This window comes from Paenibacillus sp. 1SOY10 (genome assembly GCF_056836745.1).
The window spans coordinates 918194-975864 of record NZ_JBXENK010000002.1 but is presented as its reverse complement, the minus strand read 5'-3'; the positions used below and the strand labels follow the sequence as shown (position 1 = coordinate 975864).

The following is a 57671-nucleotide window of genomic DNA, read 5'->3' as shown; positions in this document are numbered from 1 at the left end:
CACCTTCATTTTTTGTCTTCCCTGATAACACTGAGTTTTCATAAAGGGAATTGTTACTAAGGGATATTAGTTCATTTCTCTAATATATTTATTTGAAAGAATTTCATTTGTAATCCATTTGGTTGTTATTTTTATGTGATTTTTAAGATCATTAATGTCCTTATTATCCCACTTTCTTATATAGTGAGTCTTATCATTTCCTATCCAAACAGCACGATTTTGATATTTCTAAATGATAGTTTTAAATTTCACTGGTTGTGACTTTGTAGGGGGCCGAACCCTGATAATAAAATTTATCGTCAATGTGTAATATTTCATTAATCCCTAATTTTACAATCGGATACAATTTTGAGTGAACAATGAAGCAATACATAAAGCTTTTTTCTTGCACAAATCATAAATGTTTGGAATTCATTGTTACTTATCGTGGCTTTTCATAATCCTACCTGCATGCTTTGTCATATAATGTTATTATGCAAATCAATATGTGAGGTGTCTTAACATAGTATGAATTAGTCTGATTTAGTATAAATATCCCATAACCACATTCTACTATAAAATTCAATATGACGAATAAATTATTTTCTGTTTTAAAACAAAGAATCTCTACAAATTATTTAGTAAAGAAAGTGATTATTTGTAATAATGCAATTAAATTTCACATCCTATACTCGAAATGATTATTTTTCATACTCCTTCATATCTACCCCAAACACCTCCACCATCACTAAAGCCCCCATCCTAAACCCTTGAACAAATGCCGCGCTTGCGACCATAGAACCAGATTCTCCGTTCAGATCGAGAATTTGCTCAAGCACGGCAAACTCACTCTCCGACAGTCGCTGTTTGGCTTCCTCCATAAATTGAGAAATCTTTCTGGTCAGCGCGCGATACTCTGGATCAGTAGGGACATTATGCTCGTCAGGATTCAAATTTCCATAGTACAATTCTTCTAATATACTCTTCATTTGCTCGCCCTCTTTGTTCTTCTGCAAGTAAGGAGCGATTACTCTAACTCCCCCACCCCAGCTTAACTTAAACCCTTAGAGCAAACCGGATTTTATGCGATATTCGCATAGGGTTATATCACCCCCCTATGCTAAAATGACAGTAAACCATCCCTCAAACCTGGAGTTGAACACTATGATTAGGATCAGACCGTTAGAAGGTCATGACTTGGATTTCTTCCTGGATATGCACTATGAGTCTATTCATATATTGCAGGGCAAGCCGGAGAAGCATAAGCTTTTGAATGAGCCTGCGATCAGGAAATACCATGCAGGCTGGGGCAAGCCAGGAGATCGAGCTTTTGTTGCGCTGAAGGAGAATCATCTTGCAGGGGCAGTGTGGTACAGATTGTTCCCGGAGACGGATAAAGGGTACGGATTCATCGATAGCGATACCCCAGAGCTTGGGATCGCTGTGCATCCAGCATACCGTGGAAGTGGCCTCGGGCGGAGCTTAATGCATGAGATAATCAAGCAAGCAGAAAGGGATGGCTACCCATCCCTTTCCCTTAGCGTTGATCCCGAGAATGCCTCCGCTGTGAAGTTATATCAGAGCTTGGGGTTTGTGTATTGGGGCGTCTCGGGCACTTCGTGGACGATGAAGCTCACTCTTTCCTCACGCTAGGCCAATCCATCCGCCAGCTTCTGCGAGGCACCGGCCGAACGTTTCCGGTACTCTTTGGGCGAGATGCCTTCGGTTTTATTGAACGTATTTGTAAAGTAATTAGGGTCGTTGAAGCCGACGGCTTGAGCGATCTCGAAGATTTTCATGTCTGTGCTTTTGAGCAGGAGCTTGGCTTTTTGCACACGCAGATTCTGGATATAGCCGGTGATGCTCTCACCAGTTTCTTTCTTGAACAGATTGCTGAAATAGCTGGCGTTCAGATGCACCTGGGCAGCAACCTCGGTTAGCCCGCATTCGCCCATATAGTTCTCTTCAATGAACCGGATCGCCTGCTTGACCGGATTGTCGTTCTTGCTGACCAACCAGCTATTGTGGGAGTGCAGGAACTCCTGAGTATAGCTTTGTAGCCAGGCAACTACCTCTTGAGAGGTGCTGCATTGCTGCACGGCTCCCCATTCAATTGAACGCGAAGCCACCCTCCACTCAGGGAATTGCACTTGCACCAACCGCAGGAGGGCGGTCGTCAGCAGCAATGCTTCGATCTTGGCCGTTTGCGGGGGCAGACCGCCGATTCGTACCACCTGCTCCTGAAGCTCGTTGTTCAATTGCTCATTATCCCCTGACATCAGCCAGGACACGATTTCCTTCTCTTTCTCATAAAGTGCCGTCTGATTCAGCAAAGACTCGTGGGCAGCGCTGCGTTCCGCCGTCTCTTCCCGGTCCGCCCTGTCGTTATATCGCTCGTAAGCCCGGCGCAGTTCGTCGACATGACGGCATGTTCCTTGCCCATGGCAAGCAAGCTCCAGCTTCAAATAATGATGCACCGAGTCGGTAAGCGCCTGCGTCCAGGATGCCGGTACCTCCGGCCCGAAGTCCGCATGATCCACCAACAAGGCCCATTCGGAGGGGCTTAAGGAGAACAAGCGGAAGCCCCCTCCTACCCATTTATTCAGATGCTCACGCACCATATTACTAAGCGCAAATTGCAGGAGTGGGATGTCCTGAGTCGAGTATTGTTTCTCCGTAGACAAATAGGCTGGCACATGGAGAAAATAAAGCTCCCCTGCCTTCATCCGCCCAAGCAGCGCCTCTACCTCCCGCTTGCTACAAGACATCCCCAGAATGGCCGAGCGAAGCTGGCTGTCCTCATGCTGACGCTTCCAGTCCTCCATTTGTCGCCGCGACTGGTTCTCTTCAATCAGCCGTACATAGGTCCGGTCAAGCACACCCAGGATATCTCCCTCTACGCAAGGCTTCGTAATAAAATCCAGCACACCGTACTTAAGGGCCGACTGAGCATAGACAAAATCCTTATACCCCGTAATAATCACAATCCGCGTCTTCCAGCCACGAGACTTGATCTCCTTGGCCAGTTCAAGCCCATCCATGTGAGGCATACGGATATCCGTCAATAGCAAATCCGGTACGCATGATTCCATCGCTTGCAGAGCGTCTCGACCATTGGCCGCTTCCCCCGCCACCACCCACTCGGTGGAGCGCTTGCCTGCCAGTTTTACCAATCCGTTGCGAAAATTAGGCTGATCCTCGGCGATAAACAGCTTCCCTCTCATCCATTCCCCTCCCCCTAAGTTGTGTGCGCATCACTTCACTTCTTATATCTCCTGCGGCCTCGTTCGAAGGGGAAGCCGGATATCCACGGTGGTTCCTTTCCCTTGTACACTCGTAATCTCTACTCCGTAAGGAGGACCATAGACGAGTTCGATGCGCCGCAGCACACTCTTGAAGCCAATCCCGGTCTTGCTGCTCTCCGGCAGTACCTCTCTGGCATCGGTCAGCGCCGCCAAAGTCCGTTCGTCCATGCCACAGCCATTGTCCGCTACCTCAATATACAGGGCGTCCTCCTGCAAAGTCGCCTTCACCCGCAAGACCCGGTCCTTATCCATATCACGGAAAGCATGGACGAACACATTCTCGACCACCGGCAGCAGCAGACATCTCATCATCCGCAAGTCCAGCAAGGCCTCATCCGCCTGAATAATCGTCTCAATCTCCCCGGTGAATAACTCCGTCTGAATCATAATATAATTGCGAATTTGCTGTAATTCCTCACCCAACGTCGTATCGGTATTGACCGGCTGGAGCGAATATTTGAGCATCTCCGAGATGGCATTGATCAGCAGCGCTGCCTCAGCTTGATCTTCGTTATATAGCTTCCAATACAATTCATTGAACAGGTTATGCAAATAATGCGGGTTCAACTGTGCCTGGATCGCCTTCAACTCCGATTCCCGCTGACTGATCTGGGCCAGATATACCTTGTTGATCAGCTCACTCACTTGTTCGGCCATGCTATTGAAGCTCTCGCTGATGAACCCCAGCTCATCCCCGGAACGGACGCTAATTCGCGCCGCGAAGTCCCCGGAACGCAGCTTGCGCAGTCCACGCATCAGATCAGCCAAAGGCTGTAGCAGCGTGCGGGTTGAGAGTGTAATGAGCAAGGCGCTAAGCAGCGCCACGCCCACGCCAGCAATGACGAAGATATGGATAATGTCCTTGTTCTTCCGCTGAATCTCTTGCAGCGACACCCCTCCATAAAGCGTAAAGCCCGAGGGCTCCAGTCGATGTCGGACGAAGAAATAAGCAATGCCGTTCATCCGGGCGTAATGGGGATCGCCAGCTTCAATCAGATGCATAAGCTGCTCGGTCTCCTCCCCGTTGGAATTGGAGTAGAGCATACTCCCCATCGGCTCCAGCAACAGCACCTTGCCGTTGCCATTCTCCGCAAGATCCCGCAATACCCGGGATACTAAGCTTTCCTCCATAACCATGACCATTGTGCCATAGGGAGTCAGCTTATCATTGAGCATCCGCCGGGCCGCAATCAGCACGGTTCGGCGCCCACCAGGATCGACCGCACTCGGGAGACTCGCTCGGCCCCATACCAGATTGCCGCGATACGTCTCCAGCTTCCCTATCACCATGTCCAAGTCTGCCGTTTCCGGCTCGCCTGATGCCCCATTTCGCGACAAAACCGCCAGTTCTCCACGCTCATTGAATAAGAACACCGAGCGGATCGACGGGGCATCCACTTGCAGATTCGTTAACTGCTCCTCGACATATTTACGATTCTTGAATTGCGTATACAGGTCTCCACCGGGATCAAGACTTTCTCTGACGAATAATTCTATAGATTCATTCAGAATAATGGATTGCGATACCCGGCTGACCTCCTGGAAGGTAAGCTCCAATCGGGCTAAGGCCTGTTCGTTCGCAATGGAGAACTGCTTGCTGATCTCGCTCTCCATCATTTGGACATTCAGGCGGGAGACCAACCAGCCCGCCAAGACAAAGGCTAAGGTAACCATACAGGACAGCAATACAATCAGCTTCAACTTGAAGCTGCCCTTGAACTTGTCGGCAATGCGTCTTGGCCAGTTCATCGCATTCAATCCGGCTCCCCCCAAGATGTAGATGATTTATCCCGATTGTACCCCGGCACCCCGGGATTTTAAAAGAACAAACTTGGCCCGGCGTTCGCCGGACCAAGTCCCTATTCGCTTTATGTGAATCCTATTTCAGTTGGGATCGCACCATCTCCAGCACATCCGCGCCAAGGAAGGCCGTCTCTTTATTTTCCTGATACCAGGAGTTCATGTATTCCTCGATTTGCTTGCCGCCGCTTCTCTCCCAGGCTGCCTTCGCATCTGTCACAGCCTGCTCTGCCGTATAACTCGGTCCACCGATAATCCCCTTAACATAAATGTCGCTTAATTCCTTGTTGACGTTTGTATTGATCACAACCAGGTCACTTGGTAACACCGGCATATGCTCATAGTGAGTCAGAGCAGGATATTGAGCCTCAGAATCAAGCAGGAACTGATCTGCTGTGTTCATCATATCCAGCCCCGCCTTCTGATCCGGGTCCTCCAGATTAAAGGCCGCGACCGAAGTTAAGTGTGGATTTTGCGGAAGGGAGTAGAACATCGTATAGTCTGCTGCCCAATCCACTTCCTTCACGTTCTTGTCGGGATCGATCACGACAGGAGCATCGCCTTCCCCCTTATTCCAATGTTCCCCCTCCAGGCCTTTTCTCAAGATTAACGCCGTTTCCGGCTGCATCATGAAGTTGAGATATTCCATCGCTGCCTTGGGGTCTTTCGTCCCCGCATTAAGCACCGTTGTCATTTGCAGCGGATTAGTTACGTGATGGGTGAACAATCCCATGGGAGACCTGGGTTGTTGCAAAGGAGCGATTTCCGCATCCGGCATAACTCTGCGGATCGTCTTGATGTCAGTTACCGTACTCTCGAACCAGTTGTTGATCTGAGGCGGAAGGAATACGCCGACCTTGCCATTCAAGTAATCCTGCTTCGCCTTGGAGCCGTTCTTATCAGCAAGGTAATCCCGATCAATCAGCCCTTCCTCGAACAGTCTCTTCTTGAACTTCAGCGCTTCCAGCGTATTATCCCAGCTACGAACAATCTGATCGCCCTCTAACAACCACCCGTTCGAACCAAACATGGAATCGACCATGCCGCCCGAGGTATAGCTGATATTCGTTCCGTACGTGTCCTTCTGGCCGTTGCCGTCAGGGTCCTGCTCCACGAAGGCTTTGAGCACGGTATACAGTTCTTCCGTCGTCGTTGGCATCTCCAGATTCAGCTTCTTCAACCAGTCCACCCGAATGAAAGCTACGCTTTGCAGATGTGGCTCATTAATTTTGCCGATTTCGTACAGCTTGCCATCCGACTTGGTGCCCACATTGCGCAGTTGAGGATAGGCCTCCAGCAGCTTTTCATATTCGGGGGCATACTGCAAATAATCATCCAGCGGCAGCAACTGCTTCTGCTGGTACAGGGAATCCCGGAAGCCCGTATCGTAATCATTGACGATATCCGGGGCACTACCGGAGGCGAACATTACATTTAGCTTCTGTGTCGACTCCGAGCGTAGCACAGGCACAAACTTGGCAGCTACCGGAGAATTTTCGTTGATCCACTTGGTCCAGCGATTCTCCTCTACCGTTCCTTCCGCAGCGGGGATGTTCCCCCTGTCATAATTGGACACGGTAATGACCGGTTTTCCAGCGCTTTGCCCGTCTTCCTTGGATGAGCCGCAGCCAACGACCCCCACGGTTAACACCAGAACCATTACTGCAGATGACCAGACCCTCTTGCTCCACTTGAATGTTTGTACAGACATGTTGGAAGCTCCTCTCAATCTATAATGAATGGAATGTGTTGCCGCTAGCCTTTAATGGAACCCAGCATGATTCCTTTGACAAAATATTTCTGCAAGAACGGGTACACGACCAGCATCGGCACCACCATGACCATGACGCCGACCGCCTTCAGCTTCTCGGAGATCAGCTCCTGTTGCTGCGCCACGTCCATCGCCATCATGTTATCCATACTTTGAATTTGCAGCATGCTCTGGACGATTACCGTGAGGTTCTGTAGCTCGGTCCGGTTGATGTACAAGATGACATTCATGAACATGTTCCAATACCCGACGCCGTAGAACAACGTCAATGTCGCCAGCATAGGCAGAGACAATGGCAGGATGATCCGCCCTAGCAATTGCATCTCTCCGCAGCCGTCGATTTGAGCTGAATCCGTTACTTCCCCCGGAATGTTCTCGAAGAAGCTTTTCATAATGAGCATATTATAGGTGCTTACCAGTCCAACAAACCAGAGAGACCAGTACGTATTCGTCAAATGGAGACTGTTCATCACCAAGTACGTAGGAATCATCCCCCCGCTGAACAGCATCGTGAATAAGGCGGCTGTAGTGATAGGCTTACGTGCATACATGTAGCGCCGTGATAATGGATACGCTGTCAAAACAGTGGTCATCATACTTAGCGCCGTTCCGCACAAGGTGATAATCAAGCTATTGGTGAACGCCCGCAGGGCTGGCGTGTTCTCGAAGAAATAAGCATATGCCGTAAAATCAAGGCCCACCGGCCAGAAATACACTTGCCCCAAATCCACCGCATGCCCCTCACTAAAGGACAAGGCGACCAAGTGCAGGAATGGCAGAATGCAGGTGAGCGAAATCAAGATTAAGACAACGTGTACAAAGACGCTAAAAACTTTTCCTCCAGTAGATTCTCTCAACGCAATTCTCCCCCTAAAATAAGCCCTGATCAAATTTCCGTGCAAGCGCGTTGGCCGACAATACCAGAATCAGCCCGACAAAGGATTCGAACAGCCCCATCGCAGTGGTCAAGCTGAACTGCGCTTGCTGTAGCCCCACCTTGTATACATAGGTACTGATCACTTCCGCTTGCCCCAGCACGGTTGGATTTTGCAGGTTATATACCTGATCGAATCCGACCTCCATCAGGCGGCCCATGCCCAGGATGAGTAGAAGAATAATCGTGGGACGAAGTCCCGGTAGCGTAATATGCCAGATCTGTCTCAGCTTGCCTGCCCCGTCCAGTCCGGCGGACTCATACAAACTCGGGTCAATGGAGGAAAGGGCAGCCAAGTAGATAATTGCCCCAAACCCCATCTCCTTCCACATGCCAGAGCCGATGAAGATCGCTACCCAGGAATCGGCACGATACAGGAACGGAACAGCCTCGATTCCCCATTGCGCCAGCAGTTTGTTAATGGTACCCCCATCAATCGAGAACAAGGTCAGAACAATCCCCGCAACGATAACCCAGGATAGAAAATGCGGGAGATATATGATCGTTTGAATCCAGCGCTTCAGCCAGTTCTTGCGAACCTCATTCAGTGCAATCGCAATAATGATAGGTGCCGGGAACCCGAAGATCAGATTGAGAACACTAAGCTCCAGCGTGTTCCAAATGACTTGCAGTGTAATCTTGGATTGGAACAGAATTTCGAAATATTTAAGTCCGACCCAGGGACTGGACAAGATGCCGTCACGGAAGTTATAGTCCTTGAAAGCGATAACAAGACCACCCATAGGAAAATACCGGAAGATCACATAATACAAAATTCCGGGTATAAGCATAAGAAACAATGGAATGTTCTGCCGGAACCTCTTCGTCTGGTAAAAGGCCTGCTTAGGCTTTAGCACCCTGTCCGTTCCAGCGGTGGCAGGTGTTGTTGTCATGGTCTAACCTTCTTTCTTGGTTGGATGCTGATCTGTTGATGTGTATACTGTACCGCAATCCTGGAAGACCTTACCTTGAGAATCTATAGGTTTTTCTATAAATTTTTTGTTTATCTCCGGTAACTTAGGTAGCGCCATGAGCGCCTTAAACCCAAAAAACGAGCCCCGTTCACGCGAGGCTCGCTTTGCTATTCAGATCTAACCAATCAGTCCTCTAGCTTCAACAGAAGCTGCTGGATGCGCATAGACATCCCCGTAGGTTCTTCCTCCATACCGCGTACAACCCAGTCCTCAATGACCCCAAATACGCCAGAAGCAATAAATAAGCTTTCCGTTTCTTCATACACGTTAGGTTTATTCGGATATTTATTTTCACGCAGCAGCTCTTGCAGTATTTTCCCTTTGAAAAAAGCCTTGATTTTATCAGGGGTCAACAACGTATCTTCCGGGTTGGCCATCACAACAAATAATGTTTTGTTTTGATAAATATAATCCGTTATTTTGTTGATAAAACGCATAATATCATGACGCTCTTGCACTGGGAAGGATTCATCGTAAAATCGATTGAACTGATCGAACATCTCGGTTTCAACTTCTCTGTACAAATCGTAGATATCTTGGTAATGCGAATAAAACGTGCCTCTACCAATATCCGCAAGCTCTGACATCTCAGAAATCGTTATTTTGGAAATTGGCTTGTTATTTAATAACGTCAGAAAGGCTTGCTTAATGGCTGCTTTAGTTTTAACGGACCGTCGATCTCCCATGAAAAACAACCTCATTTTCTATACATTTAGGTTTCATCTGTTCAATAACGAACAGAAACGACCACATTCCCTATTTTTTATAGTCTACTCCCTTAATACAATAAGAAAATCAATCATGTTGAAAGGGGAGTTTGCTATGAAAAGCTACCGCTTGGCTCAAAAACATGAGCTGCACGAAATCGCAACCTTGTTTACGGAGTCCTTTATGGAATATCCTTTACATGCGCTTCTATTGGCGCCCGGCAAGGACTATGAGAAACAATTGTATCAAGTTAATTATACCAATACAAAGTCCTATTATCAGCAAAACTGCTGCTTCGTCGGCCTAATGGATGGGAGAATTGTTTCTACTGTTCTGCTGAAAAAGCGTGGAGAAAAGAGTCCGGGTTTCTTTCAATATCTATTCAACGGAGGTTTGGCTTTAGCCGCTCAGCTTGGGCAAAAAAGGCTTAACCATCTCCTGAAAACGTTGGATAAAATGAAGGCAGCTTGTGCTCCTTACGGGGAGGATGGCTGGTACGTTGACTGCTTTGCGGTTGCGAAAGGTTATCAAGGTAAAAGCCTTGGGAGCGCGTTGTTTAACGAATTTATTTTCCCCTACATCAAGAAACACGGAGGCGGATGGATTACACTCGTTACCCACACCGAGCGAAACAAAAAGTTCTATGGCAAGAACGGCTTTGAGTTGTTTAGCGAATCAAGCATCGGATTAGATCCTAATTCAATCCCGAATTATAGCTTTCGGCAGGTTATCAATGCTCATAGCTAGCGTGTAAAAAAAAGCAAATATCCCCTTTCAGTTTTGATACCGCATCCTGGTCACCAAGAATAAGCGGCACGGTCTACTGGAAGGGGATATGACCTTGCACTATAATTAGCGGCTGATTTGCCGCTTAGTTCACCTTCACGGCCAGCACATTTTCCTGTCCTGCAGTTACTTGGCCTGGGTATTCTGTAACCTCGCCCACAGCATCAAGTCCATGAGGGATGATAATCGATGTAATATCCGGCAACTCACGCCCACGAATTAGTAGGGAATCAAATTCCAGCAGTAGTTGACCCGCAGTCACGGAGTCTCCTTCCTGTACATGAGCAGTAAAGCCTTCGCCCTTCAGAGATACCGTATCTACGCCGACGTGAATTAACACCTGCACACCCGAGGTATGCTCGATTACAAGAGCGTGCTTGCTCTTCATCAGGTTAGCAATTTTCCCATCAAACGGAGCCGTTACTTTCCCTTCCGCCGGGATAATCGCAATGCCTTCGCCCATCATTTTCTCGGCAAATGCCGGGTCAGGGACCTGTGCCAAGCCTACGGCTTCTCCTGTCAATGGAGCCTTGATCCAGACCGTTTCCGTTACCTTTTCCGGGACAGCCTGTTCTTTCTTACGTCTGAAGAAACCCATTCTCCTACCATCTCCTCTTGTTGTTAACCATGAAGTGTTTGTTTTATCTCATTGCGGCTAATCCTGCGGGCCATCTCATGGTTCTACCCGCTGTACATACTGTCAGAATACCACCATCAGCGGCATTCGACAAATTTTGCGCCAGCCTAGGCGTATATTGATATTCTTTCCTTTAAAATCAGGAAATATATGTCTGCCCACCCCAAGTTAGACATGCTATATTGAAGTAGCTATTCCTGATCAGTAGGATTAATTACATATTCAAGAAGGAGTTATAATGAAAAAAATTGTTTATTCCATGCTCATGAGTTGGCTGGCCGTGACGCTAGGGTTATTCACCTTTACCCCATTAACATACGCCGCAGCACCTAATTCATACGCACTGTATGTGGACGGTAAGCTCTTGTCCTCCCCATACCCAACGATCGTGCAAAATAATTCGACCCTCGTTCCCATGAAAACCGTGCTGGCCGAATTGGGGTATACCACCACCCTTGATTCCAAGACCAAGATGATCACCGCTAAGCATGCCTCCGGCTCCTATATCGTCGTATCCGCAGGAAGCAAGACAGCCAAGATTAATGGAGTAGCCGTTCAGCTTCCCGTAGCCGTCAAAGCCATGAATGGAACCACCTATTTGCCCTTATCGGCTATCAAGACGCTAACCGGTAAAGCCATTGGAGCTGACTCCTCCCAAGCCATCGCCTGGATTGGTCAACAGCCAGCATCTGATGCACTATCCCTGCCATGGGGAATGAGCCCGCAGGAATTGAAGAAATCTTTTGCCGGTAAGCTGTTAATTGATGAAGGCGGACAAGATGATATTTATGTTCTTCTATATCACGATGGTCCTGATGACGACGAAGAAATATACATTTTCTATAAAGGTAAGCTAGCCAAGGCAACCTTTATGCCTTCTACCACGAACCTTGAATTGGCCTTTTATATCGGGGTTTACGAGGGGATTGTCAATAGTGTTACCAAGACTTATGGAGAGCCCTTAAGTAATACAGCCACTTATGATAAAGACACCCTCGAAGAAGTTTCGTTCGTAGATGGTGGGTTTTATATGAGTGTTTGGGAAGTCGATAACACGAAGATTATTGCACTCCTAAGAGCTACCAATGAGGGTTATGCAGCCAGTCTTCAATTTGTAGATATGTCCATAGAAGCTCAACTCAATGCAGCTCTAGCAGCTATGAAATAAACGCACAAAACCACCGTACCAGCCTTGGGGTTAATTTCCTGTAGCTGTACGGTGGTTTTTCTAATCATTTCTTCTCCGCCTTACACTGTAGTACCTCATCGCTGTTGGAACGCCTTTAATCTCTAATACTCCATCATAAATTAATGTCCGAAGCCGATACTCAAAATAAGCATCGCTAATACATTGGTCGCAGTATCCGATGGCCTCGCCGATTACCCGTGCTGATTTAATAAATTCCTCTGGCCCTCTGCTCTCTTGTAGTTTATCCAGCTTATTAAGAAGGTAAGCATCATAGGCATCGGCAGATACCCCTACAACCTTACCATCCAGCCACACCCGCAATTCACTGGAGCATCCCGAGATATCCTGCCATTCCCCACTTAACCGACCTGCTTCTTCCTGAGACAAGCTCGGTAGATTGTCGACCACACGCTGGATAGCCTTACCAAGCTTGTCCGGCGGTATTTCACCAGAGTGGCGATATTGGATCTGTCTGTTTGGCTCATTGTACAAGTGCTCGCAAATGGAGCAAGCATTGCACACGGCCACCTTATTCATCTGGTTGCCAAGTAGATGCAACGCATGTCTCATCCCGATCTGCTCACCAGCATTGCCAGAGGTCCAAATGATCACTTGCGCTTGCTCCGGAATTTGCCCAAATCGACGCAGGATTCTTGAATATTCTTCCTCGTAACAAGAGTAGGCATCCGCTCCACCCAAGATATGATCACGGAACCAATCGCTCCGCGCTTGTCTACCTTTCGAGGTATCCAGGACGCCAAGTGGTCCTATCGCATAATCTTCTTCCAATACAATCAGCGCATGTGCATCGGACCGACCAAGTGATTTTAATGTGTGCTTCATACTGCCAGCAAAAGAAAGGCCCGTGACAATATGTACATGCGTAGCATAAGGCGATATAGGCTGATCCTTGGAGCGGCTTACAGAGCTTGCTACCCCCCTATAAAATTCAACCAGCCCTTCTGCCGCTTCTTGGGAGGTTGGTTCCTGTTCTAACCTGCGAATTTGCATCAGCACAAGGCGTAAGCAAGCTTTCAACTCATCTTCGCTTAGAGCATCAAGCGCTCTTTGGATCATCATAGTGTCCTCCAAGATTGATCTCCCTCCTTATCTCTGATAAAAAATTAAAGGCGCACGACCACATCAGAATTCATGAACTGAAACAATCCTTCACTGCTCACCGTCTAGAGCAATAGGAGGTGTATAATTTGAACAAAATAGCATTTATTCTACTGTTTCTCTTGGTCGGCTGTCAAACCATCGATTCCGGCTCTGCCAAGGAACCAACCCAGCAGGCTCAGCAGCCCCCTACAGAGGTTCACGCTTCCGTAGATGCGAAAGACGGGTTCTCCATCCAGGCTTCTGTACCGGAACAAGTTCAGGTTAATACCGCGGTCACGATGGAAGCCAAGCTCACCAATGCTTCGGGGCAGTCTGTGGAGATTGCTACGGGAGAGCCTGTATTTTATTACATCATTGAAGATGAAGCTGGCCACTCCGACCCGATTACAAGGAACGATATCGCGATGATGCGCCCGTTGTCACAGGATGGCGTTATAACAGAGCAATACTCCTATAGCTTCAAAGCTCCGGGCGTTTATACCGTTGTTGCCGTCGCGGAATTCACCAGGTATGAAGCAGACGGCAGCCCAATCAACTACAAGCTCTCCACAGAGCCGACAAGTATTGAAGTTCTGGAATAAGCTCCTTGGGACACTGCTACCTGTCTATAACCATCTATACCTGCTTGACCTGTATTCCCTTGCCTCGTATCGCTTTGATCTGATCCTCCGTGGCTTCCCGATCCGTTATCACGCAATCAAATGTGTCCAGGGGAGCCACATAGGCTTTATGAATTTTTCCGAATTTGCTGTGGTCGGTAACCAGAATACGCCGTGAGGCATAGCTGAGCATCTTCTGCTTGATACGAGCGACCGACAAATAAGGGTCTGTAATCCCTTGCTTGGGATCGGCCCCGGCGGTGCCCAGAATACATAAATTAGCCCGGAACTGCGATATCATTTGCTCCGCCAGCGGCCCGACAATTCCCGCCTCTGATTGCACGTCCTCGGCTGTTCCGCCGCAGACGAATACGGACAGGTCCGGCTTGCGCATACATTTATAAGCGATATCGATACTGTTTGTCACAATCGTAATGTTCTTGAGCTCGGACAACAAATCTCCAATATAACTGTTCGTCGAGCCCGAATCGATGAACAACGTATCCCCTGGTTCAATCCATCGGATTACCTCGGCGGCAATCGCCTTCTTGTGCGCGGTAAAAAGGTCTCCCCCTTGAGTTGGCGTTCCTCCGGTCCCTTCTCCCTCTGCCTTGATTAAGGCTCCACCATTCACTCGCTGGATATAGCCGCCGCTCTCCATCTCATGCAAATCCCTGCGAATCGTGGGCAGCGATACCTCCAATAGCTCAGCTAACTGGTTCACATGCAAAAAGGTATGCTCCTTCAAATAATCCGCAATTACGCGATGCCGGACCTTCATTCGTCCCTTCCCCTCCCAGCCAATTCTCTTACATATAGCCATTTCATCTCAGGCTCCTGTATATGTCTGTCATTTTCACTATAGAGGATAACCGATCACAAAAGCAAGATAAAAAAGAGAAAAACAGGAAATTATGATCGTTAACAATCAAATAATCGCAAAATATTGATCGATATTTACATATAAACACGAAATAATTAATACAAAATTGATATATTCCCTCTAAAATGAGATTGAAATGATCGAAAATAATCATTCTAGGAGGAAAGCAGATGCAAGAGAAGACAAAAGTCACATTTTTCGGAACAGAAGCCGCCATACCGGAATTGGGAGGTGAAACCGCCAGCTTCGTAATCAATGACGACGTCATGGTTGATACGGGGTGGAATATCGTCGACAACCTCAGACGGCAGGGCATCGACCCAGGCAACATTCGCTATTTGCTGTTCACTCATATGCACCATGACCACTATATCTCCCTCCCTTCTTTTCTCTATTATTTCCTGATCAAGAACGAGGATTTGTCTGGCCTGAAGATATTAGGCCCTGCTGAAGACCTGGAACCGATCATGCACCACACCCTGGAATTCCTGTTCCTGAACCGCAAATTTTACCCTGATCGCAGCTATCCGGTTATCGTTCCGCTGACGCCGGGAGACTCCTATGAAGATGATCGCTTCCTGCTGGAGACGACCACTTCCCTGCATCCGGTACAAGCCCTTTGCTACAAATACAATGACAAGCAGACCGGGAAGACCGTAACCTTCACGGGAGACACCGCCTATCATGAGCCAATTATTGAGTTGGCCAAGGATACCTCCCTGCTCATTCACGAGGCGACTTACGGAGCAACTCCGGCCAATCCGCTTAAGAACGGCGGCCTACATTCTAGCGCCATGGATGCCGCAGAGGTCGCCAAGGCAGCCCAAGTCCAGCAGTTGGCCCTGATTCATGGACTGCGTCACAACAATGAGGCTAGCGTGCAAGCAGCCCAAGCTATTTACTCCGGTCCCGTCCTGTGGCCTGAGAAGGATCAGACTATTTGGCTCTAATCCCCATACCCACCACATCCTACTTTAAAAGAAAGCGGTGAAATCAGCACATGAAAGCCCCTTTTTTACGTAAATGGATACCTACCCTGCTCATAGGCGTGATTGCCTTGACTGGATGCGCTCAGCAGAATAACAGCGCTGCTCCAGGCAACACAGCCCCCACTAACAATAGCCAAACGGCAACAGGCAGCGGCAACACGGAAAAGATTAAGCTGCGCATGACCACCTGGTCCACGGCCGATAGCTATGAAATGCAGAAATCCGTGCTGGACAGCTACATGAAGGAGCACCCCAATGTAGAAATCTCCTTCGAGTCGGTCCCGCAAAACTATGATGACAAGCTTATCGCCCAGTTTGCCATCGGTGATGCGCCCGACATTATCACTGTAGGGGATACGCAGGTGCCGATCTTCGGGAAGAACGGCGGGCTGGCCGATATGACTCCTTTTATTGAAGGAGATAACGGTCTGGACCTTAATGAATTCTATGAGGACATCGTCAAGTATGGGGAATATCAAGGCAAGCTGTATGCCATGCCTAAGGATTGGACAAATATGGCGATCATCTACAACAAGAAGCTATTCGATGAAGCGAATCTGCCCTATCCGCAACCAGGCTGGACCTGGGAAGAGATGTACGAGACCGCCAAAAAGCTGACCCAACGCGAAGGCGACAAGGTTGTACAATGGGGACTCAAGCTGCCAGGTGCCAATCAGCGCCGTGTTCAACCACTGGTGCTGGCTTATAGCGATGGCGTCGTGAGCCCGGACGGCAGCAAGTACGAGGGTTACATGAACAGCCCGGGCATGGTCAAGGCCATGCAATGGTATAGCGATGCCTATCATAAGGATCAGATCACACCGGGGTCCACGGATACCGATGCCTTCAAGGGAATCGACATGTTCGCCGCGGGCAAGGTTGCCATGGAATTGAACGGCCGCTGGCCGATCGAAGACTATTTGAAGGACCCACAGCTTGAGTTCGGTACGGTTCCCCTGCCTGTAGGACCCAATGGAGCCAACAACTTCGTATTCTATGGCGGTTGGTCGATCTATGAGAAATCTCCGAATAAGGAAGCAGCCTGGGATGTCATCAAATATATGACCAGCCGGGGCGGTTCGGAAGTGTTCGGCGATTTTGGCTTCGTGGCTTACAAGCCGGTGGCCGAAGAGAAGGGCCAGTCCACCGATTCTAACTACAAATCATTTACCGATGATATTCCGAACAACAAGATCATGCCCGATACACTGGACCCGGATTATCCAAAGACCGGCAAGCCGGCCTTCACGGAAGCGCTGGAGAAGATCCTGCTCTCGGAGACAGACGTGAAGCAAGCCTTGGATGAAGCGGCTGCCGCCGCAGATGCGGCCAAGAACAAGTAATTGATGCGGCGCGGGCGAACCGGGGAGTCATCCGCTTCGCCCCTGCCCTTCACTCAAGCGGCACTGCCGAGAGAAGCATAACTGCCCTGCAAGGAGGTCAAAGAACGCAGTGCGCAAACCCAAATCATTATTAAGACGCAAGGAAGCCTGGATTTTTTACATGCTCATATCCCCTTGGCTGATTCATTTGATCGCTCTGGATGCGGGCCCAATGCTCGCCTCCCTTTATTTCAGCTTCACAGAATGGAATATGCTCACTCCCCCGGAGTGGATTGGCCTTAGCAACTACATCTTTGCCTTAAGTAAGGACCCGTTATTCTGGAAGTCCTTATCCATTACGTTTGGCTTTGCCGTGTTATCGGTGCCGCTGAATCTGGTCGTTGGCCTGGCACTGGCACTGCTGCTGAACGTATCCCTGCCCGGAACACGACTATTTCGCACTATCTACTATTTGCCTTCTCAAATAAACGGTGTGGCTGTTATGGTCATGTGGATTTTCGTCTTCAATCCCGAGCTGGGATTGTTGAATTCATTGCTAGGCTTATTCGGCATTCAAGGTCCCGGCTGGATCTTTGATCCCGATTGGGCGCTGCCCTCCCTGATCTTCATGAGTCTGTGGTCCGTTGGCGGTGGAACGATGATCTGGCTGGCCGGATTGAAAGGAATTCCAGATTCCCTGTATGAGTCGGCTATGCTGGACGGGGCAAGCTCTTGGAAAAGATTTGTATATATTACGCTCCCGCTGCTCACACCGACCATCTTCTTCAACCTGATCACCGGTGTCATTGGGGCATTACAGAAGTTTGGAGAAGCTTACGTGATGACCAAAGGCGGACCGCTCAACTCCACCCGCTTCTTCAACTTCCATCTCTACGACTATGCCTTTAGCAAGTTTGAGATGGGCTACGCCTCGGCTTTGGCCTGGCTGCTATTCCTAATTATCCTGGTCCTGACTTTGATTGTGTTCTCCACATCCGGTCGCTGGGTGTATTACGGAGGTGAGAAGAAATGATGCTGAAAAAACAACCTTTACTCAGTATCCTGCTATATCTGCTGCTCGGCATCGGCTCGGTCGCCATGCTTTTCCCATTCATTTGGATGGTATCCACGTCCTTCAAGAGCGATATTCAGCTCTATGCCTGGCCACCCGTGTGGTTGCCACTTCCGCTGCAAGTAGAGAACTATGTCAAAGCCTTCACCAAGCTCCCTTTCGGTCTGTGGTTCGGCAATACCGCGCTGGTGACCCTACTGAGCGTATGCGGAACCCTGCTGTCCTGCACGGTTGCGGCTTACGGCTTTGCCCGTTATCGCGCTCCCGGACGGACTGTGTTATTCATGATCATGATCTCCACGATGATGATCCCCTGGACCGTCGTCATGATTCCGAAGTTCTTTCTGTTTACACAGATCGGCTGGGTCAATTCCTTCTTACCTCTGACCGTGCCGACCTTCCTCGGCAATGCCTTTTATGTCTTCTTGCTGCGGCAATTCTTCCTGACCGTCCCTCCTGACACGGAGGAAGCGGCCAAGATTGATGGGGCCGGGGTGTTCAGTATCCTGTGGCACGTCGTATTGCCTGTAACGGTGCCTGTCCTGATCACTGTAGCGATTTTTCAATTCGATGCGGCTTGGAATGACTTTTTGCAACCTCTAATCTATCTGAACAAGCAAGAACTGTTTACCATCGCGCTAGGCATGAACTTTTTTAACGGACAATTCGAAGTGCAATGGAACTATTTGATGGCCGTTGCCTGCGTGGCCATGCTGCCCACGGTCATCCTCTTCTTCATCGGACAGAAATATTTCGTGCAGGGCATTGCCCTGACGGGTATGAAGGGCTGAACTATTTTAAACTTTGCCACTTTGTCACGTTTACAGGAGGTTTACTCGTTGAGAATCGTAATCTTAGGCGACTTCCATATTGATGCCAAGCAGCTAGAACTGACCGATAACGCTATGGAGGATATAGCCCGGGTTGAACCCGACTTGGTGATCCCGCTGGGCGACTTCGGCCGGAATGGACGAATTGGACAACCCGATGGCCTTATGGAAGCCCATAGCTATCTAAAGAAGACTGGAACGCCTCTACGCCCGATCATGGGCAACCACGATTTGGAACGGGAATCCGGTGGCCAGCAGACCCATGGAACGATGCAGCAAGCGTTTCTGGATATTTTCGCTTTAACCGAGCCTTATGGCGTGCTTGAATTCCCGGAGTGGCGGCTATTCTTCGCCTCGACCGAGCCGCAGCCTGCGAACGACTGCTACGACGTACAGGAATGCTACGCCACGAACCGTCAGTTTGACGAGCTTGTCGCCAAGCTGGAAGAACGTCCCGGCGTGCCGGTACTGTTCTTCACTCATGCCCCGCCGATCGGCAGCGGTCTGCGGACGGTCCCCCGTGTTCACGTCCGCTCCACCAACGCATATCTGGATCAGAATCATGATCCCTATCGCTGGCTGGAGCTTGTCCACCGCTTTCCCGAAATTATTCTATGGTTCTCTGCCCACTATCACCTTAGCCAAGGGTATCCCAATTCTCATCAAATCGTGCAGGGAACCCACTTCTTCCTGACTGGTGTTCATAGCTCTTGCACCCGAGATGGCAAACGTCAATCGCGCGTAATTGAGCTCGATGAGACCGGACTAAAGGTCCGTACGCTGGATCATATCGGTCGCCAAATCACCGACGAAGGAGCCTTCACTTGGGAAGGGCATCCTCGCGGGCTGATGGGCCTGGCCAATCACAGGGTTGTTGTTCCCTCTGCCAAGCCCACTTCGGAAGCTGTCCGGGGCGGATTCGCCCTCCTCGCCGACAGCTACGTTGGCGAGAGGGCAGCCCTCCCGTTGGGCTTGGCTCCAGGAAGGCCAGGACGTTATTTAATAGCTACGGAAGACGGCTTCTCATGGGAGGCCGAACCCACCAATAGAGCTGTGCTCGGTACGCTGCACATCGGCCCCGCATTGTCCGGCCTTGCTGTCACAGATACTCAAGTCTGGATGTCGTGGGACAACCGGATTGGTTATTCTGCACTGATCGACCCCTGGCGGTTTGTCCGATTTGAGGATGGGGCCTGGCCTCAAGCGACCTATACCTTCAAGCAGCCCGTTGAAGCAATTTGTCAGGTCAATTCCCTTAGCGCCAAGCCTGATTCTAACTGTGGTTATGACGACGTAGATAACAGATATGCTGACGATAGAGACATGGACCACGACAGCATTAAGCATGGGGACCGTCTTCTCGTCGCGGCAGATGGCTGGCTATGGGAAGCAAGCGTAATAGATTCCCCGGCTTGGGAGGTTTCTCCCCCAGATACATTATCCAGGATGCAACTTCAGGCGGTGACCCGCTTGCCCGATGAAGCCTGCGAGCAGCTATTTGCCATGGGCGATCAGGTATGGGCGTTGGGGAGCTCAGGTACGCTATACCTCCGCACTGAGTCCAAGGGCAAATTCACCCCTGTTAAGCAAGACGTTATTGCCTTTGATGCCTGGCAAGACGGTACAGCCACTCTACTTCTGGTGGAGGATCAATACATGATCGAGCTTGAAGCACAGAAGCAGGAACCAGACTTGCCAAGTCATCGGATGAGGCTTGCTGATGTACCTGTGTCCGCTCACCTTGGCCCTGTGAAGCTAGCCTATCTCGGTCAAGGGGCCTTTGCCCTCGCCATTCAAGGCAAAGCATTCGTCGGAAGTCGTGGGTTAATCTCCCCCCTCCCGCTACCGCTTGATTATAGCATCCGGGTTACCTCAGTCTCCCGAACACCCGAAGCTGCTGCTCGGCATATCGCCATAGCCGGCATCCGAAGCGGTGAGGATGCCGGGCTGTTGCAAGTATGGAAGCTCCCGGACTTGATGTAAGAACCATTGCTGCTATTTAACAACTAGCTTGAGTTAGTATTTTAATTTAGGGGGATGAACATGGATCGCCAACTACGCGTGACCATATGGAATGAAAATCGCCATGAGCAGCATAACCCGGCCGTGGCCTCCATCTACCCGCAAGGCATACATGGAGCCATAGCTGCCGGACTGACTAATCAAGTTCGAGATGGAAGATTCATTCGATACGCTACGTTAGATGAACCGGAACATGGGTTAAGTGTGGACGTGCTAGAGCAAACTGACGTGCTCATCTGGTGGGGCCATGCCGCTCATGCAGAAGTTCAGGATAACATCGTGGATCGCGTGCAGCAACGGGTGCTACAGGGTATGGGACTGATCGTTTTACACTCTGGCCATCATTCCAAAATCTTTCGTGAGCTGATGGGAACGACCTGTAACCTCAAATGGCGCAATGCGGGGGAGAAAGAGCGGTTATGGGTGGTGAACCCCGGCCACCCTATCACCGAGGGAATTGGTGAATTTGTCGAGCTGCCGCAGGAGGAAATGTACGGTGAGCATTTTGATATCCCTGAACCCGATGAACTTGTCTTCTTAAGCTGGTTCGAAGGTGGAGAAGTTTGCCGGAGCGGGTGCTGTTATTATCGCGGTGCGGGCAAGATTTTCTACTTCCGACCGGGTCATGAAACGTACCCTACCTATCATTATCCCGAAATAGGACGAATTATTTCCAATGCCGTAAGCTGGGCGGCCCCGATTCAACGGGAGCTGCCACGATATCAGCATACACCGCCGTTAGAGACTCTCGGGTCGAAGCAGCCATGACCAAGCTTAAAGTAGGGGCCATTGGCACGGGGAATATTTTCAGAGGAGCTCATCTGCGGGCCTGGTCATCCCACCCTGCGACAGAGCTATCGGGGGTGTACGATATATCACGAAATGCGGCGGATACCGTTGCCCGTGAAGTACCAGGGGTTCGAATCTATGAGGATTATCGGGATTTACTTGCCGACCCATGCATCGATATTATTGATATCAGTACCCCTAACCTGTATCATTCCTCACTAGCCATCGCCGCATTGGAGCATGGAAAACATGTCTTCTGCGAGAAGCCGGATGCAGTCAGTGTATCAGAAGCTGAGAAGATGGCGAAGGCCGCGCAAGCCTCTGGCAAGCTGATGATGACCATGCGGAACAACCGCTTTACGGAGCAAGCAAAATTCGTCAGGAATTGTGTGGAAGGCGGCAAGCTCGGTGAACTCTATATGGGGCGTTGTGCTTGGATTCGCCGTCAGGGCATCCCCGGCCAAGGCGGCTGGTTCACGACCCAAGCCCTGTCGGGGGGCGGACCACTGATTGATTTGGGTGTGCATATGATTGATTTGGCCGTATGGCTGGCCGGTAATCCCCGCCCCATATCCGTCTCGGGCGCTACTTATCGCCAATTTGCAGACCGCCCTCTTTCGGGGATGGAGCCATCGCAGGGAGTCTTCGATGTAGAAGATTTGGCCGCTGGATTTATTCGGTTTGATAACGGAGCTTGCTTGCAGCTTGAGTTTAGCTGGGCTAGTCATATTGCTGAGGATCAGAAGCTGGTGGAATGGCGTGGTACGGAGGGTGGGCTTAGTCTTATCAATAATCAATTACGACTGTATACAGATCTACTTGGGCGACCGATCGATATGGAGCCAAAGCTACCTCCTGCTTCCCTTCCTCCCCATACTGCCAATATCCATCATTTTATAGGCTGTGTACTAGGGGATGAACAGCCGCTTTATACTACCGAGCAGGGAGTTGACCTGCTCCAAATCCTCACAGCCATCTATGAATCGGCCGAACGAGGCCAGGAGATTAGGCTCTAGCCCAGCAAGTAGGAGCAGTAGCAGATGTGAACAACCTAAAAAAGGACCACGCAGGCTGAATGAAGCGCTTGCGTGGTCCTTTTACCACATAATTTAGCGAGTTGATGACTAACGTAAATTCACTTTAAAGCCCCTCTGCCAGCCCGCAATCCACAAAACAGCCTAACCCCTCAAACACTTGATGCGCCGCTTTATCCACGGGCAGGAACACCTGGATTTGCGGATACATCAGCCCCCCAGTAGAGATAGAGAACTGCTTGAACTGAATCGGAGTCCAATCTCCCGCAACTTTACTTTTAGCCAAAATCGTCTGAGTCAGCTCTAACGAATCATCTTCGCAAGCCGCCGCTTGCTCCAGATGACCACCAGCCACATCGTATTGTCCGAAGCGCTTCACCACGTCTTGATACCAGCCATCGTGCCGGGACAGCATATGGTTCTGCTTGAACGCTCGAATCCCTCGTACGGCGTGGGCCTCCCACTGCTCCAGAGAAGCCTGATCAAATGTAGAGCGGGTGCGTACTGGCAGGTCCGGACTAAAGTGCAAATCCACTCGATTCATCCAACGTCCATCAGCAGCAAGCTGCGGGAATTGAAACAATTGGCGACAATACTCGTTGTATCCCCGGATATCCTCGGTATGAGTAACGATCATGGCGGGATAAGGCAATGCCATCATCGTATGTTGCGCTTGTTCCAACGCTTGCTCCAGCTTAGCTGGAGACAACGCGGTCTGAACTGGCAAATAACCGGCGGCCAACAGCAGATCATTGCGTTCACTGGAACTACACTCCAGATAATCCGCGATATTCAGCATCATTTGACGATCCGGGATGCGGCGAGAACGGCCCACCAGCAGATTCTTGTAAGTAAGACAGACCTCATCGTTCAATTCCTGCTGAGTGAATCGTTTCCAGGGCGTATAACGGTGGTGGACCATCTCCCGCTGACGATGCATGCGCAGTCGTTCAATTTCGGCAAGAGCCTGCTCTAAGCTAGTCTCCTCTGCTGGCATATAAGACTCTCCTTTCCAGATAAATTAGCGTTAGCACACGATCTATTGTATTAAAGCCTCATTGGCACTTGTCAGACAACGGTTCACAATAGTCCCGTCGGGTGACACTAATGAGGTGTAGTTCTACACTTGGTTGAGAAAACCGCTTTAAGTATACTCTTGAATGAAAACCACGGTCAAACCTACCCAAAGGAGAGATTAACAAATGTTAGAAGATCACATACGAGCTATAGTCAGCAATCCCGATTCTTCATCCTATCTAACCATTCAGGAGGTTGAACCTCCTTTAGCCCAGCCATGGGAGGCTCTTGTGGAGGTACATGCGGTCTCCCTCAACCGCGGAGAGGTAAAAGATGCCATCGACCAGGGCGCTTCCTCCCGTCTGGGCTGGGATTTTGCCGGAATTGTCACCCAGCCGGCCAAGACCGGCGATGGCCCTCCGGCCGGAGCCCGGGTAGTCGGACTGCTGCCTTTGGGTGCCTGGAGCGAGCAGATTGCCGCCCCCGTCTCGATGCTCGCCGAAATTCCGGACGAAGTCGGATTCGCTGAAGCAGCTACCCTGCCCGTATCCGGCTTGACGGCGCTTAACGCTCTCCGTAAGGGAGGACTGCTGCTCGGCAAACGCGTGCTCATCACCGGTTCGACGGGGGGTGTCGGTCTCTTCGCACATCAACTCTCCGCCTTGTCTGGTGCCTTCAATGTCGGAATAGCCAGCACCGAGACGAAGGCCGAGCTCGTACGAAAAGCGGGGGCAGATGAAGTGATCGTAGGGGACTCAGCCGCCGCCGGGGCAGAGGCAAGCAACTTTGGTCCCTACGATTTGATCATCGACTCCGTGGGTGGCGAGACGCTAACGGCGCTGTTGCCCCATCTTGCCCCGCAGGGCATTTGCGTAGCTGTAGGGTTCTCCTCATCGCCCACGGCGACACTGGACATGATGAACCTTGTCACGCGCGGTGGACGCACACTCTATGGTTTCTTTCTCGGCGAAGAACTAACCCGTACCCCTGCTGCACCGGATTTGTCCATGCTCGCCCGCCTGGTAGCAGACAAACGCTTGACTCCAACCATCGCGGTAGAAGCCCCTTGGACGGAAGTGAATACCGTCGCCCAACGGCTGATGGATCGCACCTTCTCGGGCAAAGCCGTGCTTCATATCCGCGATAGAGGCTGATTAGGTGCTGGCTGGCTAGGCTCCAAATTGGGGTGTACAGACTCTTCTACGCTACCGTTGATAGCAACACGTACTTATAAAGCTTATAGGGAATTTCTCATGCTAATTCTCCTTAAATTGGCCGATTTCTGGTGATTATATGGAAAAGCTCCAGCTAATTGTGCCCAAAACTCTCCTTTTCGCCAAATTGGGCAGTTATATAGGGAGGTTTTCCAGCTAATTAGCCGTATCAGCACATTTCTAGTGTATTAGCATGAGGATTTCCATATAGAGTCAGCTAGATAGACTCAGCTAGATAAACTTTGCCAGGTAAACTCTATCGATTGGCAACTCTAATAGTTAAACCGAGTTCCATCCTCTATTCATCATTCCGACTCTCATAAGTCATACAGTTATACAGTCACCGAGCACGAGCATGTCCCCCCTAGCAGCCCACTCAAAAAAAAAACCGCACAGGCCCTTAGCCCATGCGGTGTTCTCCATACTCAATAGAGGCGTGACTATCAATGAATGCGCTAATACTAATAAATCGAATGCCTGATTACTACAACTATTACTGCAACTGCCACAAGGCCGGTACGTTAGCCGGCTCCCAGCCCGGCAGAGAGGTATGCGCCTGGATACAGCGATAGATGCCGCCATTGTAGCTTACTTCTTGATTGACACTATAAGCTACATAGGGTTCCCATGCCTGAGCCTCTCCCGGCTCCCCGGGTCCGCCACCTGTCGAGGTTGTCGTCCCTTGCACAGACACAGCGGTAGAGACATTACCTGCCGCATCTCTCGCCGTCACAGTGAACGTGTACGTTGTCTCGGACGACAATCCGCTGATAGTCGCTGTTGTGCCGCCTACATTCACGCTGCCTGCATCATAGACAATTCTATAACCGGCAACGCCTACATTATCAGTCGCAGCATTCCATGCCAGGGTAAGACTATCTGAGGTAGCCGCCGTTACACGAAGCTGAGTTGGTGCAGTTGGTGGTGTCGTGTCAACTGGATCGGGGTCAGGATTGGGTCCGGTACCGAAGCCGTCCAGAAAAGCACGATGTGCACGGGAAAACTCATAGTTAGCCGCCTTATCCCAGTTGATTGACCAGGTCATGATTCCTTTAAAGCCCGGATAGCCTTGCGGGTTACGCAAAGTATAGCTTCCGCCAAAAGACTGTCCCTTCATGAGATAATTCAGTGCCTTATGCACATTGTCCGCCGTCGTATAGCCACCGCCTGCCGCCGATGGCGTAGACGGAAGGCCGATGAGCAATTGCTCCGGACGAAGCGCCGGGAACGGGTAGTTGGCATTGCCGCCTACGTTGAAGCCCTGAAGCAGCATTTCCGCCATTGCCACCTGGAAGTCTGCTGTTCCTTGTGAGTAGGATCTGCCATCAAGCCCTGTCATCGGACCGGAATTGTAATGCTGCACATGCAGGTAATCCAGGTCGTTGCGCAACGCATAAATGACTGGCAGATAGGCGCCCCAAGGACCGCCGTAGGCCACATAGCCACCTTGCACATACGCCGTCTCGGGTGCCATGGTCAGCATAAAGTCTGAGCCGTAGCTGTCCAGAATTGCTCGTACCCCCGAGATTAGATTAACGATTTTCGGGGTTGTTGGGCTTTTGAAGTCCACATCTCCACCATTCAGAGAAAGCGAGCTCCCCTCCAGATCGATATCCAGCCCGTCAAAGCCATAAGTATCAATAATGCTCTTCATCGTGCTGACAAAATTCTGCCGAGCCTGTGCATTAGCCAAATCGACAGTACCGTTAGCTCCCCCAATCGAGATCAGCACCTTTTTCCCCTGTCCTTGCAAATGCTGCACATCTGCCTGGAACTCACTTACGGATGCATTATAAGGTTGAAAGGCCATATTTCCCGTTGTTGGTCCTCCGACCGGCTCAGCAAAAGCCACCTGGATTACATCGTAGTCCGGTGACACATCACGTAGCCGAATCGTGCTGGACCCGTTATCGAAGTTATGCCAATAACCGATTAGCTTGTGATCTCCAGCCGCTCCGGCTGGCTTGCTGTCTACCCATGAAGAGAACGAGAATAATGGAACAATAAGAGCCAACGCTAGCAACCACTTGCTAGATTTGCGCAAAAGATTTGTTTGAATCACTGTTTATTCCTCCCAGCAGTTTAAGATAGTATCTCGTAATAGAAAGCAATGAAATGATATCGGTCTGACGGCGAACCTCCTTTTTCAAAGATAATTCATCCCGCATTTGATATATTTTACATAATTCGCCAATACTCCTGCTATATTTTTCATAATTATCATAGAAATGATCGAAAAAGAAGAATTTATCCCTCTTATTGTCGATAAGTTACCTAGTCTCGCTAGATTTGCTTTGCCAACTACACGAAAAAATAGCCCCTTACCGCAGCAAAGCGGCAGAGGCTATTCTCTAATCTGTAATCTCTATTCTAGCATCTCTAAAAAGTCTGGATAACGAGCACCTGCAGCAACACCCTTCGGCGAGATGCGCTCAATCTCCAGCAATTCCTCCTCAGAAAGAGTGACGCTCAGTGCGCCGATGTTCTCAGCCACCCGTTCCAGTCGTTTAGTGCCGGGAATAGGAACAACTTGTTCCCCTTGGGCCAGCAACCAGGCGAGCGCTAATTGGGATGCCGTGCAGCCCTTACGGGAGGCTAGGCTTTCGATGAGCGACACCACCTCCAGGTTTTTAGCAAAATTCTCACCCTGGAAGCGGGGATAATATCGCCGGTAATCATCCGCAGGCAAATCCTCGAAGGTCTTGATTTGTCCGGTAAGGAAGCCACGGCCCAGCGGGCTGTAAGGTACGAAGCCGATGCCCAGCTCCTTTAGCACAGGCAGCACCTCATCTTCGACCTCACGGCTCCACAAGGAGTACTCCGTTTCTACCGCGGTCAGCGGGTGGACAGCATGGGCGCGACGAATTTGCTCAGGCGTCGCCTCCGACAAGCCGATATAACGAATTTTCCCGCCCTGAACCAGATCGGCCAGCGCTCCTACGGTATCCTCAATCGGTATATTCACATCAATACGATGCTGATAATAAAGATCAATGTGATCCACGCCAAGATGCAGCAAGCTGGCATCCACCGACTTCTTGACATAGGCCGGGTGCCCAAGAGGAGTCAATTCCGGCGGTACAATGCCAAATTTAGTGGCGATAACAGCTTGATCCCGAAGTCCCTTCAAGGCGCGGCCGACCAACCGTTCATTACCGCCAAATTTACCTTGGGTGACTTCCTCGCCATAAATGTCCGCTGTATCAAACATCGTTACACCAAGCTCCAGCGCACCCTGTATGGTGCGGACCGATTCCTCGTTGTCCGGCATCATCATCGTGCCAAGTCCCAGGGCCGACACCTCAAGCCCTTGATTACCTAATTTACGTGTGGCTATCTTATTTCCCATGTTCGTTCCCCGCTTTCCGCAGCTTATAGAGATGGTCTTGCATAATCCCATTCTAGACCGCAGTTTAGGAGCCAGCCACATGACGTTTATGCTAGTAATCACAGTAACAGGCACAGATGGAAGTCTTTATTCCTCTACTCGACCACGGGAAAAAAGATGCACATGTGCAGATCCGGATGATCTGTCGTAAACGTTAATGAATTGATGTCATAAGCCCGGGCTTGCGGCCAGCCAGGGGCTTGGTAAATCACCCGCGTGACCTTCTTGGCCTCCACGCGATGCTGTTTCCACAAATTCGCGAACTCCTCGCTTCGTCCGGATAATTCATTTACGAATTTGGCAAACCACGGGTCATGCGCGTATTTATCATAAGCCGTGCGGAAGATACCTACGGCATGCGCTGCCATAGCCTCCCAATTAACCAAGCGGCTCCGCATCTCGGGTTCCGTGAACTGCAAGGCCAACATATTCAGGGGATGCTCCACATTATTAATAAGGTCTGAAGCATTGCCCAAGAGGTCTTCCAGCGCTTGATTCCAGACCAATAGCTCCGTGCGGTCGTTGCTGATGAAGGCGGGATATGCTATCCCGTTCACGATCTCCTTCCATTTCGGCTGCACCTCCCTGGTAATGGTCAGCACAACCTCAGGCTCGTTGCCATTCCATAGCTCAAGCAGATGCTTGTATTCATCCTCGGTCAACTGCAGCGCCCGCCCAATGTTCTCGATCACTTCGCGAGAGACGGATACCTCCCGCCCCTGCTCCAGCCAGGCATAGTAGGTGGCGCTAACGCCTGCCAGAATGGCCACTTCCTCCCGCCGCAGACCTGGTGTCCGCCGGATTCCACGCGTCTTGGTCAAGCCCGCCTGCTCAGGCTTCAGGCGCGAGCGGCGCGATTTCAAATAATCCCCCAGCCGCTTGGCCCTACTCTTATCCAGTTCTCTATGTGGCGGTGCTTCGTCAATATCACTATCTTCCTTGTTCAACATTTCCTTCCCCTCTCCAGCCGGGGCACATGGTTATTCAGCCGCATGAATTTGCGGTGCTTGCCCCTCGGCTCCTTGCTCTTGCTCCTTCTGTGACTTGCGCTGCACATGTCTGGTGCCCCAATTGTGCATCGCGTCCAGAATCGGCTCCAGACTGCGACCATATTCTGTCATCGAATATTCCACTCTTGGCGGCACCTCAGGGTAAACAATCCGTTCAATGATTTCCTCGGCCTCCAATTCGCGCAGGTTTTGCGTCAGCATTTTCTGCGAAATCTCCGGTAAATGACGCTTTAATTCGCTGAACCGTTTGGTTCCCTCCTGAAGCAGGTACAGCAAAATGATGGGCTTCCATTTCCCGACCAAGATCTCCAAGGCATTATCTACGCGGCAAAATCCGGGATGCTTCTGCATGAGCTGGTAACACTCCCTTCCATTCATTTTTATGGCTTTATGGCTCATCGCCATCATGCTGCCTATGTTCGCTGTCTAAGTTACCTATAAGTAACTATACCACTTTTAAGTGCGTACTTACTAAAAGTAGGTGGCAGGGCTATAATAAAGACATGAAATATCATGATTCAACATCCAATTCAAATCCATCAGAGGTGAAGCAACCTATGAATAAATATCGTCTTGATTCAAGCAAAGGACTGGAATTTGGCATCTACACCCTTGGGGACCATCTACCCGACCCGAGCACGGGCGAACGTATCTCCGCCCAGGAACGAATTAAGCAAATTATTGAGTACGCCAAGCTGGCCGAGCAGGCTGGACTGGACTTCTTCAGCATCGGTGAGAGTCATCAGGACTATTTTGCCACGCAGGCTCATACCGTCGTGCTTGCCGCCATCGCTCAGGCTACCCGTACCATCAAGCTTGGTAGCTCAGCAACCATTATCAGCACATCCGATCCTGTACGCGTGTATGAAGATTTCGCTACCATTGATCTGATCTCGGGCGGTCGGGCTGAGCTTGTTGCAGGACGAGCCTCCAGAGTAGGACTGTTCGACCTGCTGGGCTATAACGTGCGTGACTATGAGGAATTGTTCGAAGAGAAATTCGACTTGCTCCTGCAAATTAACGAACATCCTGTCTTGAACTGGGAAGGCGAATATCGTGCTCCGCTCCGCAACGCTAAAGTATTGCCTCGTCCACAGGATGGCTCTCTGCCCATTTGGCGGGCTGTAGGTGGTGGACCTGCCAGTGCCATCAAAGCAGGATATGCTGGAGTGCCTATGTACATGGCCCATCTGGGTGGACCCGCTTCGGCGTTCAAGCAAACCGTGGATGCCTATCGGCAAGCAGCCCGCCAAGCTGGTCATAATCCCGATGAATTGCCGATTGCTACCGCCGGATTCTTCTATGCCGCAGATACCTCGCAGCAGGCGCTGGAGGAGCTGTACCCACATATCAACGAAGGGATGAAGAAGACGAACGGACAAGGCTTTTACAAGCAGCTATTCATGCAGGGCGGTGACCCTCATCACATTATGAACGTCGGCAGTCCGCAGCAGATTATTGAGAAAATATTGTATCAGCATGAGTTGTTTGGCCATCAGCGCTACATTGCGCAAATTGATTTTGGCGGTATGCCTTTTGACAAGTTGCAACGTAACCTTGAATTGATTGGCACAGAGATTCTACCGGCCATTCGCAAGTATACAGCCAAAGCCTGAAATTTGAAGCCTTAATCCCAAGGAGGAATACCCTATGCTAGCCGTTGGATTATCAGGAACCATCGTCGGTTCCAAGACCAAAACCGCCGTGGAGCACACACTAAATGTCCTGCGGGAGAAATATCCCGACATCGAGACGACCTTGCTTGATTTAGGCGAATACGACGTGCAATTTAGTGACGGACGTAACTATCTCGATTATGAAGGCGATACGGGAACCGTGGCCAAGACCATCATGGAGGCAGATATTCTAGTGATCGGTACCCCGATCTTTCAAGCCTCCATTCCCGGAACGCTCAAGAACCTCTTCGATCTGCTGCCGCAAAATGCGCTGCAAGGCAAAGTAGTCGGTATCATAGCCACTGCTGGTTCGCCTCGCCATTACCTGGTCCCTGAACAGCAGCTCAAGCCGATTCTAACCTACTTGAAGGCCCGTATCGTTCAGTCTTACGTCTTTGCTGAAGAGAAGGATTTCTTCCGCAAGCAAATCGTCAACGATGACGTGAAGTTCCGCATCGAGCGCCTGACCGAGGATATCGCCTTGCTGGCGAAGACCTACCGTCACCTTGAAGAGACACAAATGTAACAAGTAAAAGTTCAAGCTGATCTCTCTGCTCGAAACAGCCGATCCCAAGACACTCAAGGAATCGGCTGTTTTTTATCTATCTGTCCTCGGTCGCTCCCAGCTTCACGACTTCCGGCAATCGGAAATGGCGTAGTAGCAACTGTTTCAGTTGCTCTACCATGGCCAGCGGAGGATACGGGATTCCTTCTCTTACCCACCACTCCATCAAGCCAACCACGGCTGAAGTAACAAACTGCACCTCTACTTCCAGGGCTACCTCGGGACCAAGTCTACATCTCTCCAGATGTTCCTGCACACCCTCCTTTATCATCTTCATCATGCGCTCCCTGAACACGGGAATACCATTTCCCGTAATCAACGTGTTATAAATAGCAACGTTCGCTTCCAGAAATTCAAAGGAACGAAGCAGCATATCTTGCATCAGTAGCTCAGTGACCTCACCATCCGCCATGCAACTGTCTTGTAGCTGCTGGAGATAGGTGTCGATGCACTGCTGATGCAAATCATACTTATCGGTAAAATGTAAATAAATCGTCCCCCGGTTCACATTTGCCCGCTCGGCGATATCATTAATCGTTACCTTCTCCAAGCTCTTTTCCGTCAGCAAACCGATGAAAGCCTCCATGATGGCTTGCCGGGATTTTAATATTCTCCGGTCCATATGTCCTCCTCTGACTCTTTATTGAACAAAATAGATCTGATCTGTTGATTTTTCAACAAAACGCATTGAATTGGCTATTGAAGCCCCTCTAACACGGTGATAAGCTCATTTTATTCAATAACCGTTGATTAATCAACATCTGTTAATTATTTTAGAGAGGATGAACGATAGAGATGAAAGTATTGATTTATGGTGCAGGGGTGTTGGGGAGCTATCTGGCTCATGCGTTAATTCAAGGCGGTAATGAGGTATCTGTACTGGCACGCGGCTCCCGTGCGGACCAATTGGAGAAGGATGGCCTGGTCATCCGCCATTATTTCCAGCTTAAGACGACAAAGGACCCGATTCGGGTCATTCGCACGCTGGATACCGATGAAGTTTATGATTTAATTTTTGTCGTGATGAAATATAACGATTTCCCGAGTGTCCTGCCTACTCTTGCGGCTAATCGGAGCCGTCATATCGTTATGATCGGTAACAACACCGACGCTTGGGAAATGCAACAGTTCCTGGAGAAGCATAGCGAGACACCCAAGCATATTGCCTTCGGCTTTCAATTGTCCGGCGGACGACGTGATCCTGAACGAACGGTCGCTATTCGGAGTGGAGGCCAAATGGTTCTCGGCGGGCTGGACGGACCTATTGCCTTCAAAGCGGAGTTGGATCGTGCCTTTGCCTCGGCCCGCTACAAGTTGACTTACCTGGATGATATGGATGCTTGGCTCAAGAATCATGTAATCCTGATCTTGGCCATGAACTACGCGCCTGTACTTCACGACTACCAAATGAATAAGGTGGCACGGGACGACAAGCTGCTACGGGAGGTCGTCGCAGCCATGGGTGAGGGATTTCACGTATTGGAAACCTTGGGTTACCCTCTGGTACCCGCAGCCCAAGCCTCGTTCATTCGTAACCACCCTACACTATTGCATATGTTTTTCAAGCTGTATCATGTCCTTCCCGTCAGCCGCTTTGTCGATGGCAATTTCAGCGAACTTGAAGCCTTGGCTAATGTGTTTGAAGACTGGAAGAAGGAAGCTGGCGTGCCTACACCTAATTGGGATAAGTTGCAGAAGCGCCTAAACGCGAAGAAGCTAAGCAAGTGATCTTGAGCCTTTTTACATCTTAGCTAATCATTTGACTTACCCTCCATATTTTAGCTAATATGTATGTTATAAATAGCTAAAATGAGGTGATTTGAAGTGTATGTAACCTCGACAGATATGCAGAATAATTTTGGGAAGTATTTAAAGTTTGCAGAGGCTCATGAGGAGATCATCATTACCAAAAACGGCAAAGCCGTGGCAACACTGAGTACCCACTCTGTCCTCTCTGATGATGGCCAACATTTGCTTAAAGAAAATGCGTCAGCCTATGAAACAGAGCTTATCCGGGTAAGCTATGAAGAGTTCCTTGAACTAAGCGAGGCGTCAGACCAATGTTTTGAATTGATCGATGGCATCTTGTATAATCTGGCTTCTCCTTCATTCCAGCATCAGCGTGCCGTTCATGAGTTGCACGGCGCCTTCTACGGCTGGTTCAAAGGCAAGTCCTGTACTCCGCTGACCTCCCCCTTTGATGTAACTCTGGAGAAGCGGGCTGGCAATACTTGCGTGGTCCAGCCGGATCTGGTCGTGATTTGCGACAAAGACCAAGTGGATGAACATGGCAAATACCAAGGGACACCTACGCTGGTTGTGGAGGTGTTGTCCCCGTCTACGCGAAGCAGAGATGTGATTCAGAAGCTTGATCTATACCGGACCTGCGGGGTACAAGAGTATTGGATCGTAGACCCGATGAAGAAGCAGGTTACGGTGTATACCTTTCACGACGCGGAAATTGCTGATATGTATTACTACGCAAACACGGTAGATTCATTTGCAGCATCACAGGTATTTAACGGGTTGCACATTTCCATGTCTGAATTGTTTACTTGAGCAGCACTGAAACCAATCCTCCAGGCGCGCGTATCAACATACAATGAGGTATTCCATTTTCAGGAGGGCAAAATCGATGATTATCACAACAACACCTACCATTGAAGGTTCACCGGTTCAACAATATTTAGGTGTCGTAACCGGCGAGGTCATCATGGGAGCTAACGTCGTACGCGACTTCATGGCTTCCATTACGGATATCGTTGGGGGACGCTCCGGTGCTTACGAGAACAAGCTACAGGAAGCTCGGGATACCGCCTTTGCGGAAATGCGGCAAGAGGCCTCCCAGTTGCGTGCTAACGCCATTATCGGCGTAGACATCGATTATGAAGTTATTCGCGAAGGTATGCTGATGGTTACGGTAAGTGGTACAGCCGTGATTATCTAACTTAGGTAACAAAAGTGGCGGTATAGGATTCTACTCCTACACCGCCATTTTCTTTGTCGAACTATACAGCATTACAACAGCTTGGTCATGAACACACTGTTGGGGTCTTCCTCATAATCGGCAAACGGTCCACAGTAGCGAAAGCCAAAGCCCTCGTACAACCCACGAGCCGGGACAAATGCCTCCATCGATCCCGTCTCCAGGCTGACTTGCCGATAACCACGCCGTTTTGCCTCCTCCAGAAGATGCGCCAGCATATGCTTGGCAACTCCCTTGCCCCGGTATGGAATGGCCGTGCGCATGGACTTCACCTCAGCATGCTGCGAGTCCAGTTCCTTTAAGGCGCCACAACCAGCCAGTTCCCCCTCCAGCCAAAGGCTCCAGAACGTTACTCCCGGTTGCTTCAAGCCGTCAATATTCAGAGCATGAACACTTTCGGGCGGAGAAGTCGTAGACATATTCATCAAGTGCTCCCCGATAAATGCTACAATTTCACGGCCACTTAAATCATCTAGTTTAATCTCCATACGGCGGCTACCTCGTCTATTTGGATTGGATATACCCTTCAGCCTTCAATAGTTCGGCAATCAGTACAGCGCCACCAGCCGCCCCACGCAGCGTGTTATGGGACAAGCCAACGAACTTGTAATCATAAACGGAGTCTGTGCGCAAGCGTCCTACCGATACGCCCATCCCTTTTTCCATATCACGGTCCAGCTTCGTTTGCGGACGGTTCTCTTCTTCAAAATAAGTAATGAACTGCTTCGGGGCACTTGGCAAAGCAAGCTCCTGGGGTCTACCCGCAAATTGGCGCCAGCGCTCAATAATTTCTGCTTCCGATGGCTTCTTCTTGAATGAAACAAATACAGTAGCCAAATGTCCGTCCGTTACCGGCACCCGAATGCACTGCGTCGTAATCAGCGGAGCATTGGCCTTCACAATCTGACCATCATTTACCTGTCCCCAAATTCGCAGCGGCTCCTGCTCACTCTTCTCTTCTTCTCCGCCGATATATGGAATCACATTGTCCAGCATATCTGGCCAATCCGTAAAGTTCTTGCCTGCTCCGGAGATGGCTTGATACGTCGAGGCAACCACGGTCGTTGGCTCGAAATCAAGCAAAGCGCTCAAGGCCGGAACATAGCTCTGAATGGAGCAGTTCGGCTTGACAGCGATGAATCCCGTGGAGGTGCCCAAACGCTTTCGTTGAGCTTCAATGACCTTGATATGCTGCGGATTAATTTCCGGAATAACCATCGGGACATCTGAAGTCCAGCGATGGGCAGAGTTGTTGGAGATTACCGGAGTCCCGGTCTTGGCATAGGCTTCTTCCAACGCTTGAATCTCCGCCTTCTTCATGTCCACAGCGCAGAATACAAAGTCGATGTCTGCTGTAACCTCCTCCACCTTGGAGGCATCCTGAACCACGATGTCCTTCACACCCGCAGGAATATCGCCTGTCATCTTCCAGCGCCCTTGCACTGCTTCTTCGTACGTCTTGCCTGCAGAGCCTGCGCTAGCCGCAATACTCGTCACCTCAAACCAAGGGTGTCCATCCAGCAATTGAACGAACCGCTGCCCAACCATCCCAGTTCCTCCGACAATACCAACTTTCAATCTTTCTCCCATCCGTGCTCCAGTCCCTTCCCTGTTGGTTATATGTGTACCTTTGGCGAGATCGCTGTCAGGTTGTGGTTAAATCAAAAAAATCCCACCTCCAAGACAGATTTCGTCTTGGGGGCGAGATTGGTATGCCCGCGGTACCACCCCAGATTCGCTAAGATGTCGCCATCGTAGCCTCTTCAAGTACAGCCTCCCCGGCCCTTGGCCAAATACGCTTATACTCTAGCTCTGTAACAGGAGCTCCTGTCACACCATCCCGGATCACTTACCGTTCCGATGTGCTGCTCAGAGTCTTTATTCAGTAAATAAGCGCTATGCTCCATTTCAGCAACCGGAGCTCTCTGGGAAAGGCTGTATCTACCTACTTGTCTCATCAATGCATTTCATGTTCAATTTATATTGCGATAATATTACCAAATAACCGGCTTTACGTAAACCTATTTCGCAAAATTTCCATGACACTCCCTATTACCCTATGACAAAATGGCTTGTAACGTGTCATCATCTGCCTCATAATCTGGCGTAATAAAAAACAGACCAACCCGAAGGCTGGCCTGTTTCTTAGCTGTATTAGCTTATTGAACTTCAGTAGCTCCGGTAACAGTACCTTCAACTACGGCTGTTCCTTGCACATCTGCGTTGGCAAAGTACAGGTTGCCATCGATCGTGGCTGTTTTGTCCAAGCTAAAGCCGTTAGCTTCTACATAAACATCGCCCTTCACCGTACCACCTTGAATCTTCAGGTTTTCACTTTGTACCGTCAATTTAGGAACGGTCAGCGTAAACGAATCAATGATATTGTGATCCGCATCTTGCGTGTACAGAGCTATTTTACGGTAAATATCCTTGGTTTCATCGTTTTTGTCATGGAATTGTCCAGCTACGACCACATCCTGATCCACCGTCAAATCGTTAAGCGTCGCAATAATCCAAGTTCCTTGCTCACTTACAGCACTTACGAAAGCATCGGCTTGATTAACAATCGATGCGGTTGTTGTAGCATCTGTTTGCTCAGCATTGTTACCGCCTGCGCCTGTATTACCCCCGGCTGCACCATCATTTGAACCGCACCCTGCCAGTAGAACTGCTGCGAGACCTGCTACCACTAAACCTTTGACCATTTTCATGTTGTTTCCCTCCTGAATTTTTATATCTTTGTTTTAGATTATAAAAAAAACTGTAATCTATACATGTGACTAAATTCACATTAATTGTGTATTTTTTCACACAATTTATGTACAGTCCTTTTTCTTATAATCTCTATCTTATATAAACCGAAAAAGAAACCTTCAAACAGCCTACGTCCATGTTTTTTAAACATAGGCTGTTTGAGATGGTTTCAAGTACCTGTTAACGCTCTAACGATACAACTTTAACTCCGAAACCGACCACCACCATGCAGGCATATCCTTGGTCAAAACAATCTTGACATACCGGGCATATTGTTGCGGGAAGGTCTCTTGAATCAGCGAAGTCGTTCCTTCGTTAGCACGAATAGGCTCCCACTGTTCCCCATCAAGGGATACATGAATTTGATAACCTCGAGCGTAGTCGTTCTCACTCCCGGTAGAGTCCATCAACAGGCTATTGAAACGCTGCTCACGTCCCAGATCAAGCTGAATCCATTGACCCGGACGCTGTCCTTCAGAAGTCGTCCAGCGGCTATGCACCTGATTGTCCAGCAGTGCATCCACATCAGCATACGTCGATGCCGTAACCGTCCACTCCGTCCGATCAAGCTCGTCAGGAAGGGAGACCTCATCTTCAGCAGGTACCCACACTTCCGTATCGGCTGTATACAGCTTCACCTCGGCTATGGACCACCAGTGTGAATCACTTCCTGTTTGTACTACCTTGATATACCGTGCAGGCGCTAGCGGAAATGCTGCGGTAACCTGCGGACTCTCAGCTTGACCGGAAGCAACAGCACTCCCCCACACCTCCCCATCCAGGGAAGTATATACTTCATAGCCTCGACCGTAATCATCACGGCTATGCGCGCTGTCCAGTACAATTTGATCTACTCGCTGTGCAGTGCCAAGATCCAGCTCAATCCACTCACCGCCAGCTTGCTCACGGCCAGAGGTCCAGCGTGTATCCTCGCGGCCGTCCAGCATGGCTGCTGCCTCCTCACCGGAGGAAGCCGTAGCCTTCCATCCCTCATTAAGAAGCTGCTTCTGCCGGCCAATACCATAGTTATGAATGGTTAGCTCGGAGATGGACCACCATTTGTCTGCCTCACCGATTTGCACCAGCTTCACATAACGTGCCCGTTGCTGGGGGAACGTAATGGATAAGACTCCAGGCTCGCCCTCGCCGCCAATGATTGGTTCGTCCCAGCTCTCACCATCTTCAGATACATACAGCCGATATTCGCGAGGATAGTCTTCACGCGAATGGCCCGGGTCAAGTACGATCTGGTCAAATTCACTGACCGATCCCAAATCAATCTTGATCCATTGGCCACTGGCCTGTGGACGCCCACTGCTCCAGAGCGTGCCTTGCTCGCCATCGAGCATGTTATCCGCCACATCTCCTCCATGTGTAGAGGAGGTAGTTACAACCCAGGAGGAACGTTCCGCAAGCGGACTGCCCACCGGAAGCGGCAATGGCTGCTCAACAGCACCCCCGCCAAATTTAGCCAGCTTCAGTTCGGAGATCGACCACCAGCTATCTGCCGGCTGCGTCAATACAATCTTGACGTATCTGACCGATTGTTCTCCCAAGGATACCGCCAAGCTTGGGGAGGTACCGATCGCCCCAACTACCGCTTGTTGCCAGTTCTCATTATCATCGGAGACGAACACGTCATATTCGTGAGCATAATCGCCCCAGTTCGTGCCTGAATTCATGAACAAGGTATCAAATGCCTGTTCCGAACCCAAATCAATGTGTAACCAATCTCCGGGCACTTGCAGTTGCCCCGAAGACCAACGTGTAGCCAAATCGCCATCAATCAGACGCTCAGTTGGCTCTGAGCTGGAAGAAGCCGTAATCGTCCAATCGCTGCGGTCCAGGTAACTAACACCCTGGGACGGATCAGGACCTTCCAGCACGGTGTCTTCCAGCGGATTCACCTTCACTTGCGCTTTGGCATACACCGTGGCAGAACCCAAGGCTCCCTGAGCATTATAGAAAAGCACCGTCTTCGGCTCATTCGATGGATTCCAGATTTGCGCCGTATAGACGCCGTCCTTCTCGTAGACCGTTACGGCTGGATCATCTGCCCAGATATCCATCGTACGAGTTCCTGTCGATACCATGCTGTGAATGAACCAGTAGGCGTTGAACACTTCATTTTGCTGCATATTCTGTGTATCCCACTTCGCCAGTGCACCCTCTGGGTTGCCAATCGACTGGAATGGCCAGATGATATGCTGCCAGGTACGCTCCGACTGACCGCCAAGGTCCTTGATCATACCTGCATAGAGGTCATTTGTTTTTTGCGGATCACGACCATAATAAGTCATCCATTCTGCTGGCGGTAGCCAGTGAATGCCATAAATATGCTCCGGATCTCCGGAGAAATACGTGCCGTATAGATAAGCACTGCCGAACACCATACCTGCTGTTGCGTGGTTATATCCTTCTACCCAGTTATCATGATCATAGTTGAACCAGTATTGCTCGGCGGCTTTTTCTTCCGTCACAAATCCCCAAATACCGGTATCCCGGTGGGCATCATTGCCTGTGACCTCGCCCCACATATACTGCCCAACCCAACTGAACAAGGACTCTCCTGCCGCTTCCTGGTTGTTACCACTGCGATTGTCAGCATAACCACCTGCCCAGGAATGACCTTCATACGGATCGAAATTCCGCAGCCAAGGGAAGAGATCGTCCGTCTTAGAAGGGTTAGCATAATCACGAATGAGCAACTCGACCATGTCTCCATAATCCCGCAGGAATTCCTCATCATACGTAGCAAGGACTGCCGATGCAAAGACATAATAGCCATAAGTGAAATGATGGTCCGTTAGCCCGGTGTTCACACCAAATCCACTACCATAAGGGAAGATCGATCCCCATACATCGTTGTAATGGAAATAATAAGAATGGAACCGTTCATCCGGCGAATAGGTGTACCAGTCCGTCAGAATCGTTCTCAGGAAGGACAAATACCGATCCCTGCGCTCCGTATCGCCCAGTTGATCACTAATCAAAGCAGCCAACCCCAGCGGGTGTAGCTTCTTACCTTGCCAATAAGGATCATCACTCATCAGACCGTTCGCCATATCCGCATCAAGCTGATCCAGATAACCCATCAGTTGTGCTCGGGAATAAGTCGAATCATCCGGCTCCACGAACTGTGGAATAATCCCGTAGAAACGGTCTTGTGTCGTAAAAGAATTCCCTTCACTGACACGCATCAGACCGCGAATGGATGGATAAGTCAGTTCCGTCAGCGGCGTTGTTGCGATTTTCCATTGATGAGGAAGCAATGCCATCAAGGTGTCCCCGGAAAAATCGGGACGCTTGACTTCCGTCGTTGAACGGAAGCTTGTCGTAACCAGAGATTGTGATTGGTCATAGTCATAGGTAACCGTCGTATCCGTCACGAAGGCATACGCGTGGCGATAATAGTTGGACAATTCCTCTGCCGATGGCAGGGTCGCCAGCGACAAATAATCCCCACCTTGCCCGAACTTGATCTTGATTGTATTGCCCAGCTTCATGAACAAGGTGCCCTCAGGGGCATAAACGCCATAGTTGCGCACGAACGTTTGCGGTGTTGGCGCATTGTCCCGGTTCGTGACTTCAATACCGATATGATCGGCCGTCAGTACGTCACCGTCATTCAGCAGAATCGGCTCATTGTTATCATCGAACAACCTTGTAATGTTCGCCGATTGCAGAACCGCCGCATCGGGTTGTTCGAACGTGTTGTATAAGAAGGGCGAACCCTTGACAAACGTTGTCTTCATCTTCGCCGTATCATCGTCGCTCATGATTACCGTCGCAGAATAGTCGCCATAACCGGCAATCTTGGTTACCACCTCGGCCGGATTCATATTGCTAGTGGACAAGATTAAATCCGGAGGACCATCTGCATCGATGGAACCACCATCAGCCGAGGCGTACCCGGCACCTGGGTTCAGGATATTTAATCCCTGACGAGTATAACGGTTCTTGAACGGAAGTCTGACCAGGCTGTTGCCATCGCCCAGGTTAGCAATCAGTATGGATTGCCACCAATCATTGGACGGAATCGGAGCCTGAACCTCAGAGGTCCGGTATTTCGGATTCTTCGGTGACAGCATCGTGACATCATTCATCTCATAGCTTCCTGCTCCAACCTGCACTGTAGCTATATCGCGAATAGCCGGAATATCGTGGACTGGCTTGGCATCTCCCTCGCGATAGCCATACACGCCGAACTCATACAGCGAATAACCGTTAGTAGAGCCACGACCATGGCCCGCCATTTTTACATAACGTGCCTGGGCATAGACTGGAATCTCATCCCGACCCCCGGACCCATTCAGCTCGCGGTACACGGTTGTCCAGCTTTGAGCATCGTCAGACACTTGAATGTCATAGGCGCGGCCAAAGGCGGTTTCCCAACTCAAGGAGACGCTGCCAATCTCGCTTACGGCCCCCAGGTCGACATAAATCCATTCATTATCCTTGTAAATGGAAGACCAACGAGTATCGGGATTCCCATCGGTAGCATTCTTGGCCAAATAATTACGCTCTTCCATCTTGGCCTTGTCTTCATCCGAGCGGCTAGGCTCATCAATTTCCAGCGAGGAAGCCACGACCTCCTTGCCGAGTGCTAAATTCACGGCCTCGGGCTTAGGCGGTTGATTTGCTCCACCGGTTCCGTACACGTTAAATTCAAATAACGAGATCCCGTAAGCCTGCTGTGCACGTTTTGTGCTATACAAGCGGACAAAGCGCGCTTTCGCGGACACATCCACCTCCGTTAATCCACCCTTGCCCTCCATTGTGGAGTACACAGGAGTCCAGTGAATCTCATCATCAGACACCTCGAAGGCAAATTCCGTAGCGTAGGCGTTCTCCCACAGGACAGAAATGCTGGAGATGTCTGCGCTCGCGCCCAAATCCATGTAAATCCATTGCGGGTCCTTCTGCCATTCGCTTTCCCAGCGGGTGTTCTCACTACCATCCACCGCCAGATCCGCTGTATTTCCACCCAATGCTGAGGAACTGTAAACGGGTCTGTATAACGATAATAAATAGTCCTCTTCTCCTGCCGCTTGTGCTGTTGGTGCAGGGAACATAGGAACACTGCTCACCACTAACAGGACAGCGATCATCAGATGTGCCCACATCATACGGGGCTTACGTTTGCGGCTCAACCATTGCTGCATAATTCCACTCCTTTTTGTCTGTTTGTCTGACTGAATAAATTAGTTCCATTCCACTTTCCACTCTCCACTCTCTTTGCCTTTACACCTCTTTCATTGTCGATCTTCCCACTGTATGTATGAGCTTGATGAAACGGTTGTGCTGGTGGGAATTTGTGGGAAATATACCACTCCATTTGGATTATCGTCCATATGTCCTTAATTTTGAAGAGTTAACCCCATGAATTTTATAAATTAGGCTATTAGGACTAATCCATCTCAAAGGATATAATCCCAAAGTTGCACTCCTTTAACGTAACAGCAGATTTCCGGTAATGAGCATGAAAAAGGCAGCGCCAAAGCGACCTCTCCTGCTCCGGCTACTGCCTGTTCATAAGAGCGATACCAAATCCCTTTAGCTAGTCGCTCCTGCTATTCCAAGCTATTCAGATATTCTCTAACCTGCCCTGGCGTTTTGGCAAATTTACTATGCAGATGCGCGATCTTCTCGCCATTCCGGTAAACCAGCAAGCTTGGAATCCCTCGGACCTCATTCGCCTCCGCCAACGGTTGAAACTCCTCTGCATCCATAGCATAGAAGTCCTTATCCCCATGCTCCTCCACGATGCCACCCATAAAGCGGTCAAGGGTTTTGCAGTCCGGGCACCAGATAGTATCGAACTTAATCACCGTATACTGATCTCTTTGCACCAATTGTTCAAATTGTTCCTGCGATTGCACTCTGTCCATCTTCAATTTCTCCCCTTCACTTGAATATTCCAATTGAACTTTCCCTATGATATCTTAAAATTTAATATTTATATTAACCGAGATTGGCCGTGAAGGCCATAGTTATCATAAAGGTTTCATCTTGCGGGAACCATGATACAATCAAGGAACTAGGTGATGAAAGGAATGGGATCATGATATTTGCCATCATATTGTTCATCGTGGCCGGGCTAGCAGAGATCGGCGGCGGTTATTTGGTATGGCTCTGGCTGCGCGAGTCCAGACCTCTCTGGTACGGACTAACCGGGGGAATTATTCTGATGCTCTACGGCATCATTCCCACCTTGCAGAAATTCCCGGCCTTCGGACGCGTCTACGCCGCCTATGGCGGAGTATTTATCATTTTGGCCGTCCTCTGGGGCTGGTGGGTCGATAAGAAGACGCCGGACTCCTATGATTGGGCAGGAGCGGCTATTTGTCTCGTTGGCGTTTCCATCATGCTTTGGGCCCCGCGTCATTAATAACTATTAACCTGAGAAAGGAACCGCATCATGAACCTGTCTGCCATTTCCTCAGCCTTGGTACCCCTCCTGAGAAGCTGCTTGATCAGCCGGCAGGGGCAGCTTGCGCTTGAACATTATCGGGACGTACATACGGCAAATGAAATCGCCAAGATTAATTCCTGTACGAAGAGCATTCTGTCGGCGCTGATCTGTATCGCTATGGACCGGAAGCTCTTGCCTAATCCCGATATTCGAATCAGCGAATTTTTTCCCTCGTTGAAGGACGACAAGGACGAGCGCAAGCGGGATATTACCCTGCGCCATCTACTCACCATGTCCGGCGGGTGGAACTGGACGGAATTTGGCGGTCATAATTCATTCCCGCGTATGACCCGCTCACCGAATTGGGTCCGCTTTGCCCTGGAGCAGCCCATGGCAGATCGTCCGGGGGACCGAATGGAGTATAACTCCGGCTGTTCACAGTTGCTGTCGGCTGTTCTGGTCCAGGCCTCCGGGATGCCTACCACCGAATTTGCCGAGCGTTATCTGTTCGGCCCGCTGGGCATTGAAGCCTATCAATGGGAGCAGGACCCGCAAGGCATCCATACCGGCGGCTTTGGACTATCACTTCGACCGGCTGACCTGCTCAAGTTCGGGCTGCTCTATCTGCATCAGGGCGTTTGGAACGGTCGCCGCCTGATCAGTTCCGAGCTATCCACGTTATCCGTGCAGCCTGCCATCGATGTAGAAGCACCACGCCGCGGCTGCTATGCCTGGCATTGGTGGACAGACACCTATGCGGCAGGGCCCAAGGGAAGCTCTGGTGCGTCCGCTGGCTTTGATTATTTTTTCGCCCAGGGTTACGGTGGACAGTTCATCTACGTTATACCGCGACTTAATACCGTCGTTGTGTTAACGGACGATAAACGAAAAAAAGACCGTCCTCCGGTCCATGTGTTTCGAAGCTGTATTGCCCCTTACCTGTAAGGGCTTAGCTAGCCAATGCTTCCTGAGTAATGCGTTTGATATCAATGGCTGACATCGTCTCTTCATTGACCATGTCAGTCAGTATCTCACGCAGGAAATAATCGACGCAGTGTAGCTTGATCTGCTTGATCTTGATCAGAGCATCACGATACATTTTGACGAATTCCTTCTCGGTGTTCCCCCGCAGCAGCTCAGCAAACGCCTCGTAGACTTGATCCAGCTTGTCAGCGACCTCAAGGATCAGTCCCTCTACGGAATTATCCTTCCCTTCACGCAACTGACGGCGAAAAGTTGGTTTGAATTCCTCGGGAATATGCTCCTCGATAAAATTGTGAACCATCCCTTCCTCCACCTGGAGGATTAGATTACGCAATTCAATGGACGCATGCTTCACCGGCGTCTTGATATCACCGATAAATATTTCTCCATAATCATGGCTGCTCGTAATCTCGTACAGCTTCTTCCAGTCGATAGCCGTACCGTGCTGCTCCTCGATATCAGCCAGTGTCTTCGCATACTGCACAACCTTCCAGGAGTGCGCTGCCACACTATGCACCTCGAACTTGAATTTGCCCGGACAGCGGTAAATGCGTTCTAATTCGTTCAGTGATCGAAAGTACGTATGAATGCCCATCACATCAGCCACCTTTTAGAGGTAGTTCAAAAAGTCGTCTTTCCATGACGGAGTTATTTGAGAGTAAACCCGACTTTTTGAACACGCATTTTATTTGGAGTATACCCCGATTATAGACACCGATTGTTAAGGGCGAATCAAATCCTTATTCTGCGTCACGGATTAATGCAGCAAATTGCCCTCTAATCTGGCTGACAAGCTCCCTTGGAGCAAGCTCCACTTGCATCCCGATTTTGCCAGCACTAACCAACAATGTATCTAAACGCTCAGCCAGGCGATCAATGAACGTCGGGAACAGCTTCTTCATGCCCACCGGAGAGCAGCCGCCGCGAATGTAGCCCGTCACAGCCTGCAAATCCTTGAGCGGAAGCATCTCAATCTTCTTGACTCCCGCAGCCTTGGCCGCCTTCTTCAAATCCAACTCCTCTGCCACCGGAATCACAAACACAAAATAATCTGTGCCATGGTGGGCAACCAGCGTCTTGTAGACCTTCTCGGACGCTTCCCCGATTTTCTCTGCTACCATGGTGCCAGAGACGGGCTTGTCCTGTCCCTCATATATATGAATCTTGTACTCAATTTTGGATTTGTCCAGTATGCGCATCGCATTTGTTTTTACTTCCGACATTTTCGTCACTCCCTATCCCTCTATCCTAGCACTTTCCCTGAAAATGCAGCAACAAAAGGCAGCAACTCCTCGCTCTCATGTCCTTCAATATTTACATGAAGGCACATCGCTTTTTACGCTCCCATAATACCCGTTGCTTATGCTGTGGGGAAGAGAATCAACTCATCATTTTAGCGGGAGGAAAGCTTATGCCAGCCCTTTGGATGCATATTGAATATGGTCGGCAGCTTGCTACTGAGTTTCGAGACCGCTTGCCATTTCTGAACCAGCTCCATCACCATGAGAACCTCTATCAAATGGGTTGCCAGGGACCGGACTTTCTCCTCTTCCATGGCTTCCTGTCCTGGCGCAAGCCAAGTGGCATGACCCATCTCGGCAACCTTATGCACAGCCAAAGCTGCGGCCCTACCCTGATTGATTTGTGGCAAAGAAGTCTGCACTTATCCGAGCCAGAGCAGACTCCAGCCTTCATGTATTTCCTCGGATTTCTGACCCATCATTTGCTGGATCGCAATCTACACCCTTATATTAACTGGAAAGCAGGCTACCAGCGTCTGGACCATCAACGCTTTGAAATTGCCCTGGATGCTCATTTCCTATATCGTGCCAAGCAAGTGGATATCTCCCATGAGCAGGGCTGGAAGAAGATTGAGCTCACTCAAGGACTTCCCCGGTCGATTCGCCAAATTTTACACGACACATCATTAAGCCTTTTTCCCGAGATAGCCGGTCTATCCTTCCACGGCTGGCAACAAGCCTATAAGGACATGGTGCTCGCACATCGCCTGCTTTACGACCCTAGTGGCTGGAAGAAATCATTGGTTCCTCCGGTGCTGGGGCAACTCCTTTATCCCTCAACTTCACTCCTCTCCAATCAGGATATCCCCGATTATCTAAACGAGCAGCGACAGGAATGGAGACATTCCGCCATTTATTCCGAGATCCGCCGGGAAAGTGTGTGGGAGCTTTGGGAACAGGCATTGGAAGATGGACGACAGGTCCTTCATGCCCTTGCCCAATGGCTGCATCACAGCCAGGAAGACCCGGCTACCCTTGCGGTCAAGCTGGAAGACTTCCAGCAAGTGCTGGGCAACCGCTCCTACGATACGGGCAAGGAATGTGGCAGCGACTTGATCAATGTGTACGCCGAACCTATCTGGAACCAGCAAAGAACCGGATGAGCTCCCACAGCTACGGCCCAGCACGTGACAGTAGCCCCGGCACATAGTAGAATATAACCCTGAAGTCTGTACAGGAACAGGGGGATTTAAAGATGGCCGAGACATTAAAATCCATATATAGCGAAGCCTTTTTACGAGGATTCGGTGATAAACTCCATGCCGCTTATCCACCATTTGATCCCGAGCAATTTGTGGCAGATACAATGGATACCACATGGGAAGAGCGCGAGTTAAAGGCCCGAATGCGGCAAATCACGCTAACACTGGGACAGCAATTGCCTTCGACCTTTGCGGATGCCGTGAAGGTATTGTATGCCGTGGATGAAGACTGCACGGGCTTCCCTTATTTGTTCTTCCCTGATTTTGTGGAGGTGTTCGGCAGCAGCGAAGCGGACTGGCCACTGGCCATGCAAGCGTTAGAACGCTTTACGCCCAAATCCTCTGCTGAGTTTGCCGTTCGCTCTTTTATACTGCGAGATCCTAGACGAATGATGCAACAAATGGAGGAATGGTCCAAGCACGACGATGAACACGTTCGCCGACTAGCTAGTGAAGGCTGCCGGCCCCGATTGCCTTGGGGACAAGCGCTGGTACCATTCAAGCAGGACCCGGCCCCCATTCTTCCCATTCTGGAGCAACTTAAGGCCGATCCTAGTCTATATGTACGCAAGAGCGTAGCCAACAACCTTAACGATATTGCGAAGGATCATCCAGAACTGGTGCTTGCTCTGGCTCATCGCTGGAAAGGCACGCACCCTCACACCGACTGGATCGTCCGCCATGGCTGCCGAACCCTGGTCCGCAAGGCCGGCCCGGCTGCGCTGGAACTGTTCGGTTATGCCCAGGCAAGCGGAAATGAACCGTTGGCTCAATCCGCTGCTATCTCAGCAAATCCGGCTACCCTGCGAATCGGAGATTCCAGCGAGCTACACTATGAGCTGACCCTTCGTCCAGGCGAGCCAGCTAAAGTGCGCATTGAATATGGCATCGACTTCGTCAAATCAAGTGGACGTACTTCGCGCAAGCTGTTCCTGCTCTCCGACAAGACCGTTCCGGGGAGTACGAAGCTGGGCAGCTCTCGCCGTCACAGTTGGGCCGACCTTACAACTCGGCGGCATTACCCTGGCGAGCACCGGATTGCCCTGCTGGTAAACGGCGTTGAGGTGGCCCATACGCTGCTTCAACTGGGAGAAGCTAATCCGGACAAGCCACTATAACCCTCACTGAAAGAGGACATTTGTTTGCAAATATCATTAATTGCTGCGACGGATCAAAACAGAGTGATCGGGAAAGAGAAAGGGCCTGCAAGCCAGTTCAATAAACTAGCATGCAGGCCCTCTTATAATTAATCAAAAATGGAAAACCCGACCCATTCTCCTTGCAGCAAATCCTGCCCCTTCGCATTCTCTACGTTTGCAATCGACATCTCCATACTATCTACTTGCTCCAATAGCTCTGCGGGCAATAAGAAGATGGCCAACCTCTCTATGCTTGCTCCTGCCTTCAATTCATCAGGCACGGGCTTACGTAAGTTCGTAGTCTCTTGCAGTGCAGCCTCGATTCCTGTTGTGCGAATGGATGTTTTTATCGCATTGACATTAATCGATTCCTTCGTATTATTCGTGACCACATATTTAACAGTCAACTCAATAATGTCCGAATTGCCAAAATCACTAAAGTTGCTGGCATAAGCAGGCTTGACACTCAACTTAGCCCATTGGTAGCCCGGCATACGGAATTGAATCCCTGCCTGCTCTTCCTTGAAATCAGGTGTTCTTTCCTTATATACCTCTTTATGAACCATACCTGCCTCAACTAACTGGTTCTGATAAGGTGGAATGACATCCTGCCACAAATAATCACCTTCTCCAATACGCAGCAGCTTCTCATCGTTGCCAGCCACAAAGAACATGCGCTGTACCTTCGTGCCGTCCTTGTACTGGAGAGTGATGGTGTATCCGGAAATGGAATACGTACCAGAGGCCTCCGAAGCGCCAGTAATGGTTGTTGAGGTGCCTGTATCATTACCTGTGTCGCTGGAACCATCAGATGTACTTCCCGTCCACTGGCTATCCACAAAGCTACCGTCAGGCCGGAAAATCAGCGTATTGGTCTTCGCTAACCCGCCTCCGCCAGGCAAAGCAGTATAGCCGCTAGCTTCATATTTCCCATCCAGCTTCTTGCCCGTTGACGGTCCATAGCGTGTGTATTCCTCGCCATCAATGACGAGCGAGCCGTTGGTACCCCGTTTCAAGGTATGAGTAGTGCCATTGCCCAAGACCAATTGGTCACCCTTAATTTGATAAGTTAGAGCGCCGCCCTCACTACCTTTGATCTGATCCACGCCTGTCTCGGGCAATTCAGTGACAACATAGCGATCATCAACGAAATAGAAAGTACCCCAGCATACGCCACCACAACCGGCCGTTCCCTGCAAATCAAGTGAATGCCGGGCATACAGACCATTAACTCCTTGCCCGGAAGGAATTGGCTCCTGTCCTTGCTGGGAGGACTGAGCTTGATTCGCTCTACGCTGCGCCTCAGCCTGATCCCAGCCCTGCTTGGAGATATATTCGGGGCTAAAGACCTGAATAACCCGCTGGCCTGGATTCCAGCCAACCACCGCGCTTGTCGCTTCTCCTATGAAGCGAAGCGGTACAAGCGTATGCCCATTCCGGACGCGACCCGGACTATCCAGCGCAACCTCTTTGCCGTTGACCTTAGCCTTACGGCTATCAATAATAAGGGAGAATTGGTTCTCCCCCTTCTGTCCTTGTACCGTGCCCGTCTTAGGCTGCCAGTCCACCTTAATGCCTAATGCCTCAATTAAAGGCCGCAATTGGACGATCGTAGAACCATTTTGCACTTGGGGATGAATGGAGAAAGATACCTGCTGATCATCGACATATACTTTAATTTCAGACGCCGCCATTGCAGACGGTACAGCCAGGAACAATGCCAATACCAAGCTCATAGCCGTTCCTCTTAACCATAATATACTCAAGTTACCCTTTGTCCTCATCGTGACACTCCTTCCTAGACATAAGCAGAACCTTAGCTCTAGCTAAAAATTACTGCTATTATATGGGGAATGTGCAAGATACACAATAGGGATAAGGGCTTGAATTCCTCCCACAGCCTTCATCCAGGCTACAGGCTATAGACTCAGAAGCACGGAATGCTGGGTCACCGTATGCAAATCCCGCCAGGTGCGGTTCAGCGGATGTTCCTGCAGCAAGCCCGTCATACCAAGTAGCGGGAACACCGTCTGTGCGCCGCTACGCGCTGTGCTGGCTGCCTGCTGGCTGACCTGCCCGACCTCGTCCCAACGTTCTGGGGACAGTTCCCCCTCCTGAACGAACGCCTCCCAGGAGGATTCAACTGTAGTATGGAACGGGTCGCTTGCTTCAGTCAGCCTTTGTTCTTCACGGCCCACCGCCGCCAGCAGAGCTTCCAGACGACCAGGCTGAGTTTCGCTCCATTCCGAAGCTTTTCCGGTGACGAAGGTTCGGCATTCCTCCAGATAATGACGAGCAATCCCTATCGATACCGCCGCAAACGAGGTTTGAGCAAACGGCAGGAATGGAACACGATAAATCGGATCGTCATAGCGCGGTTCACTAGCGATATCAAACGTCATGCTCTCTGGCACAAAAGAGCTTTGCACCCTGATAGAATGACTGGAAGTGGCTCGCAGCCCAAGGGAATTCCAGTCGCGTATGATCTCTACCTGCTCCGGCAGGAAGGCGAAGGAACGCATACGCGGCTCCCCTTCCCCTTCAATCATGCAATTCGCTGTGTAGAAGCTCGCATAGGTCGATCCGCTGCAATACTTCCATTCCCCGCTGACGATGTATCCGCCATCCGTCCTTTGCGCCATCCCCGTCGGCATCCCGCTGCCTGCAAGCACCGCGTCGCGGCCCGAGAATAGCGCCACTGCTTCCTGCTCCGGCAAGGTCGCGGAGAAGAACCCACCACCCGCGCCAATCGTCACAAGCCACCCAAAGGCACCGTCAATCCAGGCTGCCCGCTCAAACAGCCGTAGCGCCTGCGGCATCCCGGCGCCAAGTCCGCCAAGCTCTTGCGGAACAAACGCTTTGAATAACTTCGCATCATAGATCAGTTCCAATAGCCAAGCCTCTATCTCACCACGCTGTTCCCTTTCCAATGCGTTACTCCGTATTTTCTCCACTTGCGCATGATCATACAAGAACATGATGTTTATCTTCCTTTCTATGGATGAGATAAGTGAACAACCTGAGCCAAGTATAATATATCGCAAAAAAAGACAACAGAGCATTTGCTCCGCTGCCTTTTATCAGTCTGATCTTTAATCTATTAAATAAACACTTGCTCCAAATCAATTGAACGCTCGCGCGACAAGTCGCGGAACTGCTCCTCATCGACCTGCACCAGCGGCTTGAAGATGTCCATCGGATTGTTCCACACAATGGTAGCCGTCTCTCCGTTACTCAACTTGGCCCGCTTACCGATAAAGTTAGGCAGCAAATTGCGCGTTAACGCCTGGACAGCCTTCTCATTTAGCTTGCCGAACCCAAGCTCATAAATCTTCCGCAGCACCGTCAAGAGGTCCTGACGATTACGGTTCTCATCCGGCGAAGTGAGGCCAATGTAAGCATTAGCCACCGCTACGATCTCCGCATACGGATGAATCTTCTCCTTCGGCAAATTACCCGGATACCCTGAGCCATCCTCGTATTCATGATGCTGCAAGGCTACCAAAGCCGTGATATCCTCTCCGGTCGATTCCCGAATGATCTCATACCCGTAAGTCGTGTGGCGCTTCATTTCTTCCCGCTCTTCCTTGGTCAATTCATGATCGCTATTGCGAATCGACTGGCGGACCTTGCTCTTTCCAATATCATGCAGATAACCCGCTTTACTGACTTCATAACATTCCTCAGGGGAATAACCCAGCCAGGTAGCAATGTAATAGGATAAAAGACCTACCTGCAAGGAATGGTTGTAAATGGTTACATCCTCTTCGCTAAAGGCAATCAGCAAAGACACAACATCCTTATTGCGATCCAGTACCTCAAGCATGGGCACCAAATGGCGGTCGACCATCGATTGGTTGAACTTCCCGGTTGTGAGCGCCTCCAGGAACAAGGACTGATACCCCTTGAGTGTAAAATAGAAATTATCTCTCAGACGCTGAGTAAATTCCTTAGGGTCCTTGGAAGCAGATACCGCTTCCCCTTCGCGAAGTTCAATATCTACATAGTCAATGCTTTGCCGAATCAGGAGGGCAATTTCCTCCGTATGTATACTGGTTCCCTTGGGAAGTATGTGCAGCCCAGCCCGGTTGAAAATATCCGTCTTCAACCGATCTCCTTCCTGTAACTCCATGACATGGGTTCTCATGTTTTCCCCTCTCCTCTTCTCGAACGCGGACGAACGCCGAATCAAATTCTTCTTACCTATAAATATCGAGCGTTTTCCTCATTTCCTTAATAGTGCTTAAGGTGGGATTTATGAATCATAGTGCACCTTAGAATCAATGTTCATTAGGCATTTAGACCTTGAGATATGCATTTTCTCACAAATTAATCCATGCCAATCAAGCTAATGACACAAAGAACCGCCGGGCCTTTGGCCCGGCGGCAGATGTCTAATCTGATTCATTTTACTGTCCGGTTAAGGACTGGATATCGATAAATGGAGTTGCTCCACCCGTGACTTGCGGCAGCTTGCCATCCCATTTTTCCAGCGCCTTCTCCTGGACCTCGATTTGCTTCAATTGCACCAATTCAGGTGTCACTTCCTGCTTCTTGAGCTTGAGTGATTCCGCCTCGGCCTCAGCCTGAGCGATCTTCTGCTTGGCTTCAATCTCAATCCGCTTGAGGTCATTGCTCGCCTTGAGCGCTTGCTGCTGAGCAACCTGTTTGGCTTCAATGGATTGGTTAAACGCTTCGGAGAATTTGAAGTTGACGATGTTGATTTCATTGACAATCAAATCGTATTTAGCCAACCGTGCGGTCAAGTGCTCACTAATCTCGCTAGCCACCACATCCCGCTTGGCAATAAGGTCCTCTGCCTGATAGCGGGCCGTAACCTCCTTCACAATCTCCTGTACAGCCGGATTAATAATAACAGTGTCATAGTTCCCACCAATATTGTTCATCAGGTTGTATGCCGAATCCTTGTTCACGGAATAGTTCACCGACACATGAGTGGATACTGGCTGCAAGTCCTTGGAAGATGCCGTCGTATCCGTCTCGGTCTTGGTTACCTGCGTATTCACTTGAATGACCGTCTGAATAAAAGGAATCTTTAAATGCATGCCGGGTGTTAAAATATTGCTATTCAGCTTACCGAATGTCTTATACAAGCCAACATGACCATATTCCACCTGTGCATAGCTGCTAGACCCCACGACCAGTAACACGACGACCAATACAGCAGTCGATACCATTCTTCCTATGGGTATGTTCGTTTTCGGTTTCTTCGTAGTTCCTTGTTCCATCTATTTAACCCCTCCACATGATAATATGATCTATTCTCTTGTTGCCCGCTAACTATATCATGTAATACGGGAGAGGGACGCCATTGGTAGCAAAAAGTTATTTCCGCGACAACCAGGCCCGTCCCTGATTCCAGTGCAGGGCTACAGGCACCTCGAAGAATTCGGATAAATGCTTCTCATTCAGCACTTCTTCCGTTGGCCCTTGCATAAAGGTCGCCCCCCGCCGCAACAATAAGGTTCGGCTGAAGATCGGCAGCACTTCCTCAGTATGATGCGTAACATAGAGCATATGAGGTGCATCCGGCTCGGTTGCCAGTTCGGAAATACTCTCCAGCAACTCCTCACGAGAAATAAAATCAAGCCCGTTCGCCGCCTCATCCAGAATCAAGAGCTTGGGTGCCGCCATAAGCGCGCGTGCGATCAACAGCTTCTGCCGTTCGCCTTGTGAGCAAGTTTGATAAGTACGCCCCCGCAAATGCGCACAACGAAGCCGCTCCATCAATCCAAATGCCCGCTCGTAATCTTCAGGGCTTGGCTGCTCGTACAAGCCAATGGTTGCAAATTTACCGCTCACCACCAAATCCTCGCCCTTCTGTCCGCCATGCAGCCGCTCCTGCAAGGACGAGCTGACCCAGCCAATCCATTTGCGCAGGTCCCGAAGGTCTACTTCGCCAAACCGATTGCCCAAGACACTGATTTTGCCTGACGTTGGCCACAAGTAGCCGCACAGCATATTCAGCAGCGTTGTTTTTCCCGATCCGTTAAGACCTAGCAACGCCCAATGTTCCCCTTGCCGTACTGTCCAATCGATTCCGCTTAATACCGACTTCCCCTCACGCTCCCAAATTACGCGCTCCATCTCAATGATATTCATGCTCTAACCTCTCCCTTCTGTTAAGCTCAACCGTGCAATTGGCCGAATTGCGCTTGATGCAAGCGGCTATAATGACCTCCGGCCGCAATCAATTCCTGATGGCGCCCCTGCTCGGAAATTCCTTCCTCGGTGACCACCACGATCCGGTCGGCATTCTTAATGGTTGCCAGCCGGTGTGCAATAATGAGTGTAGTACGGCCAATCGCCAATTCAGATAATGACTGCTGAATGGCCAGTTCCGTCTCTGTATCCAGCGCAGAAGTAGCCTCATCCAAAATGAGGATCGGCGGGTTCTTCAGGAACATACGGGCAATCGCCAGACGTTGCTTCTGTCCTCCGGACAGCTTCACCCCCCGCTCCCCGATGACCGTCTCCAGACCCTCCGGCTGGGAACGGATAAATTCCTCCAGTTGCGCTCGCCGAGCGGCTTCCCACACTTCTTCTTCCGTCGCCTCCAGCTTGCCATAAGCAATATTCTCGCGTATCGTGCCCGAGAACAGGTAGACATCCTGTTGCACAATCCCAATATTACGCCGCAGTGAGTTTAGGGTCATCTTGCGAATGTCCATCCCGTCGATGGTGATCTCTCCGGCGTTGACATCATAAAAGCGTGGCAGCAAGCTGCACAATGTCGTCTTGCCCGCGCCGGAGGGACCCACAAAAGCCACGGTCTCGCCGGGACGTATCTTCAGGCTAATCTCCTCCAGCACCCGGGACGAGCCTTCATAACCGAAGGACACCCGGTCAAAATGGATATCTCCCTGCAAGGAGCCAACATGGACAGCGTCAGGTGCATCAGCCACATCTGGCTGCGTATCCATAATTTCCAAATACCGCTTGAACCCAGCAATCCCCTTCGGATAGCTCTCGATAATCGCATTGATTTTCTCAATCGGACGTATAAAGACGTTAGCCAGTAGGAGAAAGCCGATAAATTCTCCATAGGATAGCTCGCCCTGAATGACAAAATAGGTACCGCAGACCATGACGAACAAGGAAACGAGTCGCATCAGCATATAGTTAATTGACAGGCTGCCCGCCATGATTTTGTAAGCACGAAGCTTGGTAGCCCGGTAAGCATTATTGTTCTCCTCGAACAATCCCTGCTCATGCTGCTCGTTAGCGAATGCCTGAACTACACGGATACCACCGATGTTCTCTTCAACACGGGAATTAAAATTGCCCAGCGCCGAGAATAAACCACGGTACGTCGAAGTCATTTTCCGGTTAAAATAAAGTGCCGCCCAGACGATAATCGGGACAACGAGGAAGGTAAGCACGGCCAGCTTCCAGTTAATCGTCAGCATCAGCACGAATGAGCCAATAAGCGTCATTCCCGCGATGAATACGTCCTCCGGACCGTGGTGGGCAACCTCCCCGATATTGTCCAGATCGTTGGAAATTCGGGACATCAAATGTCCGGTTTTATTGTTATCGTAGAAGCGGAAGGACAATTTTTGCAGATGGTCGAACATCTTTTTGCGCATATTGGTCTCAATGTTGACTCCGAGCATATGCCCCCAATAAGTCACGATATAATTCAGCCCCGTGTTCAGGACATAAATACCCAGCAAAGCGACGCAGGCCCACATAATGAGCGACCAATTCTGCCCTGGCAGCAGCTTGTCGACAAATTGATTGACCGCAATCGGGAATCCAAGCTCCAGCAAGCCCGCGACCACGGCACAGGTAAAGTCGAGTATGAATAAATGTTTGTATGGACGGTAATATGAGAAAAAACGGCGCAGCATCTCTTGATCTCTCTCCTATCTTTTCGGCTATGTAAGTATGTTGATCAATCTATCACAGTTTTCGCATAAATTGAAGAAGTTTTCTCCAAGATGGTGGCATGAGCACAGTTAAATAAGGTACAATAACTACCGAATCAACTGACCTATGGAATGGAAAGCCCGGCAAGGGCTGTTCGCTTTAGGCGTACGGAAGGAAGGATTATTACATGTACGTAGCCAACGATTGGCAAGATTACGAAGTGCTGGACACCGGGAACGGTGAGAAGCTGGAGCGCTGGGGGGATATCATCTTACGCCGACCTGATCCACAGATCATTTGGCCAATTACCCAAGAGGATCATCAGTGGCGCGAGGTGCACGGTCATTATCACCGCAGTTCCTCCGGCGGAGGGCAGTGGGACATGAAGAAGCAGTTGCCTGAACGCTGGACCGTTTCCTATGACCGCCTGAAATTTTATATTCGCCCGACTAGCTTTAAGCATACGGGCTTATTTCCCGAGCAAGCCGCCAACTGGCGGTGGATGATGGACAAGATCTCCGCAGCGGGGCGGCCGATTCAAGTGCTGAACCTGTTCGCTTATACCGGCGGAGCGACGGTAGCAGCCGCTTCAGCGGGCGCTTCCGTCGTCCATGTCGACGCCGCGAAGGGCATGGTGCAGTGGGCCAAGGAGAACGTGGCACTCTCCGGCTTGACTGACCGACACGTCCGCTTTATTACGGACGACGTATTCAAGTTCGTGCAACGCGAGCAGCGACGTGGCAATCGCTATGATGCCATCATCATGGACCCGCCGTCTTATGGACGTGGTCCGGGCGGCGAGATGTGGAAGCTGGAGAGCAGCTTGTATCCCTTCGTGGAATCCTGTCTCTCCATTCTGTCCGACAACCCGCTGTTCTTCCTGATCAATTCTTATACGACTGGGATCTCCCCAACGGTGCTGAATAACATGTTGTCCATGACCGTGAAGAAGCGGTTCGGCGGGCAAATTTCGGCAGGAGAATTGGGACTGCCGATTACACGATCCGGGCTTCACCTGCCTTGCGGCATACTCGGACGCTGGGAGGAATAGTGATGAGCTCTCCGGTTATGCGGACGACAGGCAAGCCGGGCATGGCTATCCTGTTCGAAGACAACCATCTGCTGGGCATCGAGAAGCCCGTTAATGTCCCTACCCAGGAGGACGCCAGCGGTGACCCCGATCTGCTCAATTTGCTCAAGGCCGATCTTAAGGAACGCTACGGCAAGCCCGGCAACGTCTACTTAGGTCTGGTGCATCGGCTGGATCGCCCGGTTGGCGGCGCAATGATCTTCGCCAAGACGTCCAAGGCCGCCTCCCGGCTTGCCGAAACCGTTCGCACCCGCAAATTCGGTAAATCCTACGTTGCGATCGTACACGGGAC

General features: G+C 50.2%; 52 protein-coding genes and 1 other annotated feature (1 of these 53 cut by a window edge). Of the genes, 23 read left to right on the top strand and 29 right to left on the bottom strand.

Annotated features, from left to right (window positions below; translation table 11 throughout):
• Nucleotides 1–680 precede the first annotated feature (680 nt).
• Nucleotides 681–968, bottom strand: coding sequence for a DUF6809 family protein (locus AC1VOR_RS10440; protein ID WP_482617545.1), 288 nt, complete (start codon nt 966–968; stop codon nt 681–683).
• Between the two features lie 175 nt (nt 969–1143).
• On the opposite strand from AC1VOR_RS10440, the gene AC1VOR_RS10435 reads away from it, so the two are divergent.
• Entirely contained in the window at nt 1144–1632 is a 489-nt protein-coding gene (locus AC1VOR_RS10435) for a GNAT family N-acetyltransferase (RefSeq protein ID WP_482617544.1), read from the top strand.
• On the opposite strand, the gene AC1VOR_RS10430 is transcribed toward AC1VOR_RS10435, so the two are convergent.
• The 6 genes from AC1VOR_RS10430 to AC1VOR_RS10405 form a co-directional block, all read right to left on the bottom strand.
• Nucleotides 1629–3203 (bottom strand): response regulator transcription factor, encoded by a 1575-nt coding sequence (locus AC1VOR_RS10430; protein WP_482617543.1) that lies wholly within the window; start codon nt 3201–3203, stop codon nt 1629–1631. The two genes, AC1VOR_RS10435 and AC1VOR_RS10430, sit on opposite strands and share 4 nt — an antisense overlap.
• Nucleotides 3204–3245: 42 nt before the next feature.
• Nucleotides 3246–5033, bottom strand: coding sequence for a cache domain-containing sensor histidine kinase (locus AC1VOR_RS10425; protein WP_482617542.1), 1788 nt, complete (start codon nt 5031–5033; stop codon nt 3246–3248).
• A 130-nt stretch (nt 5034–5163) separates the two neighbouring features.
• On the bottom strand, nt 5164–6795 hold the full coding sequence (locus tag AC1VOR_RS10420) for an extracellular solute-binding protein (RefSeq protein WP_482617541.1): 1632 nt from the start codon (nt 6793–6795) through the stop codon (nt 5164–5166).
• A 44-nt stretch (nt 6796–6839) separates the two neighbouring features.
• Entirely contained in the window at nt 6840–7712 is an 873-nt protein-coding gene (locus AC1VOR_RS10415; RefSeq protein ID WP_482617540.1) for a carbohydrate ABC transporter permease, read from the bottom strand.
• Nucleotides 7713–7725: 13 nt separating this feature from the next.
• A complete protein-coding gene (locus AC1VOR_RS10410) occupies nt 7726–8682 on the bottom strand; it encodes an ABC transporter permease (protein ID WP_482617539.1) in 957 nt (318 codons plus the stop codon).
• Between the two features lie 206 nt (nt 8683–8888).
• Nucleotides 8889–9449, bottom strand: coding sequence for a TetR/AcrR family transcriptional regulator (locus AC1VOR_RS10405; protein ID WP_482617538.1), 561 nt, complete (start codon nt 9447–9449; stop codon nt 8889–8891).
• Nucleotides 9450–9585: 136 nt separating this feature from the next.
• Here AC1VOR_RS10405 and AC1VOR_RS10400 point away from each other — a divergent pair, with 136 nt between their 5' ends.
• Nucleotides 9586–10218, top strand: a complete 633-nt coding sequence (locus AC1VOR_RS10400; RefSeq protein WP_482617537.1) for a GNAT family N-acetyltransferase — start codon at nt 9586–9588, stop codon at nt 10216–10218.
• A gap of 124 nt (nt 10219–10342) precedes the next feature.
• On the opposite strand, the gene AC1VOR_RS10395 is transcribed toward AC1VOR_RS10400, so the two are convergent.
• Complete coding sequence (locus AC1VOR_RS10395) at nt 10343–10855, bottom strand: PTS sugar transporter subunit IIA (RefSeq protein WP_482617536.1); 513 nt, start codon at nt 10853–10855, stop codon at nt 10343–10345.
• A 277-nt stretch (nt 10856–11132) separates the two neighbouring features.
• Between AC1VOR_RS10395 and AC1VOR_RS10390 the strand changes: the two genes are divergently transcribed.
• A complete protein-coding gene (locus AC1VOR_RS10390) occupies nt 11133–12062 on the top strand; it encodes a copper amine oxidase N-terminal domain-containing protein (RefSeq protein WP_482617535.1) in 930 nt (309 codons plus the stop codon).
• A 60-nt stretch (nt 12063–12122) separates the two neighbouring features.
• Here the strand turns inward: AC1VOR_RS10390 and AC1VOR_RS10385 are convergent, their stop codons facing one another.
• A complete protein-coding gene (locus AC1VOR_RS10385; protein ID WP_482617534.1) occupies nt 12123–13163 on the bottom strand; it encodes a DUF1835 domain-containing protein in 1041 nt (346 codons plus the stop codon).
• Nucleotides 13164–13291: 128 nt separating this feature from the next.
• On the opposite strand from AC1VOR_RS10385, the gene AC1VOR_RS10380 reads away from it, so the two are divergent.
• Nucleotides 13292–13786: a hypothetical protein gene (locus tag AC1VOR_RS10380; RefSeq protein WP_482617533.1), complete on the top strand. Its 495-nt coding sequence runs from the start codon at nt 13292–13294 to the stop codon at nt 13784–13786.
• 34 nt (nt 13787–13820) lie between these two features.
• On the opposite strand, the gene AC1VOR_RS10375 is transcribed toward AC1VOR_RS10380, so the two are convergent.
• The gene (locus AC1VOR_RS10375; RefSeq protein WP_482617532.1) at nt 13821–14627 is read right to left on the bottom strand and encodes a DeoR/GlpR family DNA-binding transcription regulator; all 807 of its coding nucleotides are present in this window, start codon (nt 14625–14627) and stop codon (nt 13821–13823) included.
• Between the two features lie 230 nt (nt 14628–14857).
• Between AC1VOR_RS10375 and AC1VOR_RS10370 the strand changes: the two genes are divergently transcribed.
• From AC1VOR_RS10370 to AC1VOR_RS10340, 7 genes are all read left to right on the top strand, one after another.
• A complete protein-coding gene (locus tag AC1VOR_RS10370) occupies nt 14858–15637 on the top strand; it encodes an MBL fold metallo-hydrolase (protein WP_482617531.1) in 780 nt (259 codons plus the stop codon).
• A gap of 50 nt (nt 15638–15687) precedes the next feature.
• On the top strand, nt 15688–17019 hold the full coding sequence (locus tag AC1VOR_RS10365; RefSeq protein ID WP_482617530.1) for an ABC transporter substrate-binding protein: 1332 nt from the start codon (nt 15688–15690) through the stop codon (nt 17017–17019).
• A gap of 109 nt (nt 17020–17128) precedes the next feature.
• Nucleotides 17129–18031 (top strand): carbohydrate ABC transporter permease, encoded by a 903-nt coding sequence (locus AC1VOR_RS10360; protein ID WP_482617529.1) that lies wholly within the window; start codon nt 17129–17131, stop codon nt 18029–18031.
• The gene (locus AC1VOR_RS10355) at nt 18028–18861 is read left to right on the top strand and encodes a carbohydrate ABC transporter permease (RefSeq protein WP_482617528.1); all 834 of its coding nucleotides are present in this window, start codon (nt 18028–18030) and stop codon (nt 18859–18861) included. Before AC1VOR_RS10360 ends, AC1VOR_RS10355 begins: the two co-directional genes overlap by 4 nt.
• Nucleotides 18862–18909: 48 nt before the next feature.
• The gene (locus tag AC1VOR_RS10350; RefSeq protein WP_482617527.1) at nt 18910–20883 is read left to right on the top strand and encodes a metallophosphoesterase family protein; all 1974 of its coding nucleotides are present in this window, start codon (nt 18910–18912) and stop codon (nt 20881–20883) included.
• A gap of 60 nt (nt 20884–20943) precedes the next feature.
• Nucleotides 20944–21690 (top strand): ThuA domain-containing protein, encoded by a 747-nt coding sequence (locus tag AC1VOR_RS10345; protein ID WP_482617526.1) that lies wholly within the window; start codon nt 20944–20946, stop codon nt 21688–21690.
• Entirely contained in the window at nt 21687–22727 is a 1041-nt protein-coding gene (locus tag AC1VOR_RS10340) for a Gfo/Idh/MocA family protein (RefSeq protein ID WP_482617525.1), read from the top strand. Before AC1VOR_RS10345 ends, AC1VOR_RS10340 begins: the two co-directional genes overlap by 4 nt.
• Nucleotides 22728–22851: 124 nt before the next feature.
• Here the strand turns inward: AC1VOR_RS10340 and AC1VOR_RS10335 are convergent, their stop codons facing one another.
• Complete coding sequence (locus AC1VOR_RS10335; protein WP_482617524.1) at nt 22852–23742, bottom strand: hypothetical protein; 891 nt, start codon at nt 23740–23742, stop codon at nt 22852–22854.
• A 205-nt stretch (nt 23743–23947) separates the two neighbouring features.
• Here AC1VOR_RS10335 and AC1VOR_RS10330 point away from each other — a divergent pair, with 205 nt between their 5' ends.
• A complete protein-coding gene (locus AC1VOR_RS10330; protein WP_482617523.1) occupies nt 23948–24916 on the top strand; it encodes a zinc-binding dehydrogenase in 969 nt (322 codons plus the stop codon).
• A 553-nt stretch (nt 24917–25469) separates the two neighbouring features.
• Here AC1VOR_RS10330 and AC1VOR_RS10325 read toward each other — a convergent pair.
• The 4 genes from AC1VOR_RS10325 to AC1VOR_RS10310 form a co-directional block, all read right to left on the bottom strand.
• A complete protein-coding gene (locus AC1VOR_RS10325; protein ID WP_482617522.1) occupies nt 25470–27038 on the bottom strand; it encodes a carbohydrate-binding protein in 1569 nt (522 codons plus the stop codon).
• A 303-nt stretch (nt 27039–27341) separates the two neighbouring features.
• Entirely contained in the window at nt 27342–28313 is a 972-nt protein-coding gene (locus AC1VOR_RS10320) for an aldo/keto reductase (RefSeq protein ID WP_482617708.1), read from the bottom strand.
• A gap of 146 nt (nt 28314–28459) precedes the next feature.
• On the bottom strand, nt 28460–29314 hold the full coding sequence (locus tag AC1VOR_RS10315; protein ID WP_482617521.1) for a helix-turn-helix transcriptional regulator: 855 nt from the start codon (nt 29312–29314) through the stop codon (nt 28460–28462).
• Nucleotides 29315–29344: 30 nt separating this feature from the next.
• The gene (locus tag AC1VOR_RS10310; RefSeq protein WP_059052755.1) at nt 29345–29725 is read right to left on the bottom strand and encodes a winged helix-turn-helix transcriptional regulator; all 381 of its coding nucleotides are present in this window, start codon (nt 29723–29725) and stop codon (nt 29345–29347) included.
• Between the two features lie 206 nt (nt 29726–29931).
• On the opposite strand from AC1VOR_RS10310, the gene AC1VOR_RS10305 reads away from it, so the two are divergent.
• Both AC1VOR_RS10305 and AC1VOR_RS10300 read left to right on the top strand, forming a co-directional pair.
• Nucleotides 29932–30990 (top strand): LLM class flavin-dependent oxidoreductase, encoded by a 1059-nt coding sequence (locus AC1VOR_RS10305; RefSeq protein WP_482617520.1) that lies wholly within the window; start codon nt 29932–29934, stop codon nt 30988–30990.
• A gap of 34 nt (nt 30991–31024) precedes the next feature.
• Nucleotides 31025–31576 carry an NADPH-dependent FMN reductase gene (locus tag AC1VOR_RS10300; protein WP_482617519.1) on the top strand — a complete coding sequence of 184 codons (552 nt, stop codon included), beginning with the start codon at nt 31025–31027 and terminating at the stop codon, nt 31574–31576.
• Nucleotides 31577–31652: 76 nt separating this feature from the next.
• Here the strand turns inward: AC1VOR_RS10300 and AC1VOR_RS10295 are convergent, their stop codons facing one another.
• Nucleotides 31653–32237, bottom strand: coding sequence for a TetR/AcrR family transcriptional regulator (locus AC1VOR_RS10295; protein WP_482617518.1), 585 nt, complete (start codon nt 32235–32237; stop codon nt 31653–31655).
• A gap of 173 nt (nt 32238–32410) precedes the next feature.
• Here AC1VOR_RS10295 and AC1VOR_RS10290 point away from each other — a divergent pair, with 173 nt between their 5' ends.
• From AC1VOR_RS10290 to AC1VOR_RS10280, 3 genes are all read left to right on the top strand, one after another.
• Nucleotides 32411–33343, top strand: a complete 933-nt coding sequence (locus AC1VOR_RS10290) for a ketopantoate reductase family protein (protein ID WP_482617517.1) — start codon at nt 32411–32413, stop codon at nt 33341–33343.
• A gap of 96 nt (nt 33344–33439) precedes the next feature.
• On the top strand, nt 33440–34174 hold the full coding sequence (locus AC1VOR_RS10285; RefSeq protein ID WP_482617516.1) for a type II toxin-antitoxin system prevent-host-death family antitoxin: 735 nt from the start codon (nt 33440–33442) through the stop codon (nt 34172–34174).
• 76 nt (nt 34175–34250) lie between these two features.
• Nucleotides 34251–34562 (top strand): YbjQ family protein, encoded by a 312-nt coding sequence (locus tag AC1VOR_RS10280; RefSeq protein ID WP_059052744.1) that lies wholly within the window; start codon nt 34251–34253, stop codon nt 34560–34562.
• 71 nt (nt 34563–34633) lie between these two features.
• Here AC1VOR_RS10280 and AC1VOR_RS10275 read toward each other — a convergent pair whose 3' ends face one another.
• The 5 genes from AC1VOR_RS10275 to AC1VOR_RS10255 all read right to left on the bottom strand — a co-directional run bounded on the left by AC1VOR_RS10275 (nt 34634) and on the right by AC1VOR_RS10255 (nt 43246).
• Nucleotides 34634–35089: a GNAT family N-acetyltransferase gene (locus tag AC1VOR_RS10275; RefSeq protein ID WP_482617515.1), complete on the bottom strand. Its 456-nt coding sequence runs from the start codon at nt 35087–35089 to the stop codon at nt 34634–34636.
• A 16-nt stretch (nt 35090–35105) separates the two neighbouring features.
• Nucleotides 35106–36191, bottom strand: coding sequence for an aspartate-semialdehyde dehydrogenase (gene asd, locus AC1VOR_RS10270; RefSeq protein ID WP_482617514.1), 1086 nt, complete (start codon nt 36189–36191; stop codon nt 35106–35108).
• 104 nt (nt 36192–36295) lie between these two features.
• Nucleotides 36296–36571 (bottom strand) — a binding site (T-box leader).
• 189 nt (nt 36572–36760) lie between these two features.
• Nucleotides 36761–37312 carry a polymer-forming cytoskeletal protein gene (locus tag AC1VOR_RS10265; protein WP_482617513.1) on the bottom strand — a complete coding sequence of 184 codons (552 nt, stop codon included), beginning with the start codon at nt 37310–37312 and terminating at the stop codon, nt 36761–36763.
• 231 nt (nt 37313–37543) lie between these two features.
• On the bottom strand, nt 37544–42520 hold the full coding sequence (locus tag AC1VOR_RS10260) for a discoidin domain-containing protein (RefSeq protein WP_482617512.1): 4977 nt from the start codon (nt 42518–42520) through the stop codon (nt 37544–37546).
• Between the two features lie 408 nt (nt 42521–42928).
• Nucleotides 42929–43246 (bottom strand): thioredoxin family protein, encoded by a 318-nt coding sequence (locus AC1VOR_RS10255; RefSeq protein ID WP_482617511.1) that lies wholly within the window; start codon nt 43244–43246, stop codon nt 42929–42931.
• Between the two features lie 173 nt (nt 43247–43419).
• Between AC1VOR_RS10255 and AC1VOR_RS10250 the strand changes: the two genes are divergently transcribed.
• The gene (locus tag AC1VOR_RS10250; RefSeq protein WP_059052731.1) at nt 43420–43746 is read left to right on the top strand and encodes a YnfA family protein; all 327 of its coding nucleotides are present in this window, start codon (nt 43420–43422) and stop codon (nt 43744–43746) included.
• 30 nt (nt 43747–43776) lie between these two features.
• The gene (locus AC1VOR_RS10245) at nt 43777–44715 is read left to right on the top strand and encodes a serine hydrolase domain-containing protein (protein WP_482617510.1); all 939 of its coding nucleotides are present in this window, start codon (nt 43777–43779) and stop codon (nt 44713–44715) included.
• 4 nt (nt 44716–44719) lie between these two features.
• Here AC1VOR_RS10245 and AC1VOR_RS10240 read toward each other — a convergent pair whose 3' ends face one another.
• A complete protein-coding gene (locus tag AC1VOR_RS10240) occupies nt 44720–45349 on the bottom strand; it encodes a YfbR-like 5'-deoxynucleotidase (protein ID WP_482617509.1) in 630 nt (209 codons plus the stop codon).
• A 145-nt stretch (nt 45350–45494) separates the two neighbouring features.
• Nucleotides 45495–45977 (bottom strand): Cys-tRNA(Pro) deacylase, encoded by a 483-nt coding sequence (gene ybaK, locus AC1VOR_RS10235; protein ID WP_482617508.1) that lies wholly within the window; start codon nt 45975–45977, stop codon nt 45495–45497.
• 188 nt (nt 45978–46165) lie between these two features.
• Here ybaK and AC1VOR_RS10230 point away from each other — a divergent pair, with 188 nt between their 5' ends.
• Both AC1VOR_RS10230 and AC1VOR_RS10225 read left to right on the top strand, forming a co-directional pair.
• Nucleotides 46166–47158 (top strand): zinc dependent phospholipase C family protein, encoded by a 993-nt coding sequence (locus AC1VOR_RS10230; protein WP_482617507.1) that lies wholly within the window; start codon nt 46166–46168, stop codon nt 47156–47158.
• Nucleotides 47159–47250: 92 nt separating this feature from the next.
• Entirely contained in the window at nt 47251–48375 is a 1125-nt protein-coding gene (locus AC1VOR_RS10225; protein ID WP_482617506.1) for a DNA alkylation repair protein, read from the top strand.
• 128 nt (nt 48376–48503) lie between these two features.
• Here the strand turns inward: AC1VOR_RS10225 and AC1VOR_RS10220 are convergent, their stop codons facing one another.
• The 6 genes from AC1VOR_RS10220 to AC1VOR_RS10195 all read right to left on the bottom strand — a co-directional run bounded on the left by AC1VOR_RS10220 (nt 48504) and on the right by AC1VOR_RS10195 (nt 56270).
• Complete coding sequence (locus AC1VOR_RS10220) at nt 48504–50132, bottom strand: copper amine oxidase N-terminal domain-containing protein (RefSeq protein ID WP_482617505.1); 1629 nt, start codon at nt 50130–50132, stop codon at nt 48504–48506.
• 183 nt (nt 50133–50315) lie between these two features.
• Nucleotides 50316–51374 (bottom strand): acyl-CoA dehydrogenase family protein, encoded by a 1059-nt coding sequence (locus tag AC1VOR_RS10215; RefSeq protein WP_482617504.1) that lies wholly within the window; start codon nt 51372–51374, stop codon nt 50316–50318.
• Between the two features lie 122 nt (nt 51375–51496).
• Entirely contained in the window at nt 51497–52543 is a 1047-nt protein-coding gene (locus tag AC1VOR_RS10210) for an HD-GYP domain-containing protein (protein ID WP_482617503.1), read from the bottom strand.
• A 262-nt stretch (nt 52544–52805) separates the two neighbouring features.
• Nucleotides 52806–53645: a prohibitin family protein gene (locus AC1VOR_RS10205; RefSeq protein ID WP_482617502.1), complete on the bottom strand. Its 840-nt coding sequence runs from the start codon at nt 53643–53645 to the stop codon at nt 52806–52808.
• A 97-nt stretch (nt 53646–53742) separates the two neighbouring features.
• Nucleotides 53743–54519, bottom strand: a complete 777-nt coding sequence (locus AC1VOR_RS10200) for an ABC transporter ATP-binding protein (RefSeq protein WP_482617501.1) — start codon at nt 54517–54519, stop codon at nt 53743–53745.
• A gap of 26 nt (nt 54520–54545) precedes the next feature.
• Nucleotides 54546–56270: an ABC transporter ATP-binding protein gene (locus AC1VOR_RS10195; RefSeq protein ID WP_482617500.1), complete on the bottom strand. Its 1725-nt coding sequence runs from the start codon at nt 56268–56270 to the stop codon at nt 54546–54548.
• A 206-nt stretch (nt 56271–56476) separates the two neighbouring features.
• Between AC1VOR_RS10195 and AC1VOR_RS10190 the strand changes: the two genes are divergently transcribed.
• Both AC1VOR_RS10190 and AC1VOR_RS10185 read left to right on the top strand, forming a co-directional pair.
• Complete coding sequence (locus AC1VOR_RS10190) at nt 56477–57340, top strand: class I SAM-dependent methyltransferase (protein WP_482617499.1); 864 nt, start codon at nt 56477–56479, stop codon at nt 57338–57340.
• Between the two features lie 2 nt (nt 57341–57342).
• A protein-coding gene (locus AC1VOR_RS10185) for an RluA family pseudouridine synthase (RefSeq protein ID WP_482617498.1) crosses the window boundary here: on the top strand, nt 57343–57671 show its beginning. The gene runs 436 nt beyond the window's last position; 329 of the gene's 765 nt are visible here — the first part of the coding sequence; it begins with the start codon at nt 57343–57345; its stop codon lies off the right edge, out of view.

What these genes read in the sequence shown, in the direction of transcription:
- AC1VOR_RS10205 (WP_482617502.1), bottom strand. Translation starts at nt 53,645, where the DNA reads ATGGAACAAGGAACTACGAAGAAACCGAAAACGAACATACCCATAGGA.
- AC1VOR_RS10275 (WP_482617515.1), bottom strand. Translation starts at nt 35,089, where the DNA reads ATGGAGATTAAACTAGATGATTTAAGTGGCCGTGAAATTGTAGCATTT.
- AC1VOR_RS10250 (WP_059052731.1), top strand. Translation starts at nt 43,420, where the DNA reads ATGATATTTGCCATCATATTGTTCATCGTGGCCGGGCTAGCAGAGATC.
- AC1VOR_RS10255 (WP_482617511.1), bottom strand. Translation starts at nt 43,246, where the DNA reads ATGGACAGAGTGCAATCGCAGGAACAATTTGAACAATTGGTGCAAAGA.
- AC1VOR_RS10425 (WP_482617542.1), bottom strand. Translation starts at nt 5,033, where the DNA reads ATGAACTGGCCAAGACGCATTGCCGACAAGTTCAAGGGCAGCTTCAAG.
- AC1VOR_RS10290 (WP_482617517.1), top strand. Translation starts at nt 32,411, where the DNA reads ATGAAAGTATTGATTTATGGTGCAGGGGTGTTGGGGAGCTATCTGGCT.
- AC1VOR_RS10225 (WP_482617506.1), top strand. Translation starts at nt 47,251, where the DNA reads ATGGCCGAGACATTAAAATCCATATATAGCGAAGCCTTTTTACGAGGA.
- AC1VOR_RS10310 (WP_059052755.1), bottom strand. Translation starts at nt 29,725, where the DNA reads ATGCAGAAGCATCCCGGATTTTGCCGCGTAGATAATGCCTTGGAGATC.
- AC1VOR_RS10340 (WP_482617525.1), top strand. Translation starts at nt 21,687, where the DNA reads ATGACCAAGCTTAAAGTAGGGGCCATTGGCACGGGGAATATTTTCAGA.
- AC1VOR_RS10395 (WP_482617536.1), bottom strand. Translation starts at nt 10,855, where the DNA reads ATGGGTTTCTTCAGACGTAAGAAAGAACAGGCTGTCCCGGAAAAGGTA.
- AC1VOR_RS10390 (WP_482617535.1), top strand. Translation starts at nt 11,133, where the DNA reads ATGAAAAAAATTGTTTATTCCATGCTCATGAGTTGGCTGGCCGTGACG.
- AC1VOR_RS10260 (WP_482617512.1), bottom strand. Translation starts at nt 42,520, where the DNA reads ATGCAGCAATGGTTGAGCCGCAAACGTAAGCCCCGTATGATGTGGGCA.
- AC1VOR_RS10200 (WP_482617501.1), bottom strand. Translation starts at nt 54,519, where the DNA reads ATGAATATCATTGAGATGGAGCGCGTAATTTGGGAGCGTGAGGGGAAG.
- AC1VOR_RS10440 (WP_482617545.1), bottom strand. Translation starts at nt 968, where the DNA reads ATGAAGAGTATATTAGAAGAATTGTACTATGGAAATTTGAATCCTGAC.
- AC1VOR_RS10385 (WP_482617534.1), bottom strand. Translation starts at nt 13,163, where the DNA reads ATGATGATCCAAAGAGCGCTTGATGCTCTAAGCGAAGATGAGTTGAAA.
- AC1VOR_RS10215 (WP_482617504.1), bottom strand. Translation starts at nt 51,374, where the DNA reads ATGTTCTTGTATGATCATGCGCAAGTGGAGAAAATACGGAGTAACGCA.
- ybaK (WP_482617508.1), bottom strand. Translation starts at nt 45,977, where the DNA reads ATGTCGGAAGTAAAAACAAATGCGATGCGCATACTGGACAAATCCAAA.
- asd (WP_482617514.1), bottom strand. Translation starts at nt 36,191, where the DNA reads ATGGGAGAAAGATTGAAAGTTGGTATTGTCGGAGGAACTGGGATGGTT.
- AC1VOR_RS10210 (WP_482617503.1), bottom strand. Translation starts at nt 52,543, where the DNA reads ATGAGAACCCATGTCATGGAGTTACAGGAAGGAGATCGGTTGAAGACG.
- AC1VOR_RS10280 (WP_059052744.1), top strand. Translation starts at nt 34,251, where the DNA reads ATGATTATCACAACAACACCTACCATTGAAGGTTCACCGGTTCAACAA.
- AC1VOR_RS10335 (WP_482617524.1), bottom strand. Translation starts at nt 23,742, where the DNA reads ATGCCAGCAGAGGAGACTAGCTTAGAGCAGGCTCTTGCCGAAATTGAA.
- AC1VOR_RS10405 (WP_482617538.1), bottom strand. Translation starts at nt 9,449, where the DNA reads ATGGGAGATCGACGGTCCGTTAAAACTAAAGCAGCCATTAAGCAAGCC.
- AC1VOR_RS10375 (WP_482617532.1), bottom strand. Translation starts at nt 14,627, where the DNA reads ATGGCTATATGTAAGAGAATTGGCTGGGAGGGGAAGGGACGAATGAAG.
- AC1VOR_RS10430 (WP_482617543.1), bottom strand. Translation starts at nt 3,203, where the DNA reads ATGAGAGGGAAGCTGTTTATCGCCGAGGATCAGCCTAATTTTCGCAAC.
- AC1VOR_RS10400 (WP_482617537.1), top strand. Translation starts at nt 9,586, where the DNA reads ATGAAAAGCTACCGCTTGGCTCAAAAACATGAGCTGCACGAAATCGCA.
- AC1VOR_RS10365 (WP_482617530.1), top strand. Translation starts at nt 15,688, where the DNA reads ATGAAAGCCCCTTTTTTACGTAAATGGATACCTACCCTGCTCATAGGC.
- AC1VOR_RS10245 (WP_482617510.1), top strand. Translation starts at nt 43,777, where the DNA reads ATGAACCTGTCTGCCATTTCCTCAGCCTTGGTACCCCTCCTGAGAAGC.
- AC1VOR_RS10220 (WP_482617505.1), bottom strand. Translation starts at nt 50,132, where the DNA reads ATGAGCTTGGTATTGGCATTGTTCCTGGCTGTACCGTCTGCAATGGCG.
- AC1VOR_RS10265 (WP_482617513.1), bottom strand. Translation starts at nt 37,312, where the DNA reads ATGAAAATGGTCAAAGGTTTAGTGGTAGCAGGTCTCGCAGCAGTTCTA.
- AC1VOR_RS10330 (WP_482617523.1), top strand. Translation starts at nt 23,948, where the DNA reads ATGTTAGAAGATCACATACGAGCTATAGTCAGCAATCCCGATTCTTCA.
- AC1VOR_RS10345 (WP_482617526.1), top strand. Translation starts at nt 20,944, where the DNA reads ATGGATCGCCAACTACGCGTGACCATATGGAATGAAAATCGCCATGAG.
- AC1VOR_RS10305 (WP_482617520.1), top strand. Translation starts at nt 29,932, where the DNA reads ATGAATAAATATCGTCTTGATTCAAGCAAAGGACTGGAATTTGGCATC.
- AC1VOR_RS10300 (WP_482617519.1), top strand. Translation starts at nt 31,025, where the DNA reads ATGCTAGCCGTTGGATTATCAGGAACCATCGTCGGTTCCAAGACCAAA.
- AC1VOR_RS10370 (WP_482617531.1), top strand. Translation starts at nt 14,858, where the DNA reads ATGCAAGAGAAGACAAAAGTCACATTTTTCGGAACAGAAGCCGCCATA.
- AC1VOR_RS10230 (WP_482617507.1), top strand. Translation starts at nt 46,166, where the DNA reads ATGCCAGCCCTTTGGATGCATATTGAATATGGTCGGCAGCTTGCTACT.
- AC1VOR_RS10190 (WP_482617499.1), top strand. Translation starts at nt 56,477, where the DNA reads ATGTACGTAGCCAACGATTGGCAAGATTACGAAGTGCTGGACACCGGG.
- AC1VOR_RS10355 (WP_482617528.1), top strand. Translation starts at nt 18,028, where the DNA reads ATGATGCTGAAAAAACAACCTTTACTCAGTATCCTGCTATATCTGCTG.
- AC1VOR_RS10435 (WP_482617544.1), top strand. Translation starts at nt 1,144, where the DNA reads ATGATTAGGATCAGACCGTTAGAAGGTCATGACTTGGATTTCTTCCTG.
- AC1VOR_RS10420 (WP_482617541.1), bottom strand. Translation starts at nt 6,795, where the DNA reads ATGTCTGTACAAACATTCAAGTGGAGCAAGAGGGTCTGGTCATCTGCA.
- AC1VOR_RS10315 (WP_482617521.1), bottom strand. Translation starts at nt 29,314, where the DNA reads ATGTTGAACAAGGAAGATAGTGATATTGACGAAGCACCGCCACATAGA.
- AC1VOR_RS10410 (WP_482617539.1), bottom strand. Translation starts at nt 8,682, where the DNA reads ATGACAACAACACCTGCCACCGCTGGAACGGACAGGGTGCTAAAGCCT.
- AC1VOR_RS10295 (WP_482617518.1), bottom strand. Translation starts at nt 32,237, where the DNA reads ATGGACCGGAGAATATTAAAATCCCGGCAAGCCATCATGGAGGCTTTC.
- AC1VOR_RS10195 (WP_482617500.1), bottom strand. Translation starts at nt 56,270, where the DNA reads ATGCTGCGCCGTTTTTTCTCATATTACCGTCCATACAAACATTTATTC.
- AC1VOR_RS10240 (WP_482617509.1), bottom strand. Translation starts at nt 45,349, where the DNA reads ATGGGCATTCATACGTACTTTCGATCACTGAACGAATTAGAACGCATT.